At 34.1% G+C, this 57,671-nt stretch carries 48 protein-coding genes (1 of these 48 running past the window's edge); 12 read left to right on the forward strand and 36 right to left on the reverse strand.

The annotated features are described in order from the left end of the window. The 4 genes from ilvB to ilvA form a co-directional block, all read left to right on the forward strand. Positions 1-1,507, forward strand: a 1,507-nt coding sequence (gene ilvB / locus ACH2CG_RS01785; protein WP_395061599.1) for a biosynthetic-type acetolactate synthase large subunit, incomplete at its 5' end; no start/stop codon positions are given. A 103-nt stretch (positions 1,508-1,610) separates the two neighbouring features. Further along, positions 1,611-2,198, forward strand: coding sequence for an acetolactate synthase small subunit (gene ilvN / locus ACH2CG_RS01790; RefSeq protein WP_395061601.1), 588 nt, complete (start codon positions 1,611-1,613; stop codon positions 2,196-2,198). A gap of 214 nt (positions 2,199-2,412) precedes the next feature. Then, positions 2,413-3,891, forward strand: a complete 1,479-nt coding sequence (gene ilvC / locus ACH2CG_RS01795; protein ID WP_395061603.1) for a ketol-acid reductoisomerase — start codon at positions 2,413-2,415, stop codon at positions 3,889-3,891. A gap of 81 nt (positions 3,892-3,972) precedes the next feature. Beyond that, positions 3,973-5,220 (forward strand): threonine ammonia-lyase IlvA, encoded by a 1,248-nt coding sequence (ilvA, locus tag ACH2CG_RS01800; protein WP_395061605.1) that lies wholly within the window; start codon positions 3,973-3,975, stop codon positions 5,218-5,220. Positions 5,221-5,376: 156 nt separating this feature from the next. Here ilvA and ACH2CG_RS01805 read toward each other — a convergent pair whose 3' ends face one another. From ACH2CG_RS01805 to ACH2CG_RS01890, 18 genes are all read right to left on the reverse strand, one after another. Then, a complete protein-coding gene (locus ACH2CG_RS01805; RefSeq protein ID WP_395061607.1) occupies positions 5,377-7,422 on the reverse strand; it encodes a thiamine pyrophosphate-dependent enzyme in 2,046 nt (681 codons plus the stop codon). Positions 7,423-7,478: 56 nt separating this feature from the next. Beyond that, positions 7,479-8,546 carry a branched-chain amino acid aminotransferase gene (locus ACH2CG_RS01810; RefSeq protein ID WP_395061609.1) on the reverse strand — a complete coding sequence of 356 codons (1,068 nt, stop codon included), beginning with the start codon at positions 8,544-8,546 and terminating at the stop codon, positions 7,479-7,481. 32 nt (positions 8,547-8,578) lie between these two features. Then, positions 8,579-9,241, reverse strand: a complete 663-nt coding sequence (locus ACH2CG_RS01815) for an endonuclease/exonuclease/phosphatase family protein (protein ID WP_395061611.1) — start codon at positions 9,239-9,241, stop codon at positions 8,579-8,581. Continuing rightward, complete coding sequence (locus ACH2CG_RS01820; RefSeq protein WP_395061613.1) at positions 9,242-10,534, reverse strand: dihydrolipoamide acetyltransferase family protein; 1,293 nt, start codon at positions 10,532-10,534, stop codon at positions 9,242-9,244. Positions 10,535-10,573: 39 nt separating this feature from the next. Further along, positions 10,574-11,170, reverse strand: a complete 597-nt coding sequence (locus ACH2CG_RS01825) for a transferase hexapeptide repeat family protein (protein WP_395061615.1) — start codon at positions 11,168-11,170, stop codon at positions 10,574-10,576. Positions 11,171-11,246: 76 nt separating this feature from the next. Beyond that, positions 11,247-11,996 (reverse strand): enoyl-CoA hydratase/isomerase family protein, encoded by a 750-nt coding sequence (locus tag ACH2CG_RS01830; RefSeq protein ID WP_395061617.1) that lies wholly within the window; start codon positions 11,994-11,996, stop codon positions 11,247-11,249. A 68-nt stretch (positions 11,997-12,064) separates the two neighbouring features. Further along, positions 12,065-13,060: a virulence RhuM family protein gene (locus ACH2CG_RS01835; protein ID WP_395061619.1), complete on the reverse strand. Its 996-nt coding sequence runs from the start codon at positions 13,058-13,060 to the stop codon at positions 12,065-12,067. Between the two features lie 121 nt (positions 13,061-13,181). Further along, positions 13,182-15,677: a phenylacetic acid degradation bifunctional protein PaaZ gene (gene paaZ, locus ACH2CG_RS01840; RefSeq protein WP_395061621.1), complete on the reverse strand. Its 2,496-nt coding sequence runs from the start codon at positions 15,675-15,677 to the stop codon at positions 13,182-13,184. A 93-nt stretch (positions 15,678-15,770) separates the two neighbouring features. Continuing rightward, positions 15,771-16,979, reverse strand: coding sequence for a 3-oxoadipyl-CoA thiolase (gene pcaF / locus ACH2CG_RS01845; RefSeq protein WP_395061623.1), 1,209 nt, complete (start codon positions 16,977-16,979; stop codon positions 15,771-15,773). 322 nt (positions 16,980-17,301) lie between these two features. Beyond that, a complete protein-coding gene (locus ACH2CG_RS01850; protein ID WP_395061625.1) occupies positions 17,302-17,709 on the reverse strand; it encodes a PaaI family thioesterase in 408 nt (135 codons plus the stop codon). 56 nt (positions 17,710-17,765) lie between these two features. Beyond that, positions 17,766-18,914, reverse strand: a complete 1,149-nt coding sequence (locus ACH2CG_RS01855) for a 3-hydroxyacyl-CoA dehydrogenase NAD-binding domain-containing protein (RefSeq protein ID WP_395061627.1) — start codon at positions 18,912-18,914, stop codon at positions 17,766-17,768. Positions 18,915-18,973: 59 nt separating this feature from the next. Next, on the reverse strand, positions 18,974-19,756 hold the full coding sequence (locus ACH2CG_RS01860) for an enoyl-CoA hydratase-related protein (protein WP_395061629.1): 783 nt from the start codon (positions 19,754-19,756) through the stop codon (positions 18,974-18,976). 98 nt (positions 19,757-19,854) lie between these two features. Then, entirely contained in the window at positions 19,855-20,355 is a 501-nt protein-coding gene (paaD, locus tag ACH2CG_RS01865; protein ID WP_395061631.1) for a 1,2-phenylacetyl-CoA epoxidase subunit PaaD, read from the reverse strand. 49 nt (positions 20,356-20,404) lie between these two features. Then, the gene (gene paaC / locus ACH2CG_RS01870; protein ID WP_395061633.1) at positions 20,405-21,157 is read right to left on the reverse strand and encodes a 1,2-phenylacetyl-CoA epoxidase subunit PaaC; all 753 of its coding nucleotides are present in this window, start codon (positions 21,155-21,157) and stop codon (positions 20,405-20,407) included. A gap of 110 nt (positions 21,158-21,267) precedes the next feature. Continuing rightward, the gene (gene paaB / locus ACH2CG_RS01875; protein WP_298177646.1) at positions 21,268-21,549 is read right to left on the reverse strand and encodes a 1,2-phenylacetyl-CoA epoxidase subunit PaaB; all 282 of its coding nucleotides are present in this window, start codon (positions 21,547-21,549) and stop codon (positions 21,268-21,270) included. A gap of 69 nt (positions 21,550-21,618) precedes the next feature. Then, a complete protein-coding gene (gene paaA, locus ACH2CG_RS01880) occupies positions 21,619-22,575 on the reverse strand; it encodes a 1,2-phenylacetyl-CoA epoxidase subunit PaaA (RefSeq protein WP_395061636.1) in 957 nt (318 codons plus the stop codon). Between the two features lie 413 nt (positions 22,576-22,988). Further along, a complete protein-coding gene (paaE, locus tag ACH2CG_RS01885; RefSeq protein WP_395061638.1) occupies positions 22,989-24,062 on the reverse strand; it encodes a 1,2-phenylacetyl-CoA epoxidase subunit PaaE in 1,074 nt (357 codons plus the stop codon). A gap of 164 nt (positions 24,063-24,226) precedes the next feature. Next, positions 24,227-24,796: a TetR/AcrR family transcriptional regulator gene (locus ACH2CG_RS01890; RefSeq protein WP_395061640.1), complete on the reverse strand. Its 570-nt coding sequence runs from the start codon at positions 24,794-24,796 to the stop codon at positions 24,227-24,229. A 132-nt stretch (positions 24,797-24,928) separates the two neighbouring features. Here ACH2CG_RS01890 and ACH2CG_RS01895 point away from each other — a divergent pair, with 132 nt between their 5' ends. After that, a complete protein-coding gene (locus ACH2CG_RS01895; RefSeq protein WP_395061642.1) occupies positions 24,929-25,237 on the forward strand; it encodes a rhodanese-like domain-containing protein in 309 nt (102 codons plus the stop codon). Between the two features lie 78 nt (positions 25,238-25,315). Here the strand turns inward: ACH2CG_RS01895 and ACH2CG_RS01900 are convergent, their stop codons facing one another. From ACH2CG_RS01900 to ACH2CG_RS01950, 11 genes are all read right to left on the reverse strand, one after another. Beyond that, positions 25,316-28,435 (reverse strand): T9SS type A sorting domain-containing protein, encoded by a 3,120-nt coding sequence (locus ACH2CG_RS01900; protein ID WP_395061644.1) that lies wholly within the window; start codon positions 28,433-28,435, stop codon positions 25,316-25,318. A gap of 82 nt (positions 28,436-28,517) precedes the next feature. Continuing rightward, positions 28,518-29,972 (reverse strand): SUMF1/EgtB/PvdO family nonheme iron enzyme, encoded by a 1,455-nt coding sequence (locus tag ACH2CG_RS01905; RefSeq protein WP_395061646.1) that lies wholly within the window; start codon positions 29,970-29,972, stop codon positions 28,518-28,520. A 93-nt stretch (positions 29,973-30,065) separates the two neighbouring features. Continuing rightward, positions 30,066-30,713, reverse strand: a complete 648-nt coding sequence (locus ACH2CG_RS01910; RefSeq protein ID WP_395061648.1) for a response regulator — start codon at positions 30,711-30,713, stop codon at positions 30,066-30,068. A gap of 1 nt (position 30,714) precedes the next feature. Further along, positions 30,715-32,460, reverse strand: a complete 1,746-nt coding sequence (locus tag ACH2CG_RS01915) for a tetratricopeptide repeat protein (RefSeq protein WP_395061650.1) — start codon at positions 32,458-32,460, stop codon at positions 30,715-30,717. Between the two features lie 5 nt (positions 32,461-32,465). Then, positions 32,466-34,382 carry an ATP-binding protein gene (locus tag ACH2CG_RS01920; RefSeq protein WP_395061652.1) on the reverse strand — a complete coding sequence of 639 codons (1,917 nt, stop codon included), beginning with the start codon at positions 34,380-34,382 and terminating at the stop codon, positions 32,466-32,468. A 26-nt stretch (positions 34,383-34,408) separates the two neighbouring features. Beyond that, positions 34,409-34,690 (reverse strand): hypothetical protein, encoded by a 282-nt coding sequence (locus ACH2CG_RS01925; RefSeq protein ID WP_395061654.1) that lies wholly within the window; start codon positions 34,688-34,690, stop codon positions 34,409-34,411. 70 nt (positions 34,691-34,760) lie between these two features. Next, the gene (locus ACH2CG_RS01930) at positions 34,761-35,426 is read right to left on the reverse strand and encodes a DUF4230 domain-containing protein (protein WP_395061656.1); all 666 of its coding nucleotides are present in this window, start codon (positions 35,424-35,426) and stop codon (positions 34,761-34,763) included. A 53-nt stretch (positions 35,427-35,479) separates the two neighbouring features. Further along, a complete protein-coding gene (locus tag ACH2CG_RS01935) occupies positions 35,480-36,886 on the reverse strand; it encodes a hypothetical protein (protein ID WP_395061658.1) in 1,407 nt (468 codons plus the stop codon). A 65-nt stretch (positions 36,887-36,951) separates the two neighbouring features. Continuing rightward, on the reverse strand, positions 36,952-38,745 hold the full coding sequence (locus ACH2CG_RS01940) for a PQQ-binding-like beta-propeller repeat protein (protein ID WP_395061660.1): 1,794 nt from the start codon (positions 38,743-38,745) through the stop codon (positions 36,952-36,954). A 27-nt stretch (positions 38,746-38,772) separates the two neighbouring features. After that, on the reverse strand, positions 38,773-39,144 hold the full coding sequence (locus tag ACH2CG_RS01945) for a hypothetical protein (protein WP_395061662.1): 372 nt from the start codon (positions 39,142-39,144) through the stop codon (positions 38,773-38,775). 79 nt (positions 39,145-39,223) lie between these two features. Then, positions 39,224-40,171: a GSCFA domain-containing protein gene (locus ACH2CG_RS01950; RefSeq protein ID WP_395061664.1), complete on the reverse strand. Its 948-nt coding sequence runs from the start codon at positions 40,169-40,171 to the stop codon at positions 39,224-39,226. A gap of 125 nt (positions 40,172-40,296) precedes the next feature. Here ACH2CG_RS01950 and ACH2CG_RS01955 point away from each other — a divergent pair, with 125 nt between their 5' ends. Next, a complete protein-coding gene (locus ACH2CG_RS01955) occupies positions 40,297-42,042 on the forward strand; it encodes an ABC transporter ATP-binding protein (protein ID WP_395061666.1) in 1,746 nt (581 codons plus the stop codon). 81 nt (positions 42,043-42,123) lie between these two features. On the opposite strand, the gene alaS is transcribed toward ACH2CG_RS01955, so the two are convergent. Next, the gene (alaS, locus tag ACH2CG_RS01960) at positions 42,124-44,760 is read right to left on the reverse strand and encodes an alanine--tRNA ligase (protein WP_395061668.1); all 2,637 of its coding nucleotides are present in this window, start codon (positions 44,758-44,760) and stop codon (positions 42,124-42,126) included. Between the two features lie 240 nt (positions 44,761-45,000). Here alaS and ACH2CG_RS01965 point away from each other — a divergent pair, with 240 nt between their 5' ends. The 5 genes from ACH2CG_RS01965 (at position 45,001) to ACH2CG_RS01985 (ending at position 48,339) form a co-directional block, all read left to right on the forward strand. Next, complete coding sequence (locus ACH2CG_RS01965) at positions 45,001-45,978, forward strand: M23 family metallopeptidase (RefSeq protein WP_395061670.1); 978 nt, start codon at positions 45,001-45,003, stop codon at positions 45,976-45,978. Between the two features lie 78 nt (positions 45,979-46,056). Continuing rightward, a complete protein-coding gene (locus tag ACH2CG_RS01970) occupies positions 46,057-46,389 on the forward strand; it encodes a MerR family transcriptional regulator (protein ID WP_395061672.1) in 333 nt (110 codons plus the stop codon). 94 nt (positions 46,390-46,483) lie between these two features. Next, on the forward strand, positions 46,484-47,083 hold the full coding sequence (locus ACH2CG_RS01975; RefSeq protein WP_395061674.1) for a LemA family protein: 600 nt from the start codon (positions 46,484-46,486) through the stop codon (positions 47,081-47,083). Then, positions 47,083-47,520 (forward strand): TPM domain-containing protein, encoded by a 438-nt coding sequence (locus ACH2CG_RS01980; RefSeq protein ID WP_395061676.1) that lies wholly within the window; start codon positions 47,083-47,085, stop codon positions 47,518-47,520. The genes ACH2CG_RS01975 and ACH2CG_RS01980 overlap by 1 nt, the downstream gene beginning before the upstream one ends. 3 nt (positions 47,521-47,523) lie before the next feature. Next, positions 47,524-48,339, forward strand: coding sequence for a TPM domain-containing protein (locus ACH2CG_RS01985; protein ID WP_395061677.1), 816 nt, complete (start codon positions 47,524-47,526; stop codon positions 48,337-48,339). Between the two features lie 140 nt (positions 48,340-48,479). Here ACH2CG_RS01985 and leuB read toward each other — a convergent pair whose 3' ends face one another. The 4 genes from leuB to ACH2CG_RS02005 form a co-directional block, all read right to left on the reverse strand. Then, entirely contained in the window at positions 48,480-49,598 is a 1,119-nt protein-coding gene (leuB, locus tag ACH2CG_RS01990) for a 3-isopropylmalate dehydrogenase (protein ID WP_395061679.1), read from the reverse strand. A 13-nt stretch (positions 49,599-49,611) separates the two neighbouring features. Beyond that, positions 49,612-50,211, reverse strand: a complete 600-nt coding sequence (gene leuD, locus ACH2CG_RS01995) for a 3-isopropylmalate dehydratase small subunit (RefSeq protein ID WP_395061681.1) — start codon at positions 50,209-50,211, stop codon at positions 49,612-49,614. 4 nt (positions 50,212-50,215) lie between these two features. After that, positions 50,216-51,595: a 3-isopropylmalate dehydratase large subunit gene (leuC, locus tag ACH2CG_RS02000; protein ID WP_395061683.1), complete on the reverse strand. Its 1,380-nt coding sequence runs from the start codon at positions 51,593-51,595 to the stop codon at positions 50,216-50,218. Between the two features lie 65 nt (positions 51,596-51,660). Then, entirely contained in the window at positions 51,661-52,827 is a 1,167-nt protein-coding gene (locus ACH2CG_RS02005; protein WP_395061685.1) for a 2-isopropylmalate synthase, read from the reverse strand. Between the two features lie 154 nt (positions 52,828-52,981). Here ACH2CG_RS02005 and ACH2CG_RS02010 point away from each other — a divergent pair, with 154 nt between their 5' ends. After that, positions 52,982-54,526 (forward strand): hypothetical protein, encoded by a 1,545-nt coding sequence (locus ACH2CG_RS02010; protein WP_395061687.1) that lies wholly within the window; start codon positions 52,982-52,984, stop codon positions 54,524-54,526. Between the two features lie 74 nt (positions 54,527-54,600). Here ACH2CG_RS02010 and ACH2CG_RS02015 read toward each other — a convergent pair whose 3' ends face one another. Next, entirely contained in the window at positions 54,601-57,381 is a 2,781-nt protein-coding gene (locus ACH2CG_RS02015; RefSeq protein WP_395061689.1) for an outer membrane beta-barrel protein, read from the reverse strand. Positions 57,382-57,601: 220 nt separating this feature from the next. Next, on the reverse strand, positions 57,602-57,671 hold the final stretch of the coding sequence (locus ACH2CG_RS02020; RefSeq protein ID WP_395061690.1) for a hypothetical protein. 1,592 nt of this gene lie beyond the right edge of the window; 70 of the gene's 1,662 nt are visible here — the last part of the coding sequence; the start codon falls outside the window, past its right edge; it ends in the stop codon at positions 57,602-57,604.

Genomic DNA, 57,671 nt, shown 5'->3' on the forward strand with positions numbered 1-57,671 from the left:
TGGAAAAACTGGAGTTGTCTTTGCTACAAGTGGTCCAGGTGCGACAAATTTAGTCACTGGTTTAGCCGATGCTTTAATCGATTCTACACCTTTAGTTTGCATCACTGGTCAGGTTTTTGCACATTTATTAGGAACCGATGCTTTTCAAGAAACCGATATTATCAACATCACGATTCCAATTACAAAATGGAATTACCAAATAACCGATGCTAAGGAAATTCCCGAAGTTCTAGCAAAAGCATTTTACCTTGCAAAAACAGGTCGTCCTGGTCCAGTTTTGATTGACATTACTAAAAACGCTCAACTTCAATTATTTGAATATATCGGCTATCGTCCTTGCATTCACGTGAGAAGTTATCGTCCTGAACCAATCGTTCGATTAGAATATATCGAGAAAGCTGCAACATTAATCAATCAGGCGAAAAAACCATTTGTGATTTTTGGTCAAGGTGTTTTATTGGGCAATGCCGAAAAAGAATTTCAAAATTTCATAGAAAAAGCAGGTTTACCAGCAGCTTGGACGATTATGGGAATGAGCGGAATTCCAACCGATCATCCACTTGGCGTTGGAATGTTAGGCATGCACGGCAATTACGGTCCGAATTTTCTAACTAATGAATGTGATGTTCTAATCGCAGTCGGAATGCGATTTGACGACCGAGTTACCGGAAGATTAGACAAATATGCCAAGCAGGCACAAATCATTCATCTGGATATCGATCCTGCTGAAATTGATAAAAACGTTCAAACTACAGTTCCTGTTTGGGGAAATTGTAAAGAAACATTACCGTTGCTTACCAATTTACTAGAACAAAAAACACATCCTGAATGGTTCAAGGAATTTGAAATTAAACGAGAAAAAGAAACCACTTTTTTAATTGAAAAAGAATTAAATCCAACCGATGGCGGATTGACCATGGGCGAAGTGATTAATGTTCTAAACGAATTAACCAATGGCGAAGCCGTAATTGTAACTGATGTTGGTCAGCATCAAATGGTGGCGTGTCGTTATGCAAAGCAAAATAAAACCCGAAGCAATATTACAAGTGGCGGTTTAGGAACCATGGGTTATGCACTTCCTGCTGCAATTGGGGCAAAATTTGGTGCTCCAGAACGTCAAGTAGTTGCCATTATGGGCGATGGCGGCGCGCAAATGAACATACAAGAATTGGGAACAATTATGCAATTTCAAACGAATGTAAAAATCCTAATTCTAAACAATAGTTTCCTTGGAATGGTACGTCAGTGGCAAGAACTTTTTCATGAAAAACGCTATTCGTTTACGGATATTCAGAGTCCGAATTTTGTGCAAGTTGCCAAAGGATACAATATTGATGGAAAGCAAATATCCAAACGTGAAGAATTGCGTCAAGGATTGAAAAAAATGCTAGATCACGAAAGTTCTTTTCTTTTAGAAGTGGCCGTACTTCATGAAGACAATGTTTTTCCGATGGTGCCACAAGGAAAAGGAGTTGCTGAAATTGTTTTATCGAAAGAAGAAATATAGTAAAAGTTCCAAGTTTAAAGTTTTCAGAATTTAAATATGAAGCAGAATATCAATTAACCACAAACCTGAAACTTTAGACTTTAAACAAAAAAAAACTTAAAAAATGAAAGAAGAATTTACGTTGACCATTTACACTGAAAATCAAGTAGGTTTAATCAACAAAATAGCGATTATGTTTTCGCGTAGAAAGATTAGTTTAGAAAGTTTGAATACTTCTCCGAGCGAAATCAAAGACATTTATAGATTTACATTAGTCGTTAGAGAAACCGAAGCCGTAGTTAAAAATTTAGTGCGTCAGTTAGAAAAAATTGTAGACGTTTTTAAAGTGTATTACAATACCAACGAAGAAATTATTTGGCAACAAATGGCGTTGTACAAAGTGCCAACAGCCGTAATCATTAAAGATGTAAAAGTAGAACGTTTACTGAGAGAATTTGGTGCCAAAGCTGTTGTGATTAGAGAAGATTATACGGTTTTTGAAGCGACTGGTCATGATGAAGAAGTGAATAATTTACTGAAAGAATTGGATAAATATGGCTTGATTGAATTTGTTAGAAGTTCACGAATTGCCATTATCAAATCAAGCGAAGGTGTTCATAAAAAAGTGTTGGATATGGAAAAAAATGATCCAACGAAACAACCGATTAACAACGAATTCCTGAATCATAAAAGTATGATTTTTGAAATGTAAATTATAAAAAACAAACAGTCAATTTAGCACTGGCGCCTAGCCCAGATAGCAGTGGAAAGCCTTTTTCCTTCGGTTTTTTAGTTTTTCTTATTCTAGAAAAGCGACCAAAGGAAGCTCTTTCTGGGACTAGAAAAACTTAAACCGAAGGAAAAAGCTTGAAACGAATAGCTGGATTAGCTTCAAAAAAACAAACTAAAAATTTAAAATAGATACAATGTCAAATTATTTCAACTCACTTCCGCATCGACTGAAAGTGCAAGAATTAGGAAAGTGTGATTTTATGCAAAGTTCAGAATTCTCAAATGGTGTAGCCAAATTAAAAGGTAAAAAAATAGTGATTATAGGTTGTGGTGCGCAAGGTTTGGCGCAAGGTCAAAATTTGCGTGATAGCGGATTGGAAGTGGCGTATGCGTTACGTCAGGAAGCGATTGATAACAAAAGAGCGTCGTTTTTAAATGCAACCGAAAACGGATTTGAAGTAGGAACTTTTGAGGTAATAATTCCTACTGCCGACTTGGTTTCAAATTTGGCTCCAGACAAACAGCACACGTCTGTAATCAATAAAATTGTGCCTTTGATGAAAAAAGGCGCGTGTTTATCGTACTCGCATGGATTTAATATCGTTGAAGAAGGAACGCAAATTCGTGAAGATATTACGGTGGTTATGATTGCGCCAAAATCGCCTGCAAGTGAAGTTCGAGCAGAATATTTGCGTGGATTTGGTGTGCCGACATTAATCGCGGTGCATTCTGATAACGACCCAAATGGTGACGGATTAGAAATTGCAAAAGCGTATTGCGTTGGAACTGGTGGCGATAAAGCTGGCGTTTTATTGTCGTCATTTGTTGCAGAAGTAAAATCGGATTTGATGGGCGAACAAACCATTTTGTGTGGCTTGTTGCAAACCGGTTCGATTTTGAGTTTTAACAAAATGATTGAAAACGGAATCGATACAGGTTATGCTTCAAAACTCGTGCAATACGGTTGGGAAGTGATTACCGAAGCCTTGAAAATTGGTGGAATTACCAACATGATGGACCGACTTTCGAATCCTGCAAAAGTAGAAGCTTTTAAACTTGCTGAGGAATTGAAACAAATTATGACGCCGTTATTCAACAAACACATGGACGATATTTTATCGGGACATTTTTCGCAAACGATGATGGAAGATTGGGCAAATGGCGATAAAAATTTACTGACTTGGCGAGAAGCAACTGGCGAAACGGATTTTGAAAAAACGGCAGCTGGAACTTTTGAAATTACGGAACAAGACTATTTTGACAATGCAACTTTGATGGTAGCTTTTGTAAAATCTGGAGTCGAATTGGCATACGAAACTATGACTTCTGCTGGAATTAAAAACGAATCGGCATATTATGAATCGTTGCACGAAGCGCCACTAATTGCCAACACAATTGCAAGAAAAAAATTATTCGAAATGAATCGTGTAATTTCGGATACAGCTGAATATGGTTGCTATTTGTTTGATCATGCATGCAAACCGCTTTTGGCTGATTTCATGAAAAAAGTGGACACTAATTTGATTGGAAAAAACTACAATGCAACTGCCAATAACAACGTAGATAATTTTGAATTGGTAAAAATAAACGCTGCCATTAGAAATCATTCCATTGAAATTTGTGGAGCCGAACTGCGTGAAGCGATGACTGCTATGAAGAAAATTGTGGAGTAAAAAGAGAAAAGAAGATAGAAAATAGAGAATAGACTTTGAACTTAATTTTCTTAATTTCTTAATGGCTTAAAGAAAATAAAAATGAATTTATTTAACGAAATAGTACAAGCAAAAAATCAATTAGATGGCGTAGTTCAAAACACGCCACTAATTGAAAACCGAAATTTATCCGATGAATTTGATGCCACAATTCTACTAAAACGTGAAGATTTGCAAGTTGTTCGTTCGTATAAAATTCGTGGTGCTTACAACAAAATGAGTTCGCTTGCTGATACCGAAAAATCACAAGGAATTGTTTGTGCAAGTGCCGGAAATCATGCACAAGGTGTTGCCTATTCCTGTAATTTACTGCAAATTCACGGTGTAATTTACATGCCAAAAACCACTCCGAAGCAAAAAATAAAACAAGTACAATTGTTCGGGAAATCATTTGTAGAAATAGTTTTGGTTGGCGATACTTTTGATGATGCGTATGCTTCGGCGGTTGAATTTGCCACAGAAAATTACATGAAATTCATTCATCCGTTTGACGATTACAAAGTTATTGCAGGTCAAGGAACGGTTGGTTTAGAAATTCTAAGTGCTACAAATCAACCTATAGATTATGTTTTTGTTCCTATTGGCGGCGGCGGTTTGGCGGCTGGACTTTCGACCGTTTTTAGAGAATTAAGTCCGAAAACTAAAATTATTGGTGTTGAACCTTTGGGCGCACCATCGATGAAAACTGCTATCGAAAATGGAGGAAATACTCCACTAGAAACCATCGACAAATTTGTTGATGGCGCTGCGGTTAAACAAGTTGGCGATTTGACTTTTGAAATTTGCAAAGAAAATCTCGACGATATTATTTTGGTTCCCGAAGGAAAAGTGTGCACCACAATTTTACGCTTGTATAACGAAGAAGCCATGGTTGTTGAACCTGCTGGCGCATTGACAATCGCAGCATTGGATTTTTACAAAGAAAGAATAAAAGGAAAAAACGTAGTTTGCATCGTTTCTGGAAGCAATAACGACATCGAGCGCACTGCCGAAATCAAGGAACGTTCCTTACTTTACGAAGGATTGATGCACTATTTCATGATTCAATTTCCGCAACGTCCTGGCGCATTGAAGGAATTTGTGAATACCATTTTGGGCGACGACGACGACATTACCTATTTTCAATTTGCCAAGAAAACCAGTCGCGAAGTCGGTTCGGTAATTGTTGGTTTGGAGTTAAAAAACAGAAACGACATCGAACCCATAAAAGCCAATATGAAACAACACGGATTTGACTACCGCTACTTAAACGAAAAAGAAGATTTGTACAGTCAATTGATTAATAACTAATAAAACCGCAGCAATAATGTTGCCGTTTTTTTTTATTGGGAGCGAATGGCTTGGTTCTTTTTGGTTTCCTTATTCCTGCTTTCCGAGTTACGAGGTAACTTCTCCAATCAGGGCTAAATAGGTTTTGTATTGAATAGAGGTAGAATTTCTAAGAAACTAATACCTCAAAAGTTCCTCCATTTTCAATCGTACTTTATCCACATTCGGAATCATCGTAAACTCCAAAACACTATTCAAAGGAATCGCTGGCATATTCTCTGAACCGATTACCATTACTGGCGCATCCAAATATTTGAAACACTTTTCCTGAATCAATCCAGCTAAACTTCTAGCGAAAGAATTATTGGTTGGCTCTTCGGTTACGACAAGGCATTTTTTAGCTTTTTTAACCGATTTGAAAATCGCTTCTTCGTCTAATGGATACAACGTTCGCAAATCGATAATTTCGACTTGGTTTTTCATCGTTGACGAAGCATTCAATGCCCAATGAACTCCCATTCCGTATGTAATTACCGTAATAGTTTCGTCGGTTTCTTGTTCCCAAATTTCTTGAACGATATTCGCTTTTCCAAATGGCAAAAAATAATCTTCACTTGGTTCGTTTACTCTTGCGGCATCCGTTCCTTTTACTTTACTCCAATACAAACCTTTATGTTCCAAAATCACCACAGGATTTGGGTCGTAATAAGCCGCTTTCAACAATCCTTTTAAGTCGGCACCATTGCTTGGATACGCGATTTTTATTCCGCGAATATTAGTCAAAACACTTTCTACAGACGACGAATGATAAGGTCCGCCACTTCCATAAGCACCAATTGGAACACGCAAAATCATGCTAACAGGCCATTTTCCGTTGGATAAATAACACGAGCGACTGACTTCGGTGAACAATTGGTTCAATCCTGGCCAAATATAATCGGCAAACTGAACCTCAACAATCGGTTTTAAACCAACAGCTGACATTCCGACGGTTGAACCAACAATAAATGCTTCTTGAATTGGCGTATTAAACACGCGTTCGTCTCCGAATTTTTGGGCTAAAGTCGCTGCTTCTCTAAAAACACCGCCTAATCTTCCACCAACGTCTTGTCCGTACAACAAACATTCTGGATGTTTTTTCATTAATTCTTCGACTGCAAAAAGCGCGCAATCTACCATCACAACCTTATCTTCACGCTCAGGATTTCGTTCGCCAACTTCTTCTGTGATTGGAGTTGGAGCAAAATCGTGCGTAAATAAATCCTCTGGAGTTGGATCTTCTGCTAGTTGCGCTTTATCAAAATCAGCTTGGACTTTGGCAACAGCCGTATTTTCTATAGTTTGAATTTCTTCATTTGTAAATCCAACTTCCAATAATTGTTTTATCAAAACTGGAAAAGGATCACGAGATTGCGCTTCTTCCAAATCGTCACGATACCATTCCATTCGAACTCCAGATGTATGGTGATTCAACAGCGGAACTTTAGCATGAACCAAAAACGGACGACGTTCTTCACGAATGGTTTTTACTACTTTTTGAACCGCTAAATAGCTTTCTGTAAAATTGGCTCCATCGATAGAAATGGCTTCAATTCCGTGGAAACCTTTGGCATATTCAAACGCATTTTGAGCACGAGTTTCCGCCGCATTTGCCGAAATATCCCAACCGTTATCTTGTACTAAATATAAAATAGGTAGTTGTTTTAAAGCTGCCATTTGTAATGCTTCGGCGATTTCTCCTTCGGTTACCGATGCATCACCAAGCGAACATACAACTAATGGTTTCTCTTGATGAGTATCTTGAATTCCGATATTTTCTTTATACCAAAAACCCATCGCTGCACCAGTTGCTGGAATAGCTTGCATTCCTGTAGCCGATGATTGGTGCGGAATTTTGGGTTTATCTGCATCTTTCAAACTTGGATGACAATAATAGGTTCTTCCGCCCGAAAACGGATCATCTTTTTTTGCCATCAATTGCAACATCAAATCGTAAGGTTGCATCCCAATTCCCAATAGCATCGCATCATCACGATAATACGGAAACGCATAATCTTGTGGCAAAAGTTGCATCGCCATCGCAATTTGAATCGCTTCGTGTCCGCGTGAAGTTGCGTGTACGTATTTGGAAACTATTTTGAAATTATCTTCATACAAAGTCGCCATTGCTTTCGCAGTTGCCATTGTAGTAAATGCTTTTTCTAGTATTTTTTTTTCTAACATGTCTTTTTAATAAACCCTGTCAGAGTTTTAAACTCTGACAGGGTTGTAATATAAAATTATTTCGCTTCTACAATCCAACCAAATTCGTCTTTGACATCTTGAACTTTAATAGCGTTCAAAGTATCATTTACCATAACAGAAACTGGATTCGCTTCTGGAAATTTGATTGATAAATCGTTGTTTCCGATTTCTTCAACCATCGCAATTCCTACTGCTGTTCCTGTTCCGAAAGCTTCTTCTAAAGTTCCGTTTTGAGACGCTTCGATAATTTCAGACATTTTGATAGGTCTTTCGATTACTTCAAATCCTTTGCTTCGTAATAAATCGATCACACTCATTCGAGTAATTCCTGATAAAATTGAACCTGTTAAACTTGGCGTAATGAATTTTCCATCAATTTTGAAGAAAATATTCATCGTTCCAACTTCTTGAATGTATTCAAAATCTTGGGCGTCTAACCATAAAACTTGGTCAAAACCTTTAGCTTTTGCGTATTCTGTTGGACGAATGGCTGCTGCGTAATTTCCGGCTGCTTTGGCTTCTCCTGTTCCACCATTTACGGCACGAACGTATTTTTTTTCTGCGTATAATTTAATTTTTCTACTGAAAAATGGTCCAGCTGGCGATGCCATTACTATAAATTTGAAACTCGTTGCTGCACGCATTCCAATAAAAGCTTCGTCAGCATACATAAACGGACGCAAATACAAAGCACTTCCTGTTGAAGTTGGAATCCAATTTTTCTCTAAAGCGGTAAATTGTTTTAATGCTTCCACGAATAAATCTTCTGGAAATAGTGGCATTCCCATTCGGTCAGCACTAAAATTCATTCGTTTTGCATTTTCTTCTGGGCGGAATAATAATGGCGTTCCGTCTTTTCCTAAAGTCGCTTTCATTCCTTCAAAAATCGCTTGTCCGTAATGTAAAGCCATTGCTGCAGGATGCGTTGGAATTAATGCCAAAGGTTCAATTCTTGGATTTTGCCATTCGCCATTTTCATAATCACAAATAAACATGTAATCGGTAAAATTGGTTCCCATTGTTATGTTTTCAAGATTCACTTCTGAAACTCTTGATTGTGTGACTTTGGTTATTTTTATTTCTGATGTCATACGCTCTGTCATAATTTATATCGTTGTGTTTGTTGTGTCAAATTTTAATTTATGGTTATGCATATTCCTATGTGATCACTTAATTTCTTGTCTAAATTCCATGTTTGGATTTCAATTTTTCTATTAGCTAGAAATTTTTCACTTAAAACAATATGGTCTACATTATTTTCTATTTCTGATGTTAAATTTTTCATTTTCAAATTTTGAAAAGTTTCGTTTAAAAGGTTTCTCGCTTGATGACTTGGGTAAGCATATCCTGAAAAAAATACATTCAAATCGCCTACAATACAATTAAAATTTTTTACTTCAAAATTTTTAAAATCTTCTAGTTGACCAGATAAATCACTTTTAAAACGTTCTCCTTTTCCTCCAAAAATGCCAATAATTGTTGCGTAAACATTTAATATTCCGAATTCTGTTTTTATTTCTGTACAAATACTTGTGAAATTATCAAATGTTTTGTGCTCTTTTACAATTTCATACTTTGTCCAAATTGTCGTTCTATTTTCTTCACTTTCATAATTAACCCCATCATGATTTGGAACTAATTTTTCTGTTGAACTATTTTTATACTTTTCACTAAAATCTAACTTTGAACTTGTTTCTGTTAAAACCAAAATATCAGCATCATACGAATTTATTACATTTGCTAAATTCTGATTTTTAAATTTCTTAATTCGTTCAACATTCCAAGTTAAAATCTTCATCTAAATTTTGGTTTCCAAGTCAAATTGTTCTAAATAATCGCCAACTTTTCGTAAGAATGAACCTCCTAAAAATCCGTCCACTACTCTATGGTCGAACGATAAAGAAAGATACATCATGCTTCTGATGGCGATTTCGTCACCTTTTTCGGTTGTGATAACTTCGGGACGTTTTTTTATGATTCCTAATGCTAAAATTGCAACTTCGGGTTGGTTAATAATTGGTGTTCCCATCAAACTTCCAAAAGTTCCTACGTTTGAAATCGTGAACGTACTTCCTTGAATTTGTTCTGGTTTTAGTTTGTTATTTCTTGAAGCTTCCGCCAAATTATTTACAGCTGTTGCTAAAGCGACTAAATCTTTTTCGTTGGCGTTTCTAACTACAGGAACGATTAAATTTCCTGATGGTAACGCGGTTGCCATTCCGATATTAATGTCGTTATGTACAATGATATTTTTCTCGTCAACAGAAACATTAATCATTGGAAAGTCAACAATCGCTTTTGCTACGGCTTGAACAAAAACTGGTGTAAACGTCAATTTTTCATTATATTTCTCTTGAAACTTATCTTTATTCTCATTTCTCCAATTTACCAAATTCGTAACATCGACTTCAATATAAGAAGTCACGTGTGGTGAAATTTGTTTAGAATACACCATATGATCGGCAATCATTTTGCGCATTCTGTCCATTTCTACAATTCGGTCTTTTCCTTCAACAAAATTTATTTTTGGCTTTGGATAAGTAGATATTGGTTGATGGTTGATGGTTGATGGATTACTCAGGATTGGATATTTTCGATTCTTTAAATAATTAAAAACATCACTTTTTTGTAATCTTCCTTCGGCACCAGAACCTTGAATGGTTTGCAATTCTTCTATTGATAAATTTTCCTTTTGTGCAATTGAGATTATTAATGGCGAAATGAAAGCGTCAGAGTTTCGAGTTTCGAGTTTCGATTTTTGTTTTATTGAATGTGGCACCTCGACTGCGCTCGGTGTGACATTACTTTTTTCTATAACCTCTTGCTTCTGACCTCTTGCTTCTTGAACTCCATCAGAATCTATCAAAGCCAAAACGGTTCCAACTTCAACCACAGCATCTTTTTGAAAACGAATTTCAGTAATTACTCCCGAAAGTGGCGCAGGCACATCACTATCGACTTTATCGGTAGCGACTTCTAGAATGGTTTCTTCGGCTTCCACAAAATCACCTACGTTTTTCAACCAACTGATTATTGTTGCTTCGGATATACTTTCACCCATTTTGGGCATTTTGAATTCTGATATTGCCATTTTTATATTTTGTTGCACAGACAACGCAGTGCGTTGTCTCTACGATTTTTTAAATTCTTCTAATGTTTTATAAAATGCTTCTTGTGTTGGTCTATTGGTTGGAATTTCACGCAATGGCTCAACTGCTTTCAATGTTTCGTAACATTCCTGTGGCAATTGTTGGTACAATGCAGTTCCTTTGGTTTTCCAATCAATCATTTCATCGGAAACATCTTTTATTATTGTGGCTGGATTTCCTACTACCATTTTTCGGTTTTGGATTTGCATTCCTGCTTTTATGAAACTTAAAGCACCAATAATACATTCATCGCCAATATTTACGTCATCCATAATTACGGCGTTCATTCCGACTAAGCAATTCGCACCAATATTTGCTCCGTGAATAATCGCTCCGTGACCGATGTGCGCTCCGGCTTTCAAGACCATTGACTTTCCTGGAAACATATGAATCGTGCAATTCTCTTGAACGTTACAACCGTCTTCAATGATAATTTCTCCCCAGTCACCACGAATAGCTGCTCCTGGTCCAACATATACATTTTTCCCAATAATGACATTACCCGTTACCGCAGCTTGCGGATGGATGAAACTACTTTCGTGTATTACTGGGATGAACCCTTTGAATTCGTATATCATTTTTTATTTTATAATGTATTGTTGTATAATGTATATTGCACTTTTCTGTATACAATATACATTTTACAGTATACAATTACTTAAATTTCTTCAACGTTTCTTTTGTAAAATCAGACAATACTAATCTTCCACTAATAGCGGCTCTTTCGGCTAATAAATTATCCCAATCTTCTGTTCCTCTCCAAAAAACTTTTTTCATTTCGAGCATGGCTTCGGGATTGTAGGTGCATAAATGTTCAGCGAATTTTTGAACGGCTTCGTCCATTTCTTCTATATTTTCAAATACTAGCGCAAACAAACCTTTTTCTTTTGCCCAATTTGCCTCATAAAATGTGTTGGCGTCGATTGCAATTTGTGACATTGCCGAAACTCCCATTTTTCTTTCGATGGCAGGCGAAACTACAAATGGTCCGATTCCAACGTTTAGTTCTGATAATTTTATTGCTGCGAATTTTGTTGCCATACAATAATCGGTTGCTGCTGCTATTCCTACTCCGCCACCAACAGTTTTTCCTTGAATTCTTCCGATGATGAATTTTGGACATTTTCGCATGGCGTTAATTACGTTGGCAAATCCTGAAAAGAATACTTTTCCGGTTGCTGCATCGTTTATGAAAATTAGTTCTTGAAAACTCGCTCCTGCGCAAAAGGTTCGGTCGCCACCACTTTTTAGGATGATTACTTTTACTTCGCTATTATTTCCAACATCAGTTATTGTGTTGGCTAATTGTGCTAAAATATCGCTTGGCAACGAGTTTTGTTCAGGATGAAAAAACTCGATTGTGGCGATGTTGTTTTTTATTTCTTGTTTTACGTATGCGTTCATAATGATTTATTTGTTGATTAACGATTGTTGATTTTTGAATTATGTAAAACTTCAAAAATCAACAATCGTTAATCATCATTCGTTATTTTTTTTATTTGTTTGTCGAAATCTGAAATAATTTTTTGCGTTTTATTAAAGATTTCATATTCATTTATTGCTTTTTTGTCTGCTGTTAATTTTGAAGTTTTTCCGTTTCCTTCTAGTATTTTATAATCATTGAATGTTAGAAATTTATTGACACTTTCGGCTAATTGAGTCATTGAAAATGTGTTTTGTCGTTCGATTAGTCCTTCGATATAATCGAAATATCCAGTAACAGTTCTTTCTAGTTGTTTGATTTCTTTTTCTTGCAAATAGTTTTTGGCTACAATAACATCTTGTTTTAAAACGCGACCATCTGGTGCATTTTTCCATGTAGTTAAACCCATATTCTCTTTGGTACTATCCGCTTTTTTAAAAATGATTTCGGCAGCAGTGTTTCCCGAAATAGCAAAATGAAATTTATTTTGAACCGTTGCAAAAAATAGTTTTGTAGTTTCTGAATTCTTATCATAATCAATACTGCATTCAGCAAATATATCCGTTATTTGCTGATAAATTCTACGTTCACTAGCTCGTATTGAACGAACTCTTTGCAACAATTCTCTGAAATAATCTTTTCCAAAAAGTGTTTGCCCTTGTTTTAAACGATGATCATCTAAAACAAATCCTTTAACAATATATTCTTTTAAGGTTTGGGTTGCCCAAATTCTGAATTGTGTTGCTTTTGAAGAATTTACTCTATATCCAACAGATATTATTGCATCTAGATTATAGAATTTGGTTTTATATTTTTTCCCGTCAGAAGCAGTTGTCGAGATTTCCTCGATAACTGACTTTAGTTCAAGTTCTCCCGATTTGTCAATGTTTTTCAAATGCAATGAAATATTATCGACACTACAATCAAATAGCAATGACATTGCTTTTTGCGTTAGCCAAACGGTTTCGTTTTCCAATAAAACATTAACACGAACTTCGCCAGATGGTGTTGAGTAGAGAATAAAATTATTTAATTGGTTTTCCATTTAAGAAAATGTTGTTATTGAATTCTGATTTTTTAGCCCTGATAGTAGCGGCATCCTTTTTCTTTTTTCTTTAAAAAGGAAAAGATATAGCGGATAGCAGGATTAGCTCCTAATCATTATTTTACAAAATATTAAATTGTTCAAAATGATGGTTCAAATGCTTTCTTTCTAATAGATAGGAGGCGTATTTATTCATTTCTCCGAAAACCATATTCTTTAAAACCGCTTCTGGATTTTCTTTGAAAAAGGTTTTATAATTTTCTCTTGCTTCAAAAAATTTGGCTTTGGCTGTATCAAAATCGGGATGAATTAAAGCTTCTACTTCTCCTTTTTTCATAGTTGGAAAAGAAGTTCCCATTGGAAATTTGTCATAATTATATAACGAATTATGGACTTTATCCAAAATTTTTTCGGGTGTGGCAATTTCGAAATCTTGAATTTTTCCTGACATGATTCGGTAGCCTTCTTCCAAATGTTCTAACAAATGTTGCGGCGTTAAAATTCCCCAACTTGGTTTTGAATTTTCAGTTAGTTTATTCAGACATTCTTGGATTTTAGCATCTGTCATTTCAACGAAAACTTCTTGTTTTTTCTGCACCATAGTTAGTATTGTGGCTACTGCTACCAATTCGTTTTCGGTATCAAAAACCTCAACAAACCATTTTACAATTCCGCTTGGATGTTCGGCTGAAGCGACATCTCTATCGACTTTTTGTTTGCACGTTAAACGCACATAAACTGTATCGTTATGATAAATTGGACGCAAGAAACGGCATTCTTCCAATCCGTAATTTGCGGCAACTGGACCTTTATTTGGATAAACGAACAAACCTGCTGCTGCCGCTAAAATGAAGTAGCCGTGAGCGGTTCGTTTTTTGAAAATACTTCCATCAAGCGAAGTAATATCAGTGTGTACATAGAAATGGTCCCAAGTGATGTTGGCAAAATTAATGATATCAGTATCGGTTACTGTTCGGTTATGCGTTCGTAATGACATTCCGGGTTGGATGTCTTCCCAATGGTATTGAAACGGATGTTGCGTGATTTCTTTATAGGCTGAATTCGCTTGATAAATTCCTGTAATTTCAGTTAAAGTAGTTGGTGAACCTTGAATAGCGCAACGTTGCATATAATGTTTGATTCCGCGAACTCCACCCATTTCTTCACCGCCACCTGCACGACCTGGACCACCGTGAACTAACAACGGCAATGGCGAACCGTGACCTGTACTTTGTTTGGCATTTTCACGATTTAGAACTAAAATTCTACCGTGATGTGATGCTGCATTTACTACGTATTCTTTGGCAATTTCGTCTGAATTTGTAACTATTGACGATACTAATGAACCTTTACCCATTTGGGCTAATTCAATAGCTTCGTCTAAATTTTTGTAGGGCATTATTGTTGAAACTGGACCAAAAGCTTCGGTTTCGTGAACGGCTAGATTGGTAAACGGATTGTCTTCTCGAAGTAAAATTGGACTAACGAAAGCACCTTTTTCATCTGCTCCGATTAACTTCGTTTTTTCTAAATCGCCGTAAACAATTTTAGCAGATTTTGATAATTCTTGAACTCTTCCTTTTAAGACATCGACTTGCTCTTTACTCACCATAGCACCCATTCGGACTTCTTTTAATCTTGGGTCACCAATAGCAACTTTATCTAACGATTTTGAAAGAGCTGATTGAACGTCATCCATAAGTTTTTCTGGAACAATCATACGGCGAATTGCAGTACATTTTTGGCCTGCTTTTACAGTGATTTCGCTTCGTGCTTGATTGATGAATAAATCAAATTCTGGTGTTCCTGGAATAGCATCTTCTCCTAAAATTGATGCGTTCAAACTATCAGCTTCCATCGTAAACGGAACTGATTCTTGTAGTATTCTTGGATGTGATTTTAGTAATCTTCCTGTTGTTGCCGAACCTGTAAATGTGATTACGTCTTGGCTTTCAACAGTATCAAAAATGTTTCTGGCAGTCCCTGAAATTAATTGCAATGCGCCTTCTGGTAATATATTGGATGCAATAATTTCTCTTACAACTGCTTCGGTTAAATAAGCGGTAACTGGCGCTGGCAATACAACTGCTGGCATTCCTGCCATCCAATTGCAAGCGCATTTTTCTAACATTCCCCAAATTGGAAAATTGAAAGCGTTGATGTGAATCGCCACTCCTTTTTTCGGAACCAAAATATGATGCGCCATAAATCGGCCGCCTTTCGACAAATCGATTGGATCGCCTTCTACATGATAAGGTTGATTTGGGAATAATTTTCGCAACGAAGCGTTAGCGTATAAATTTCCGAATCCGCCTTCGATGTCAATCCATGAATCGATGCGAGTTGCTCCGGTTCGATAACTGATTTCGTAAAAAGCTTCTTTGCGTTTGGTCAAATACATCGCCAAACTTTTAATCATATTGCCGCGTTCTTGGAAGGTCATTTTGCGCAGTTTTTCACCACCTTTTGTTCTTCCGTAGTGTAAAATGGCTGGGATATCTAATCCTTCAACAGAAGTTTCTGCGATGAATTCGCCAGTAACTGCATCGTAAGACGGTTTTCCATCTCCAGTTGCTGAAGTCCATTTTCCTTGTACGTAATGTTGTGTTTTAGTCATACTCTATATTTTTTTGCCACAGATTCGCAGATTTTTTTTGCCACGAATTACACAAATTTTCACAAATTATTTTCCATTAGCTAAAGCCAACGGCTATTCAGCTATGCGTTCGATTATTGCGGCATAGCCTTGACCAACGCCGATACACATTGTTATTAATGCGTATCTTTTTCCTGTTAGTTGTAACTCTAATGCAGCTGAATAGGCGATTCTTGCTCCTGTTACTCCTAATGGATGTCCGATTGCTATTGCGCCACCATTTGGATTTATTCTAGGATCGTTATCTTGTAATCCTAACTCACGGATGCATGCTATACTTTGTGCAGCAAAAGCCTCGTTTAACTCTATAATATCGATTTGGTCTAATGTTAAGCCTGCTTTTTCAAGAGCTTTTTTGGTCGCTTCTACTGGACCAATTCCCATAATTCTTGGTTCTACTCCTACCACCGATGAACTTACAATTCGAGCCAATGGTTTTAAATTGTATTTTTTAACAGCTTCTCCTGATGCAATTATTGTTGCGCAAGCTCCGTCATTTAAACCAGAGGCGTTTCCTGCTGTTACACTTCCGTCTTTTTTGAAAGCTGGACGTAATTTTGACAAACCTTCCATTGATGTGGTTGGTTTGATGAATTCATCTTTTGAAAATTGAATCGCATCGCCTTTTCTTTGTGGAATTTCTACCGTTACTATTTCTTTGGCTAATCTTCCTGAAGTTTGGGCTGCTGTTGCTTTTTGTTGGCTATTTAAAGCGAACGCATCTTGATCTTCACGAGAAATATTATATTTTTCTACTAGATTTTCGGCAGTTTCACCCATTGCATCTGTGCCGTACATTTCGTGTAGTTTTGGATTTATAAATCTCCAACCAAAACTGGTATCGTACATTTTAGAATCGGTTCCATACGCTGATGATGGTTTGGAAACTACTAATGGTCCGCGTGTCATGTTTTCGATTCCGCCTGCTATAAAGATGTGTCCGTCACCTGCTTTTATAGCACGATTTGCGTGGATTATTGCTGATAATCCTGAACTGCAAAGACGGTTTACGGTTTCGCCTGGAACGGTATATGGTAATCCTGCTAATAAAAGTGACATTCTAGCTACATTACGATTGTCTTCACCCGATTGATTGGCGCAACCTATGATTACGTCGTCGTAGGCTTCTTTTGGAATGTTTGGATTATTTTCTACTACGGTTTTGATGACCAATGCTCCTAAATCATCTGGGCGAACCGATGCTAGTGTTCCTTGGTAACTTCCGATTGGAGTTCTTACTCCGTCTATTATGTATGCTTCCATATTTCAGTTGGCAGTTTTCAGTTGGCAGTTTTCAGTTGCTCAACTTTGAACTTATTTTGTTTTTATTTTATTTAACCGCAAAGAGCGCAAGGTTTTACGCAAGGTTCGCTAAGTTTTGTTCTCTCGCAAAGACGCTAAGGCGCCAAGCTTTTTTATATTTCATATTTATTTTATTTTCTATTCAATACATTTCCTTATTAGCCCTGATTGGAGAGGAAAGCTCCCGATTTTTTCGGGACTTGGAACGGAAAGCAGGAATTGCCTTTATTGAAAATGCCCAAGCGATTCGCTCCTGACTTCGACAAACTCAGTCTGACAGTTTCTATTCTTCCCAATCTTTTTGGGTGCGATAAACTACGCCCTTGAATAATGCTACTAATTCGTTGCCTCGTTTTACCTCTATGATATTGAATCCTAGTTTGTTATTTACTTTTTCTATTACTGATTCGGCGGTTAAATAATCGCCTTCGTTCACGGCTTCGATGTGATTTATTGACGTTTCGATGGAAACTGAAAATTTACCGTGCGTGTTAGCAGCAAATCCGAAAGCGGTGTCGGCTAACGAATAGGTGATTCCACCGTGGGCTTTGTGCATACTGTTGAGCATCTCTTTGCGAACCGTCATGGCGACTTTGCAACGACCGATTTCGCATTCGAGAATTTCGATACCTAGCCATTGGCTGTAGGCATCTTGAGAGAGCATTTTGTATGGTATTTTGGTTCCTTCCATTTGTTTGTTTTAACCGCAAAGAGCGCAAGGTATTACGCAAGGTTCGCTAATTTTATTTAGTAAAAAGATTTATTTTCTCTATTCATTCTTCTTAAAATCGGGCTGCATCGGTATCTATCTTCGTGGTATTCGTTGTATAATTCGTCTAGTTTTTCTACACACCAATTGATTCCTTGTTCGTCTGCCCAAGCTAGTAAGCCTTTTGGGTAATTCACTCCTTTGGTCATCGCGTTGTCTATGTCTTTGGCCGATGCGATGTTTAAAAATAGTGTGTCGGCAGCTTCGTTTATTAGCATTACGATTACTCTTTCGAAAATGGTTTTGGCTAATGCTAAATCTTCTGTTGGTTTTGGTAATTCTTGGTTGTAATTGTAAAATCCGCGTCCTGATTTTCTTCCTAAAAATCCTGCTTCCAACAATCTTTTTTGTGTGAATGATGGTTTGAATTTTGGATCGAAATAGAATGCCGTGAATACGGTTTCTGTTACGACATAATTTACATCGTGACCAATCATATCCATTAGTTCAAATGGTCCCATTCGGAAACCGCCGATCGTTTTTAAAGCCCAATCGATGGTTGCAAAATCGGCAACTCCTTCATCGTAAATGCGAAGACTTTCGCTGTAAAAAGGTCTTGCAACTCGGTTTACTATAAATCCTGGAGTGTCTTTGGCAACGGCTACTACTTTTTTCCAATCGGAGATGATTTTGATTGTTGATTTCAAAACTTCTTCGCTAGTTTGAACGGCTGGAATTACCTCAACCAATTGCATTAATGGTGCTGGATTAAAAAAGTGAATTCCAATGACGCGTTCTGATTTTTGGCAAGAAGCAGCAATGGAAGCTATTGATAATGAAGATGTATTGGATGCTAAAATGGTTTCGGGCGAGACGTAATTTTCTAGTTCAGAAAATAATTTTCGCTTAATTTCCATATTTTCAATTATGGCTTCGATGACTAAATCGGAATGCGATAATTCACCTAATGTGTGTGCGTAGGAAATGTTATCTTCGATTCTAGATTTTTCGTGCATGTCTATTTTTGCTTTTTCTACTAATTTCGATAGCGTATTTTCGAGATTGGATTTGCTTTTGGCAAGCGCATCGATATTGGTATCGTAAATTTTTACTTCGCAACCAGCTGTTGCGGCAACTTGTGCTATGCCACTTCCCATTGTTCCACTACCAATAATAGCTACTTTCATTTTATTCTTGATTTATTTGTTTTAATAAACCTAACAGGTTTTGGAAACCTGTTAGGAAATCAGTTCCCTCTAAATTCTGGTTTTCTTTTTTCTACGAAAGCGGTTACTCCTTCTTTATAATCGTTTGACGAACTGGCTTCAATTTGTAAATCACTTTCTAAAGCTAGTTGTTGTTCTAGATTATTGGTCATAGATTGATTTAATAATCTTTTGGTTAAACCGATTGCTTTTGTTGGCATTAGAGCTAAAGTTTTTGCCAATGTCATTACTTCTTCTTCAAAAAATGATGTTGGATAAATTTTATAAATCATTCCCATATTTAATGCTTCTTCAGCGGAAACTTTGTCTCCAAGCATCATTAAAGCTGTTGCCCTTTGAAAACCAATTAATCTTGGAAGAAAAAATGTTCCTGCGCTATCTGGTATTAATCCGATTTTGCTGAAAGCTTGAATGAAACTTGCGTGATCGGCAGCTACAACAATATCACAAGCTAAAGCAATGTTTGCTCCAGCTCCAGCAGCAACACCATTTACTGCAGCAATAATTGGTTTTTCGATGTTTCTGATTTTTTGGATAATTGGATTGTAGTGTTCTTCTAATATTTTTCTGAAACCTGGATTTAACTCTGGATCAGTTACTTCTTTTAGGTCTTGTCCAGCACAAAATGCTTTTCCGTTTCCAGTTATAACTATTGCACGAACATTTTTATCGTTTTCACAATTATCTAAAGTTTCTTGTAACAGAAATGCCATTTCACGATTGAAACTATTGAAAACTTCTGGTCTGTTGAGTGAAATCCACGCTACATTGTTTTCAATTTTTAGTTCTATTGAATTGCTCATACCTAATATTTGTTGAAGATTGAAGAATAACGATTTTTGATTTTAGAACATTTAAACTTCATAAATCAAAAATCAACATTCAGCAATCGTTAATCTTATTATTTTAAACATTTAAAGTAGTCGAAAGGTTCTAGGCAATCTTCGCATTGGAAAAATGCTTTGCATGCTGTGGAACCAAATTGACTTACTAATTTTGTGTTGAATGAACCGCATTGCGGACATTTTACTAACTTTTTATTACCTAGAAGTGCTTCTTTATCTGCTGATTCTGATAATGGTGAAGCAATTCCGTATTTTTCTAATGCTAATCTGCCTTTTGGAGTAATCCAATCGGTTGTCCATGCTGGCGAAAGGATTAGTTCTATTTTGGCTTCGTAGCCTTTTTGTTTGAATGCTAATTTGATATCGTCTGCTATTACGTCCATTGCTGGGCAACCGCTGTAAGTTGGTGTAATTTGAACCTCAACATTATCATTTATAACTTTGGCAGAACGCACTACTCCCATTTCCATTATTGATAATACTGGAATTTCTGGATCGGATACTGTTTCTAGTATTTCGAAGAGATTTTGGTCGATATGTGTTAGTTCTTCTGTCATTTTTGTTTTTTTGAGATTCTGAAACAAGTTCAGAATGACAAATTATATTTTACCAAGTCATGTTTGGATACGCGCGTTGCATGAATTGTAATTCAGTTAGAATGTACCCCATATGTTCGCTGTGAATTCCTTGTTTTCCTCCTTTTTGGAAGTATTCAATTGTTGGAATTTCTAACGTTGATTCTTCTAAAATTTCGTTTACTTTTTTAAAGTAATTTGATTTCAAAAGCGTTACATCAGCTCCAATTCCTTCAAAGACCATTGCTTTATCTGCGTCTGTTTGATGAAATAATTCGTCGGTGAAAATCCATAAATCGTTAATTGCTGTTTGGATTCGGTTATGACTTTCTTCAGTTCCGTCGCCTAATCTTCTAATCCAATCGGAAGAAAATCTTGTGTGATACGAAACTTCTTTGATGCTTTTTTTGGCAATAGCCGATAACGTTTCGTCTTTGCTATTATGTAATTCTTGTAAAACTAATAAATGATAGACATCAAATAAAAACTGTCTTGCAATAGAATATGCAAAATCTTGATTAGGTTGTTCTACCAACAAAACGTTTTTATATTCTCTTTCTTTTCTTAGGAATGCAATCGTATCTTCTGTGGCATCACCTCCGATTAATTGGGCTGCATATTGGTAATAACTTCGCACTTGACCGAATAAATCTAGAGAAATATTCGTCATTGCGATATCTGTTTCTAAACTTGGACCGTGACCGCAAAGTTCGCCTAGACGTTGACCTAGAATTAGAGAATTATCTGCAATTCCGTAGATGTATTGAATTAAATTGTTGTTCATTTTTTTGTTTTTGACACGAATTGCACGAATTTGCACGAATTCATTGTGTTAAATAAATTTCACGAATTTTAATTATCTTTAAATCAACTAGATTTAATTGAAAACAAATTCTACATGTGTTTTAATTCGTCTGGTAATTCATAGAATGTTGGATGACGATACGCTTTGTCTTTTGCTGGATCGAAAAGTTCTGCGCTGTCGTCTGGATTTGAAGCTGTGATTTGTGCTGATGGAACAACCCAAATGCTAACGCCTTCCATACGTCGCGTGTAAACATCGCGAGCGTTTTCTAATGCCATTGTTGCATCGCTTGCGTGTAAACTTCCGCAATGGCGGTGTTCTAATCCGTTTTTACTTCTTATAAATACTTCCCAAAGTGGCCAGTTTTTCATATTCTTACTAATTATATTTTTTCTACTTATGAGTCCTTCGACTGCGCTCAGGAGGACAGACTTGTAGTATTATATTGCTTGTTTTACTTCTTTGTTTGCTTGTTTTTCAGCATACGCCATTGCTGCATCGCGAACCCATTTTCCGTTATTCCAAGCGTTTACTCTGGCAGAAATTCGTTCTTTATTGCATGGTCCGTGGCCTTTTACTACTTGCCAGAATTCGTCCCAATCTAGTTCGCCAAATTCGTAATGTTTGGTTTCTTCGTTGAATTTTAGTGTTGGATCTGGAATTGTAAGTCCGATCATGTGCGCTTGTGGAACAGTTTGATCTACAAATTGTTGACGCAATTCGTCGTTGGTTTTGCGTTTCAATTTCCATTTCATTGATTGTTCTGTATGAATGGATTCTGCATCAGTTGGTCCTAGCATCATTAACGATGGAAACCACCATCTGTTTAGTGCGTCCTGCGCCATTTCTTTTTGTTCAGGAGTTCCTTCTGCAAGAGTCATCATAATTTGAAAACCTTGTCGTTGATGGAAACTTTCTTCTTTACATACACGAACCATAGCGCGAGCATAAGGTCCGAATGACGTTGTTGTTAATGGCACTTGATTGATGATTGCTGCGCCGTCAACTAGCCAACCGATTGCTCCCATATCTGCCCAAGTAAGTGTTGGATAATTAAAAATACTTGAATATTTTGCTTTTCCAGAATGCAGCTGGTCGTATAATTCTTCGCGAGAAATTCCCAGTGTTTCGCAGGCTGAATATAAGTACAAACCATGTCCGGCTTCGTCTTGAATTTTGGCTAAAAGCGCTACTTTTCTTTTTAAAGAAGGTGCGCGAGTTATCCAATTTCCTTCTGGTAACATGCCGACAATTTCGGAATGTGCGTGTTGGGAAATTTGACGAATGTGTGTTTGACGGTACTTTTCAGGCATCCAGTCTTTTGGTTCGATTTTTTCGTCTCTTGCAATTCGTGCGTCGAAAATTTCTTCTAGGTTTTTTACTTCGTGTTCTGACATAATTTTTTGAATTAGTGTTCAGTGTTCAGTCGCCGTAATATTCTACTTTGCAGTAACTTTGAACTATTATTATTTTATTTTTTTTTCCACAGATTTAACGGATTTTAACACATTTTTTTACCGCAAATTCCCAAATTATATTTTTTCCTCTCGAACCATATAAGTTATATAAGGTCATTTAAGAAATTGTTGTCTTATATTTTATTTTTTATTCATTTCGAATGCTTTCTAGCCCTGATTGGAGTGGAAATCCTTTTTCAATTGCCTCGGGTTAAAACCCGAGGCAATTGAAAAAGATTGCAACGGAAAGCAGGAAAATGGATTGTAAAAATGCTCAAGCCATTCGCTCCTAAAAAAAATATTTTACTTTTAATTTATACCTAACAGGTTAAAAAAACCTGTTAGGAAATGTGCTATACTCCAAAATCGACTACAACCTTTTCTGATGTGGGTACGGCTTGACAGCTTAGCACCAATCCTTTTGCGACTTCGTTTTCGTCGAGAGCATAGTTCACTTTCATTTCGACGGTTCCTGAAATGACTTTGCACTTGCAGGTGCTACAAACGCCACCTTTGCAGGCGAATGGCAAATCGGCTCCAGCGGCTAATGCGCCGTCTAGAATGTTGTCGAAATCGTCGTCCATGACGAAATGGAATTCTTTTCCGCCGTCGATGATTGTTACATCGGTTCCTTCTACCTTTTTCTCTACTATTTTTGCCATTCGAACTTTGTCTTCGTCAGTAATTCCTGATGTAAACAGTTCGTAATGGATTTTATTTTTGTCTAAACCTGCGGCAACTAATTCGTCGCGGATTAGGAATATCATTTGTTCTGGACCGCAAATAAAACATTCGTCGGTTGCTGGAATGTCGATGATATTTTTGGTAAGAACTTGTAATTTTTCTTGTGTAAATCGTCCGTTTAACAGTTCGATGCTTCGGTGTTCTTTGGTTAAGAAATGGAAGATTTCGAATCGGTCGAAATAGGTATTTTTTAATTGCTCAATTTCTTCTTTAAAAATAATTGATTTTACAGTACGATTGAGATAAAACAGTTTAAATGTGCTGTTTGGTTCCGAAATTAAGTGCGTTTTTATAATGGAAAGAATTGGTGTGATTCCGCTTCCTGCCGCAAAAACGATGTAATTTTTAGATTTATCGGAGTTGATTGCTACGTTGAAATCTCCGTTTGGCGCCATTAATTCGATTGTGTCACCTTTTCTTAAAGTGTCGTTTACGAAGGTTGAAAACAATCCGCCGTTGATTTTTTTAACAGCTATTTTCCATGTATTTTCGTTTGGAGAAGAGCATAATGAATAAGAACGACGTGTATCTTGACCGTCAATAATTGATTTTAGTGTAAGATGTTGTCCTTGTTTGTATTGGAATTCTTGCTTTAATTCGTGTGGAATTTCGAAAGAAAGTACGGAACAATCTTTGGTTTCCTTGTAAATATCGGCAATTTTTATGCTGTGAAATTTTGACATAACCACTGAATAATTTTTAACTAACACTTGTTAGTTTGTTATGCAAATTTAGTGAAAATTTTGATATGTTACGAAAACGTTATATTTTTTTTGTTTTAAAACATTAAGACATTAAGGTTCATTGAGTTTAAAGTTTGAAACAGAGATTTTAGAAATTTGAGAAATTATACAATTCCATTGAGTAACACCTGAATCATGTTTGCTTTTAGTACTTCGGGTTTTATTGTTTTTTTCTTTCCGTACCAAATGTAGAGTGTTCTTAGTGTTGAAAGTGTTGAAAAAATTATGACTTCGATGTTTAGGTTTTTGATTTCTCCGTTGGCGATTCCTATTTTGATGATTTCTCGAAAACTTTCTTCGTAGTCGTTTCGCATTTTGATGAAATAAATTAAATCGTCGTCGGTTAGGTGCATCCAATCGTTGTTTAGGCAAGCTAAAGCATCTGAATTTCTTAATGTAATATCGATATGAAGTTGTATTACTCGTTCAATTTTTTGGATGGTTGTGTCATTAGAAGCTAGTATTTCATCGATTACAGAAGTAAATTCTTCGGCGATTTCGATAACGATTAACACTAAAATTTCTTGTTTGGATTTGATGTGATTATAAAGACTTGCCGCCTTGATATCCATAGCTTGGGCGATGTCACGCATGGTTACAGCGCTGTATCCTTTTTCTTTGAAAAGTTGTGCTGCTACGTTTATAATTTCGGTTTTTCTATCGGTAATCTTCATACGAATCAAATATAAAGATTTTTTTGACTTGGGTAACTTTTGTTACTGAAATATAGATTGGATAGTTTTAATTTTGCTTCAGAAATCCATTGATTTGGAACACAGATTAAAGAAATTATAAAAAATATAAATATGGGATTATTAAGCATGTTGGGTTTAGGTGGGAAATCGGAAAGCGTGAAAGATTTTATGGACAAAGGAGCTGTTATTATTGACGTGAGAACCGTTGGAGAATTTCAAAGTGGTCATATTAAAGGATCGAAAAACATTCCGTTGAATACTATTGGAAATCAAATTGACAGTATTAAAAAATTGAACAAACCTGTGATTGCTTGTTGCGCTAGTGGAATGAGAAGTGCGCAAGCGACATCCATTTTGAAGAATAATGGAATTGAAGCTATGAATGGTGGCGGTTGGAGCAGTTTACAAAATAAATTGTAATTTTTGGATTTTGGAAAATAAAAAAACCATCCCGAATTAACGAGATGGTTTGAAAAAAACTCAATTATAAAAAACTACTTACTTTTTAATTACTTTAAAGATTTTCACTTTATCATCAACTAAAACTCGAACAATATATGAACCTGATGAATATCTGGACATATCAATTGTTGTTTCATTTTCGTTTACCGATTTTGAAAAGACAACTTGACCAAGTATATTCACAACTTCAAGATTTGTCATCATTTCTGTTGAAGAAATAGTTACAAAATCAACTACTGGATTTGGATATAATTTGATAACGTTTGCTACAAATTCCTCGTTTCCTAAACATCCACCTAAAGTCATTGTTACTGCCAATCTTGTTGGGCTTTCACAACTTGTTACCGTTTGAGAAGCGTAATAAGTTGTTCCCGAAACTAAAGCTGTTCCTGATGGAATTACATTTCCGCTTGACGGTGCATCATACCAAACAATATTTGAACCTGTGACAGATATTAATCCGACAGTTTCTCCTGCGCAAAACGTTTGATTTGCAAATCCGGTTGGTACAGCTGTTGGATTTATTGAAGCCGTAACAGCAACTCTTGAAGTAGTACAAGAACCATTTGTTGCTTCAACATAATAGGTTGTAGATACTGAAATAGTTGGCGTTGTAAAACTTGAACCTGTTGCTAATATCGTTCCGCCAGAAGCATTTGCATACCAATTTAATGTTCCTAAACCTTGTGTTGTTGCACTTAACGTTAGTGTTCCTGCATCGCATCTACTTGCTGGAGTTGTTGAAAGAACTGTTACTGCTGTAAAAATAGTTGCAGTAATTGGAGTTCTTGCAGAAATACAAGTTCCGTTTGTAACCTCAACATAATAGGTTGTTGAAGTTGCTAAACTTGGTGTGTTGAATATTCCGCCGGTAGTTAATGCTGCTCCACCACTTGCATTGGCAAACCAACTTATTGTTCCCACATTTGATGTTGCTTGTAATTGAACACTTCCAGTTCCGCATCTACTTGCTGGCGTAGTTGATGTTATTATTGGAATATCATAAACTGTAGCCGTAATTGCCGTTCTGATTGAAGAAACACATCCGTTGTTTACTGCTTCTACATAATAAGTTGTAGTTGTTGCAATACTTGGTGTTGTAAAACTTGAACCTGTTGCAATTGAAGTTCCACCACTCGGAACACTATACCAATTGATAGTTCCAACGGAGAAAGTTGCGCCCAAAGTTACCGTTCCTGTTCCGCAACGACTTGCAGGCGTTAAAGTTGTATTGAATGGTCTATCGTTTACAGTTACGAGAACAGGAATTCTAGCCGATTGACAACTTCCGTTTGTTGCTTGAACATAAAATGTAGTTGTAGTTGACCAATTACTTAACGAAAAGTTATTTCCCGAACCTTGAACAATTCCACCAGTTGGCACATTATACCAAGCTAAAGTTCCTGCACTTGCTGTTGCCGAAATAGTAAAGGTATCGCCACCACAAATGGTTGTTGGAGTTGTTGAAATTATTGTAGGACTAGGATTAATTGTAGCAATTACCGCTGTTCTTGTTCCTGTTGCACAACTTCCGTTTACTGCTTCTACATAATAGGTTGTAGTTATTGAAATACTTGGTGTTGTAAAATTATTGGTCGTTGCCAAAGGAGTTCCACCAGTTGCGTTGGCATACCAAACTACATTTCCAGCGCTTGATGTTACATTTAATGTTACACTTCCGGCATCGCATCTACTACTTGGCGTAGTTGAAGTTATTGTTGGAGTTGTATTTACAGTTGCAGTCACAGCAGTTCTTGTAGAAGTACAACTTCCGTTAGAACCTTCTACATAATATGTTGTAGAAACTGAAATACTTGGTGTTGTAAAACTTGTACCAGTTGCTAAACTTGTTCCGCCAGATGCGTTTGCAAACCAATTAATAGTCCCAGAATTGGCTGTTGCCGATAATGTTACTGTTCCTGCATCACAACGACTGTTTGGTGTAGTTGCTGTAATAATTGGCGTTGTATTTACAGTTGCAATTACTGCTATTCTTGGTGACGTACAACTTCCTGTTGTTGCTTCTACATAATAAGTAGTTGTTGCACTTATACTTGGAGTTGTAAAATTATTGGTTGTTGCCAAAGGAGTACCGCCAGTTGGATTTGCATACCAAATTGTATTTCCTGCACTTGATGTCGCATTTAATGTTACACTTCCTGCATCACAACGACTTGCTGGTGTTGTTGAAGTTATTGTTGGTGTTGTATTTACCGTTGCAATTACTGGAACTCTTGCGGAAGTACAAACTCCGTTAATAGATTCAACATAATACGTTGTAGTTGCTGAAATACTTGGTGTTACAAAACTTACTCCAGTTGCAATAGCTGTTCCACCTGTTGGATTTGCATACCAATTTAAAATTCCAATATTAGTTGTTGCCTGTAAAGTTACTGTTCCAACATCGCATCTACTTGATGGAGTTGTAGTTGTAACTAAAGGATTAGCAAATACATTTATGTAAGCGTTTAAAGTTACCGTACCTGTTCCGTTATAATTTGCAGCCACTAATGTTACTGCATAACTACCAGCAGTGTTATATGTTATTACTGGATTTTGAATTGTTGAACTGTTTGGAGTTCCGCCAGTAAAAGTCCAAGTCCAAGCCGATGGAATATTGGTTGAAGTATCAGTAAATGTAACCGATTGACCTATACAAACACTCGTTGCACTAGCTGTAAAACTTGCAACTGGCGGTTGTGTTGGGCAAATTTGTGGTGTTGCATCAACAACGGCTCCGTCATTATCGCCACCAAAATAAGCATAAAATGAAGGAGGAAAAGGACATATTCCTATAATCGTTTCATCTGTTGTTGCGCCATCATTATCGCCACCCATGTAGGTAAAAAATGATGGTGGAATTCCGCATGAAGTAGCAGACAATTCGTCTACTGTTGCGCCATCATTGTCTCCACCTAAATAGGCAAAAAAAGATGGTGGAATTCCACATGCTGTATTACTTAATTCATCTACTGTTGATCCGTCATTGTTTCCTCCAAAATATGCGTTAAAATGCGCAGGAATTCCGCAGGATGTTATACTCAATTCTTCAGAAAAAGATCCAGAGGAAGTTCCTCCATTGTATTGAGCATAAGACGATAAATGTGTCAACAAAACGATTAAGAATACAACTATATAATTTTTAGTTGTTTTCATAATTCTAATTTGATTTTAAAATTGTTAATAATTTTGATTTAGAAATGAATTTATTTTAAAACATTTCTTTCAAATTAGATTATTATCTCACGCCACGACCACCAAAATTATATTGTCTTATAGCGCTAACTGTTGTAATACTTGCTCTATCAGAAGTTTTTACTCTTGCCACAACATTTACATAATCGCCACCTCTAAAACCTACACCAACTGCAGTAGCTGGATCTGGCCAAGTTGCTTGATTTGCCAAACCACTTGCTGTAATTGTTCCGTCACCTAAAGTTCCGTTGAAAACTGTTCCACTTGCATTTGAAGTTGTAATAAATCTTTCGGCTACATTTCCACCAAGTTCCATTGCGCCGTAATAGGCTGCACCAGCCGAAGCTCTTCCAGAAGAACCAGTTGCAAAAGCACCAACTTTAACTGGTCCAAAAACTCCAGAACCCGATCCAATTCCTGCAGCACAAGTTCCATTAGTTGCTGGCGTCCATGTTTCATTAGCTAAATAATCATTAATAAGTCCGCCCAATTGAGAGTAAATTGCATTCATTTCGATTGTTCCCCAAGGATATTCATCGGCAACACGATTGGTTGTTCCGCGGCATACTTTTTCAAATTCCATTTCGGTCATTGGTCGTAAAGCAGCCCAATCTAAATAGGCAGAAACATCGCTCCAACTAAGATTATTCATTGCAGTTCCTTGTCCGTCATCACTATTATTTTCTACACCAGCAGTTGCATCACAAACATAAACAGCTGGAATTGCACCATTGTTTCCCGGAGTTGAAATTCTGATACCATTTCTATAGTTGAAACCTGTAAACATTGCATAAGTTCCAATAGCACCAATTGGGTCATTGGCTACGTGTGCCGCTTGTTGGTCGTAAGTTAAAGAGTTTAAATATTCTACATATTGTAATTGAGAAATTTCATATTTCATACAATAAAAAGCGTTGTAACCCATTGGAAAAGTTGCAGGCACATTAGTTGCAGCACCGCCTAAAGTAGCAGAAGTTAAACCGGCAGATTGTGTAGTTGCAGTGATATTAATACTATTAAAAGTTGAAGCACTTGTACCGTCACCTATTTGAAAATTATTTTGAGGCACATTTACCATTTCTATTCCGAAAACTTTATAGTTAAACGTTCCAGCTGGAATTGTCATTTTTAGTGTTACCGACGTAGAAGCTACAGTTCCGCCACCAATTGCGCTTCTGCGGATGAAAACGCCTCGTCCATCAGCAACTGGATCAACTTGTAAAGGTGAAGAAGTTGAATGATCTGTTGCAAGCGAACTCAAACCTGCATGTGCCCAAAGTCTAGTATTACAATCTTGGTATTTGATAAAAACCCAAACCGCATCCCAATTATTAGGTGCGACAGAAGCATTCCAACTGTTGTCCCAAGAGATATTAAAAGTGATGTTGGAACCCGAAACTGATGTTCCTGTAATTTGTACATTATTTGCAGAAGCATTTATTGCAAATAAAAAAGTAACTGCTAAGGCAATTTTTGAAAATAATTTTTTTGATTTCATTGTATTGATTTTTAAAAAGTTATAGGACAAACTTAGGTCACTATAAAACACAAAAAAATACGCTGTTTTGCGTATTTTTAAGAAATCAATAATCTATATTATTTTATTACTTTTTGCCTTTTGAATGGCTTCCAGTTTATTGTGAACTTTAAGTTTATTGTAAATATTTTCAACATGTTTTCTTATTGTTCCTGACGAAAGAAACAAATTATCGGCAATTGCATTGTATTTTAATCCTTTGCTAAGTTGCTCTAAAACTTCAATTTCTCTTGGGGTTAAAACTACCTCATCACAAACTTCTAAATTATCAAAAACTACTGGATCGCGCAGTAATTTTAGTGTTTTTAATGCTATTGATGGCGTCATTGCTGCACCACCATTTAAGGTTTCATTTATGGCATTATGAAGTTCTTCGGGATTAATTTCTTTTAATAGATAGCCATCGGCACCAGCTTTTATAGATTTAAAAATGTTTTCGTCGTTATCAAAAACGGTGAGCATTATAATTTTTATTTGCGGATGTTTGTTTTTCACATTTTCTGTAGCTTCAATTCCATTCATTTTGGGCATTTCTATGTCCATAAGAATTAAATCGATGTTGTGATTTTTTTCCAGTTTATCCAATAAATCAAGTCCATCATTTGCTTTAAATTTTACATCTATTTCATCAAAAAAAGAGAGTTTATCTTGAATCGCTTTTTGCAAAAAAGTATTGTCGTCAACTATGGCTATTTTTATCATTTTACTTGTTATTTAAAGAAAAACTTATTGTTGTTCCTTTGTTTGTTTGTGAATCAATCTTGAAAGTACCGTTTATTTCTTCAATTCGTTTTTTCATGTTATACAATCCGTTTCCAAAGTTTGTGTTTTCAATATCAAATCCTTTTCCGTTATCGGTAACATCTATTTTAATATCATTATTTTGTTTGTATATATTTACTAAAATTTCATTGCCATCACTATATTTTACTGCATTATTTATAGCTTCTTGAATGGTTCTATAAATATTAATCCCTACTAATGATGACAATTTTATGTCTTTCAGTTTATTGTCTATTGCAAATTTAAAATCAATATCTTCTTTAGCACTTTTAGCTTTTTCTATAAAATTAAAAATTCTTGAACGCAAGTCATCAAAGGCAAATTCTGAGGTATTCATTGCCCAAATAGTATCTCGTAGCTCAATAATAGTAGCTTTAGTAAAGTCGCTAATTTTGGTTAATTGGTTGTTTATTTTAGTATCAGTAATTTTATTTCCAAATTTTAAATTGTCAATAGACGAAATTACAAAGGTTAATTGCGCACCAATATTATCGTGCAAATCTCGTGAAATTGAGAGTCGCTGTTCGTGCAATTTGTTTTGAGTCTCTATTTGAGAAATTGCCGATTTCAGTTCGTATTCTTGTTCTTGCTGTTTGTTTTTTAGTTTTTGCTGGCGGTAAATTAGAAATCCAATCAAACCTATAAATAATGCCAACACCGAAACTGCAATTAGTTTATTTCTAGAGTTTTTAGCTTCTATTTCTTGTTGTAGAAGTTGCTTTTCTTTTTTGTTAGATTCATATTTCACATCCAATTCTGCAATTTTCGCATTGGTTTCTTTATTTAAAATCAAGTCTTTATATTCTGAATATTTTTTAAAATTAGAAAATGCCAAGTCAGGTTGCCCCAATAACTCATAACATTCTGAGAGTTTTTTGTAACTGTATTGAATTAAATCTATATAATTAAATTGCAAAGCATCGTGCACTGTTTTTTGATAATATGAAATGGCTTTTTGGTAGTTTTTTTGTGCAAAATACAAATCTCCAAAATAGGATAGATTTTCTGCAACACCAACATTGTCTTTTATTTGTTTCCGAATAGAAAGTGCTTCATTGTATAATTTTATTGCTTCATTATATTGTTTTCGCATTACATAAACGCCAGCAATGTTGTTTAAACTATAAGGAATTCCTAATTTATCATTTACTTTTTCTTTTAGAATTAATCCTTTTTTGTAGAAAAATAATGCGCTATCCAATTCATTTTGCATTTCTTTGAGAACACCATAATTATTATAAATGCCTAAAAGCGGTTTTTCAAAATTATTTTTTTGGGCGATTTTCATTCCTCTTTGCATAAAAATTTGCGCTTTTAAAAGATTGCGCTTTTTAATTCGATAGCCCAACTCACCATATTCTTTAGCTAATTTTTCTTTTTCATTGTTCTTTTCAAATAGTGAAATTGCTTTTAAAGAATAATACAAATCTTTCTCGTACTTTCCTTGATAATAATAAACCAAACTTAAATTAGCATAACTTTCGGCCAATCCTAATTGATAATTTATTTTATATGCATCAGTAGCATTTTTCAAAAAAGTAGCTTCTAATAATGAAGCATTTTTAATTCTATCCTGAAACGGAATTTTATTAATTGCATCAATAGAATTCTTGCTTTGTGAAAAACAAATTGAAGAAATCAAAAGAAAAAAAAGTGTTTTTTTCATCTTATTTATATCAAAATTAGTATTGTTGTCCCTTCGTTTTTATTAGAATTTATGGTAAACTTACCTCCTATTTCTTCTATTCTTTTTTCTATATTTTGCAAGCCACTTCCATATTCTGCCGATGCTAAATCAAATCCATTTCCGTTATCGTGAACCTCTATTACAATGGCAATTTTATCTTTAGAAATGGTGACTTTTATAGCACTTGCACCTGAAAATTTTATGGCATTATTTACAGCTTCTTGAATGCTTCTATAAATGTTTATTCCTACAATTAATGATAGTTTTGTGTCTTTTACATCTTCATTAATTACAAATTCGAAATCAATATTAGTTTTTTCTTCTAGTGCTTTTTCGGCAAAATTACTAATGCGCGATTGCATGTCTTCAAAGGTGTATTCGCTACTTTTCATTGCCCAAATAGTATCTCGAAGTTCTATAAAAGTAGATTTTGTATAATTACTAATTTTAGTAAGTTGCTTTTCGACCTTCTCATTTTCAATTAATTTTGCATATTTTAAATTATCAATTGACGAAATAATATAGGTGAATTGTGCTCCAAGACTGTCTTGTAAATCTTTAGAAATCAATAATCGTTGTTCCTGAATTTTGGTATGATTTTCTATTTCTTTAATTTCCGATTTTAATAAAAATTCTTGCTCTTGTTGTTTGTTTTTAAGTTTTTGTTGTCTATAAATCAAATAACTAATAACTACAAGTGCCAATGAAATTAACCCAAGAATTTGAAATTGAGCGGTTTTATTTTTTATTTGAAGTTCTTTTTCAGATATTTTGGCTTTAGAAATTAAAAGTTCTTTTTCTTTTTTATCATCTTCATAAAAAGTTTTTAACTGAGCAATAGAAGCTTCCTTTTTTTCATTAATTAATTTCTTGTACACCAACTGGTATTTTTCTGAAATATCTAATGCTTTTTTATAATTACCTTGACCTTTGTAAAAATCGATTAACACTTTATAATTTTTCACCAAACCTGGATTGTAATTTACTTTTTCGGCAATCGAAATACTTAAATTGGTGTACCTTTCAACTTCCAATGGTTTATTAGAAAATAAAGCGAGTTGTGCCAAATTAGCATACGAATCGGAAATTTGCTTCTGACTTTTATTTACTAAATCCAATTCTAAACACGCATCAAAATAATATTTGGCACTGTCCAATTTATTAGAATACATAAAACAATTGGCTTTATTGTCTAGAAATGTGGCTTTTAAATCTCTAGATTTTATGCTTTCGCAAATTTTTAATCCTTCGTCGTCAAGTGCTAATGCTTGTTTAAAATCACCATTCATACCATAGATATTTGCCATAGTGTGAATGGCAACCAAGTAGGAACCGTTATTTTTATTTTTTGCTAATATTTTTCTGGCACTATCTAAATGTTTTTTTGCCAAATCGCTGTCTTCCTTTTGCAAATACATTTGACCTAAATTAGCGTGAATTCCGCCAATTTTTACAGTATCTTTAAGTTTTTCTGCAAGTTGCAAAGCAATTAATAAATTCTTTAACGAGTTGGGATAATCACCATTATTTTTATAATAATTACCTAATCCACTGCAAGTTATAACTAGCAACGAATCGTTTTTAGACTTTTTTAATAAATTGAAAGCTGTTGTGTAGTTTTTAAAACTTTCAAGTTCATCACTCATTCGGTGGTAATAAATTCCGTCGCAGATGCAACCTAAAGCCTTAAAATTATTGGGTTCATTAGTCGTATTTTTTTTAATACTATCGGCATAATTTCTAATCTTAAAATAATCGGAATTTCGAAGCGAATAAGCCGTATTAAACCAGTTTACAACCTGTTTTTGATGGCTAGAAAATGAAGTCGAAATTAGTTTTTCGTCTTTATTTTTACAGGAAACTAAAACTAATATTACAACAACTATTGCTTTCTTAATCATAAAGTTAGTATTTTCATTGTCTAAATTTAATTATTATTTCCTTTAGAAATGATTTCTATAAAAACTTTTTGAAGTTCAACAACATCATCACCCAAATTTTTCATGTCTTTCTTGTAGCTAGAATTGTATTGGTCAGATATGAAAATCTTGTCATTAAGCATTTTTTGTCTTTTGTTTAAAGCAACAATCATTTGGTGTAATTGCTCCATAGTTTTAGCATGACTGTTCTTTATTTCTGCATTTTTGTATAGGAGAAATGAAATAACAAAAAGAAGTACAACTATTAAAAAAACGAATAGATTTGTCATAAAAAAACCATTAAATCAATTACAAAATTGACGTAATGGTTTGTATAAAACAATACGAAGAAATACGTATTTATCCTTTAATTTTTAGATTAAACTCTTTGTCAGAATTGACCACTTCGCCATTATATTGCAGTTTCCAACCCATAGAATTGGTTACAATTAATATCTTAGAAAGCTCACTTATCAATCTATTTTTAGCATTGGTTTTTAAGGTAGATTGTTCTATTTTTTTGGATAGATTTGCCTTAGCTATTTTATTTATTTTATTGTAATCCTCGCCAGTAAATTCGTTAAACGTACTTTGATCTACATTATAATATTTAATATCTGGACTAATTTTTATTTCTTCTTTCGGAATATTGGTAATCGTTAACATCTTATTTGGCGCATCAATATCATAAGTTACTTTACTCAAATCAAAGCTCACAGTCACATCAGCATTGATAACTACCAATGCTTTTTTATCGAACGAAATTAAGTTTCCGAGGTATTTATTTTGATCTTTATAAGTCATTACTTGCGAGAAATGACCTTCGGTAACAACCAATTTACCTACATTTTTTATTTGCTCCTGAATTAAATTGGTGTCATATTCTACCGTCGAACCTTCTTTGGACGAAGTGAAATACTTATATCCAAAAAACAAAACCAATGCCGAAAGAATAACAATTGCCCATTTTCTAATTTCGGCTATTGCTCCAAAAAAACCAACTTTTGAAGGAGTTTGCTGTGTCATAATTATTGTATTTGACAACGAAGATATAAAAATATGACAAGCAAAAAGTGGATTTATTTGAAAATACTCGCCTTTGGAATTTTAATCCAATTCAAAAAAGTTTTACCCTCAATAGATTTAATATAATACAAAATTTCTGATTTTTCATCATAATAAGGCGAACCGTCAAATTCTGCTCCGTTAATTTTTGCTCCAAGATTTACTGGTTCGCTCCAGTTTTTCCAAGTATCATCTAATCGATACGCTATATAAATATCATGATCTCCAAAACTGCTGTAACCAGTTGACGAAAACAAAAGTGTTTTAGTATCGCTCAACAACTGTGGCGTAGATTCATCATTGGCAGAATTGATGGATTTTCCCATATTTTGAAGCAATCCATACGTGCCGTCTTCTTTTCTTGTGGTAAAATATAAATCGGTTCCGCCTTGTGTGAAATCGGTATTTATTGCCAAAATCAATTGTTTTTTATCGGCGGTAATTGTTAAATCGGCAGTATCTTCATAGTTCGAGAACGCAGTAATTTTTATGGGTTCTTTGGTTCCGTTTTTATCAATAAATTCAAAACCACTAACACCCGAATTTATAGTATATGGAATTCCGCCTTTTATCATGAAATCAGCATTGGAATATTCAATATAATTGTAGCGTTCGTTATCGTTCAAAACGGCTTGTGCAATTGGCGTTGACCATTTATTATTAGCTTCTTTTTGACACAAATAAACGGCATCTTTATCATTTTCGGTAACGGTAAAATACAATTGTTGCCCATCATTAGACAAAAGACAATTAAAGATTTCTTTATCAAAATTTATAGCTTCTGGATTGGGTAAAGTATCAAAAACAGCACTGGTATTAATTTTCGCATCAATAGAAATCTCACTATCAGAAATTCCAATAGCATCAATTTGTTTCTGACCTGGAAGCAAAGCAAAACTAAATTCGACTTTAACAGCAACAACATTAGAAACTGCATTGTCTAAGATTGCATATTCAATTCCTGGATTAAAAACATCGGGTATTTCTTCTACTTTTCTTCGTTTTCGTTTAAAATAATAACTCCTATCGGTTATTAAAGTGGTTTTGTATCGAGGCGTTTTGTAATCGGGTTTTCGTGACCAAACGGCATCAAATTTTTCGCCATCGGTAGAAATAAATATTCGGGTAACGCAACCAGCATTTAGGTTTTCAAAAACGGCAACTTGCTTTACTGTTTGAGGTTTTTCATATCCTACAATTATGATTTCTCGTCCATCAAGAGCATTTTTTGGTGTCCATGCATTACCACTATATCCGCCTTGTGGAAAAACATCGGGTTTGCCCAAAATTCTTTTAATTCCGAATTGCTTTCCGCCTAAATCGGATGTGAATTTTATCACTTTTGATGCCCATTGTACTTGTTGTGCGTTGGCAAAATATAGAGAAAAGAAAATAGAGAATAGATAAATGTATTTTTTCATAATAATAATATTTAAAAAATGGGCTGCAACAAAGTCACAGCCCAAGCAACAAAGCTTAATAACCTCTAATTATTCACTTTGATTTTTTCTACTTTTTTTCCTTTAAAGGCAAAAATATATTCTCCATCGGTTGTAATGTCAATTCCGTTTCCATAAAGCGGACTTCCACCTTTACCTTTAGATTCGACCGAACCTTTGGTTTCGCCATTAGTCATGTCTATACCATAAATAATATTTTTACTATTGCGTTGGTCTCTCAAGAAATAATTATCGCCAATGTGATAAAAATAATCTACTCCTTTAATTTTTTCAGAAGCATAAGCTCGTGAACCGTCTTTTTTATTGTAAGCTGCCAATCCTTTTTCAGATAAAACAACCACTTTATCTTCAAAATCAATTACATCAGTCGCTCTGCCTACTTTAGCATCATTGTGTTTTACATCAAATAATTGTTTTCCTGATGCAATATCATAACCATAAAACTCATCACCATCACCAACAAAAACCGATTTATCTTCGTCTACAATTAAATCTGTAATTCTTTTATCAAATTTTTCAGATCGCCAAGCAGTCGTTCCATTAGCATCATCAAGCGATAAAACTCCATTTTTTTGATCTCTATATGCCCAATAAACCGAATAATAAGTTCCATCTTTAGTAGTTCTTATTTCTTGAATTTGAACTTTTCCACCCACTTGCACCAATACTCTATTTCCAGCTTTGTAGATATTTGGCATCGATAATGCGCCAGTAATTTTCTCTGATGCCCATAATAATTTTCCCGATTGCATGTCGTGTTTTTCAACATATTTGGTACGATCACGAGTTCCTAAAATAACAATATAAACGGCCTCTTTAGTAAACAATGGATCTGCAATTGTTCTATAAATTTTCTTTCTGCTGTTTCCATTAAAAAGTCCGCCTGCGCCTTTGTCCATATCGGTTTCATAAACAGATTCCCATAGTTTTTGTCCAGTTTTATAATCGTAAGCCATCAATCCGTTAAGGTAAATAAAAACTTTATCGTCTTTAACCCACAAATCAATAATGGCACGACGCGTTACCAATTCTTTTTCTACAGCACCAGTAAAAGTAGCGTCCCATAGCACTTCGCCATTAACGGCATTAATTCTAACCAACTGATTTTTGAAACCTGCAAATAAAGAACCCAAAGCTGTTGGTTTAAAATTAACCATGATAATTTCGTTTCTTTTGGCATCATAAACATATTTTCCAACACCACCTTTAAAACGATTGGTTTCCCAAATTTTCTCGCCAGTATTGGCTTTTACTAAAATAACAGATGCTTTTTGTGAGATTAAAAACGCGTCCAATTCTGAAATATATTTTACAGTTTCTAACTCACCTTGATCGGAACCTTCTAGTGATTTTGCTCCTTTTTGAATTAAATTTTGATATTGTTCAGAATTCCATAATTCCTTTCCTGACGCCATGTCGATACATGCAACTCTGTCTGTTCCCATACTTCGTGAATCGAAAAGAAACAAATAACCGCCTCCATTTTCTTTAAAAATAGCAAATTGATATTCAGAATTATTAGTTTTATTGGTAGTTATTTTTTTGTAATCGCCATTCCAAACTGGTTTTCCTTCGCTATTTAAAACCGATGCCGAATTGTCGTCTGTAGCAAGAATTACACTTCCGTCGCCATTTGCCAAAGAAAGAAATGATGCTTTATTTTCAAATTCTGATTCCCAAACGGTAGCAAAACTTCCCGATTTTTTTCCGGCACCAGATTTTCCTTTTACTTTGTCTAGTAACTTTCCAAATTGCGCATTGGATGTTAAAGTTCCCATCATACAAATGGAAAAAAATACAATTGATAGTTGTTTTTTCATTGTGAATTAATTTTTAGAGGTTGATTGTTAAAATGTAATTGTATAGCGAATTTTGTAGCGCTGTTGTTTTTGAAGTTTGAAGTCAAATTTGTGATCCAAAATATAATCTGACATGAAATTGGTGAAATTCGGATTTTTAATATCGCTATCTACTTTGAAGAATGTAGACACTTTTCCGTTTTGCACCACACCAATATCAATGGTCATTGTACCTTTTACGTCGGCAAATTTTTTATTCTTTTTCTTTGTAAAATCAGAAGATTGAAATACAGCATTTATTTCATTCGTAACTGTTTCTGCAACAACTTCTTCATCAGTAAGCACAGGTCGTTGCGCCTGCATTACAGGAGAAAGTAGCAGCAAGAAAGTTAATCCGAAAACTATTTTTATTAATTTCATGACCAAATATATTTTTGTTACAAGGCAAACTTATAACCAAAACAAAAGGCAAGAAATACGAATAAATACGTATTTTTAACTAAAACTTTACAAGAGGCAATTGCTGCTGAAGTTGTGCAATTTTTTGTTGAAGATTTTTCAAAAATTTCTGATGATTTTCAGTGTCTGGATTGAAAGCGCGGTGTAAAAGTGATTTTTGAATGGAACAAACTTCATTCATGGTTTCAAATTCAGTTTCTGAAACATAGTTTTCAAAGAATTTTATCCAGATATAATCTATAGCAATTTGACTTGGATGCAACATATCGTCAGCATAAAATCTGTAATCGCGAAGTTCATCCATTAGAATTTCGTAGGAAGGAAAGTATTGAGAGTTGCAAGTTGCGAGTTGCAAGTTTTGAATCGCAGTTATTAGATGTGCCTTGCTTCGTTGGTTTTCTACAAAGCCATCTTTGATATGTCGAACCGGTGAAATTGTGAAAATAAATTGACAATTTGGATTTATTTTCTGAATTAAATCAATGGTGCTTTTGATTGATTTTTCTATCTTATCAGCTGATAAAATTTCTTTATCAAATTGATTTTGTGTTACTTTATGACAATTAGCAACGACTTCATTAGAAACTTTATTTTTATAAATCCACGAAGTTCCGTAAGTGATTATGCAATGGGTTAATGAGACAATTTGAGAATATGAAAATGAGATAATTTCGTTTAGATTTTGAAGAAATTCTTCTTTGCTAGAATGACTTAAATCCGAATGAACTTCGTAACAATGCCATAAATCGTTGTGAAAAAAAATATCGTTTTCTGTAAATTCGATTTTATTTACAATTCGATTCGCTAATTTTTCAATCGAAACTGGATTGAAGATTATCCCAAACGGATTGGTGGTATTTTGAAATTTAAAATAATCAAACTTCGCTCCTATATTTTCTGCAAAACAAGAACCCAATGACAGAATTTTAGAGGTGTAATCTATTGGATTTTGATGTTTTTCTATTGCAATTTTGGTGGTAAAGTTCATAGTGTGTCGTTGAAGATTCAAAAGTATGAAATTTATTAAACTAACAATCAAACCATTTCTTTGAATTTGTTACCCATGTAAATCTATTCACTACTTTTGCATTTCCTTAAAATCAAATTGAAAAAATGAATCTTCTATATTCTTACTTAAAACAACATAAAACATTACTGTTTTTTGCCTTAATAATGGCAGCTATAAACATTTGTTTTAGTCTTTCTGACTCTGTTATTACCGGAAAATTAATGCAACATTGTGGTGTGGAAATTGCAAAATTTAATGGTAATAAACTCCAATTTATTAAAACATTGGGCTTTTGGCTTAGTCTTTCGCTTGGTGCCGCAATGGTTTCTAGAGTTACAAAAAATTTTCAAGATTACTTTACTAATATCGTGATTCAACGAACTGGCGCACAGATGTACACAGACGGAATTAAAAAATCGCTCGATTTACCATTTGAAGAATTTGAAGATCAAAGAAGTGGCGAAACATTATCTAAATTGACCAAAGTACGTTCAGATTCGGAGAAATTGATTACGCTTTCAATATCTTTAATTTTCCAAACTGTCATCGGGTTTATATTTGTAATAATTTATGTTTCTAGAATTGATTACCGCATTTCGATTATATTTTTAATAACGGCACCAATTATTGCTTTAATAAGTTCTTATTTGGGTAAAAAAATAAAAGTTGTTTCTAGAAAAATCGTTAATCAAACTAATGCTTTGGCTGGCTCTACTACCGAAAGTTTAAGAAATATTGAGCTTGTAAAAAGTCTGGGATTGACCTATCAAGAAGAAAAACGATTGAACTTAAACACGTTTAAAATTTTGCAATTGGAACTACAAAAAATTCGATTTATTAGAAGTTTGAGTTTTATTCAAGGTACAACAGTGCATTTTTTAAGAACTTGTGTCGTCTTTACTTTGTACTATTTCTTGTTTGGAGGAAAAATTATTATTGGTGATTTATTGACAATGGTTTTCTTTACATTCTTTATTTTTGGTCCGTTACAAGAATTAGGAAATTTTATAATTGCGCTTAATGAGACAAAAGTTTCAATGGAAAATTTCAAGATTTTATTGAATGCTCCTAAAGAATTTCGTCCAAAAAATCCAAAACATATTGGTGCTATTCAATCGCTTCTTTTTTCAAATGTTAGTTTCAAACACAAAACGGCAAAACATTCGGCGGTAGAAAATATAAGTTTTCATATAAAACAAGGTGAAACTATTGCTTTTGTTGGTCCGTCTGGTTCGGGAAAAACTACTTTGGTTAAATTATTAGTAGGATTATATCCGCCTGCAAAAGGTGAAGTTTTATACAATTCTATAAATTCTAATGAAGTAGATTTGTTGGATTTACGCAAGCAATTAGGATTTGTAACACAAGATGCTCAGTTATTTTCGGGAACAATTCGCGAGAATTTATTGTTTGTAAAACCAAATGCTACCGATGAAGAATTGTTAGATGTATTGCATCGCGCCAGTTGTGAAACTTTATTAAAACGTGCCGAAGACGGATTAAATTCTACCATTGGCGAAGGCGGAATTAAAGTTTCTGGTGGTGAAAAACAACGATTATCCATTGCCCGAGCGATATTGAGAAATCCAAATTTATTAATTTTTGACGAAGCTACTTCGGCTTTAGATTCGATTACCGAAGAAGAAATTAATGCAACCATAAGAAACATTTCCGATTCCAATAGAATTACGGTTTTAATTGCACACCGATTGTCAACAATAATGCACGCCGATAAAATCTTTGTTTTAGAGCAAGGAAAGATTATTGAGCAAGGTAAGCATGAGGATTTATTAGAAGAAAAAGGGCTGTATTATGCTATGTGGCGTCAGCAGATTGGGGAGAGAAAGTAGGAATTTATTTAATTATTCTAAATCAATAACCCTATCAGAGTTTTGAACTCTGACAGGGTTTAACCTAAATAAAACTTTATTTTACTTCACAAAATCAACAGCTTTCTCCAAAGCATCCTTAATTCCATTTACATTTTTACCTTTTCCAGATGCGAAGAAAGGTTGTCCACCACCATTTCCATCAATATATTTTCCTAATTCTCTAATTACATTTCCAGCGTTTAAAGATTTTTCTGCTACTAATTCTTTTGAAATATAACAGTGAATATTTGGAGTATTATCTTCAATTGAAGCTAAAAACACAAACGAATTTGGTTTAGAAGTTCCAATTGCTTGAGCCAAATCTTTAGTCGAACTCATTGACAAATCAACTTGTTTTGACAAAAAGTTAATTCCGTTTATTTCTTGAAAATCGGCAACTAACGTATTTTTTAATCCGTCGATTTTCTCTTTTAATAATTGCTCAATTTGTTTTTTCAACTTCGCATTATCATCTTGCAATGAAGCTACAGATTTTAAAACATCTTGCGGATTTTTCAAAGTTCCCTTGATTTCTGCTAAAGTATTTTCTTGATTTTGATAAAAATCTTTCACAGCATTACCAGTAATTGCTTCAATACGACGAATTCCTGCGGCAACTGCTCCTTCAGAAATGATTTTGAAATGCCAAATTTCAGCGGTGTTTTTCACATGAATTCCACCACAAAGTTCTTTGCTTTCGCCAAATTCAATCATACGAACCGAATCACCATATTTTTCACCAAACAAAGCCATCGCACCTTTATCTAATGCTTCTTTTATCGGAATATTTCTGTGTTCTACTAATTGCAATTGTGCTTCAATTTGTGCGTTTACGCTTGCTTCTACATGACGCAATTCGTCATCAGAAACTTTAGAAAAATGCGAAAAGTCAAAACGCAAATAATTTGGATTTACCAACGATCCTTTCTGTTCAACATGCGTTCCAAGAATGTTTCTCAAAGCTAAATGCATCAAATGTGTAGCCGAGTGATTTTTGGATATTGAAGTTCTTAAATTAGTATTTACTTTGGCTATAAATCCAGCTTCAATATTCTCTGGAAGTTGTTTTGCAAAATGTAATATTAAATTATTTTCTTTCTTAGTATCAATAATATCAATCGTTTCGTTTGCAGAAACTAGCGTTCCTTTATCGCCAACTTGTCCTCCACCTTCTGGATAAAATGGTGTGTTGTCTAAAACAATTTGGTATAAAATTCCATCTTTTTTAGAATCTACTTTACGGATTCTTGTGATTTTTACTTCGTTTTCCGTTTTGTCGTAACCAACAAATGTTTCTACATTTCCTGGAATTAAAACTGACCAATCTTCAGTTGAAACTTCGGAAGCTGCACGAGAACGTGTTTTTTGTTTTTGTAATTCTGATTCGAAATCTGATTCATTAAACGAAAATCCTTTTTCTTTCAAAATTAACGCAGTCAAATCTTTTGGAAATCCGAACGTATCGTATAATTCGAAAACTTTTGCTCCAGAAACTTCTTTTCCTGATGTTTCTGCAACTACTTTATCTAACAATTGTAATCCTTGATCTAAAGTTCTTAAAAACGAAGCTTCTTCTTCACGAATAACATTAGTAACCAATTGCTGTTGTGATTTAATTTCTGGGAAAAATTCGCCCATTTGATTCGCCAAAACTTCTACTAATTTATTGATAAAAGGTTCTTTGGTATTCAAAAATGTAAATCCGTAACGAATAGCACGACGCAAAATTCTACGAATAACATAACCTGCACCAGTATTGGATGGTAATTGTCCGTCAGCAATAGCGAAAGCTACTGCACGAACGTGATCTACAATTACACGAATTGCTACATTGGTTTTGTTCTGTTCTTCACTTACATTTTTAACATCGTTGGAAGTGTATTTTAATCCTGTAATTTGCTCTACTTTTTCAACAAGCGGCGTAAAAACATCGGTATCATAATTGGAAGTTACATTTTGCATCGCCATGCACAAACGCTCAAATCCCATTCCGGTATCTACGTGTTGTGCTGGTAATTTTTCTAAACTTCCATCAGCTTTTCGGTTGAATTCCATGAAAACGTTATTCCAGATTTCAACCACTTGCGGATGATCGGCATTTACTAAACTTCTTCCAGAAACTGCTGCTCTTTCGGCATCGGTTCTTAAATCGATATGAATTTCGGAACATGGACCACACGGACCTTGATCGCCCATTTCCCAAAAATTGTCTTTTTTATTTCCAAGAATAATTCGGTCTTCTGGAACATATTGTTTCCAAATATCCCATGCTTCTTGGTCGAAAGCAACATTTTCGGCAGGATTTCCCTCAAAAACTGAAACATACAAACGGTCTTTGTCTAACTTTAAGACTTCGGTTAAAAATTCCCAAGCCCAATCCAATGCTTCTTTCTTGAAATAATCGCCAAACGACCAGTTTCCAAGCATTTCAAACATGGTATGATGGTACGTATCAAAACCTACATCTTCAAGATCGTTATGTTTTCCCGAAACACGAAGACATTTTTGCGTGTCGGCTATACGTTTACTTTTTGGCGTTCCATTTCCTAAAAAGTATTCTTTGAACTGCGCCATTCCTGAATTATTGAACATCAAAGTTGGATCGTCTTTTAGAACGATTGGTGCCGATGGAACTATTAAGTGTCCTTTGCTTTCAAAGAAATTGAGGTATGCCTTACGTATGTCTTGTGATTTCATTGTGTTTATTTTTGACACTAATTATGTTATGAAATGATATTTTGTTGCTATGGTTTACTAGCTAGCCCTGATCGTAGCGATACCTTTTGTATAGCGTAGAGCAGGAACATGGAATACAAAGATGCCAAAAGTTTCGCTTCTAAAAAATAAAAAATAGATTTAGAATGAAACATTTCTTAAATTTGTTCGTATAACCATTGTTATTCTTAAAACTGGTGCAAAAATAGTATAATTTAAGAAATGTCGAAGAAAGTTAAGTATTATTACGACTCGGAAAATTTGGCTTACCGAAAAATTAGTCCGCAAAAGAGAAAAAAATTTGGTTTTGCCTTATTATTCTTGATTGCGTCGGCGTTATTTGGATTTCTTTGTTTTGTAATTTTGATGAATACACCTTACTTTGAAACTCCAAAAGATAAGATTCAGGCGCGAGAAATTGAGAATATGAAGCTTCGCTATGCTATTTTGAATAAAAAAGTAGAAAATATTGATGAAGTAGCGTCAGATTTAGAACAAAGAGACAACAATTTGTACCGTGTTTATTTTAATTCGGCACCGATTAGCGAGGAGAAAAGAAGAGGAATTATTGACCGAAATAGATATAAAGAACTGGAAGGATTTAACAATTCTGATTTAGTGATTAACACTTCTCAAAAGGTAGATGGAATTTCTAAAGCATTGGCAGTTCAATCGAAATCATTGGATGAAATTTTGATTTTGGCTAGAGCAAAAGATAAATTATTGAGTGCTGTACCTGCAATTCAGCCGGTAAAAAATGAAGATTTGAAACACATGGCATCTGGTTTTGGCTACAGAAGTGATCCATTTACTAAAGCACGAAAAATGCACGAGGGAATGGATTTTACGGCTGCAACAGGAACACCAATTTATGCCACTGGCGATGGCGTTGTTAAAAATGCAGACAATTCACTTTCGGGTTATGGAAATCATATTGAAATTACACACGGATTTGGATATTTAACTTTATATGGACATTTGAGCAAGTATAAAGTTCGCGCTGGTCAAAGAGTAAAACGCGGAGATATTATTGGTTATGTAGGAAGTACAGGACGAAGTGAAGCACCACATTTGCATTATGAAGTTCATAAAGATGGAAAAGTGGTGAATCCAATTAATTTTTATTACGGAAATATTTCGGCTGCGGAATATGTTGCCATATCAAAAATAGCGAATCAAGAAAATCAATCATTAGATTAACGATTGAGGATTTTTGAAGTCAATTAAAAAGAAAATCAAATTGGAATTTGGAATTTATTAATTTGGAATTTAAAACTTATGCACATAGAATTATCTAAAGACAAATTATATTTTAGTATTGGCGAAGTTGCCGAGGCGTTTGGCGTGAATGCATCGCTAATTCGTTTTTGGGACAAGGAATTTGACATCTTGAAACCAAAGAAAAATGCTAAAGGAAATCGAATGTTTACCCAAGAAGATGTAAAAAATTTACAATTGATTTATCATTTGGTAAAGGAACGCGGATTTACTTTGGAAGGTGCGAAAACCCATTTGAAAGAAAGTCAGAAAAAAACCCTTGATAAATTTGATATTATTTCTAAATTGGAAGGAATTAAAGCCGAATTAACTAATATAAAAAATCATCTTTAGGAATGATTTTTGCACAACAGTAAATCAATAAACAATAATACAAATTAATTATTAACAGAATCTGAAATAAATTCAGATTAAAAAACTAGAAATTATGAGAAAATTTTTGCCTTGGATAATCTTAGCTGTTGTAGTCTTAATAGGATACACGTGGTTTAAAGGAATTAATAATACGGCAGTAACATTAAATCAAGATGTTGAAGAAGCTTGGGGAAATGTTGAAACCTCTTACCAAAGAAGAAATGATTTGATTGTTAATTTAGTAAAAACCGTTCAAGGTGCAGCTGAATATGAAAAAGGAACCTTGGAAGCAGTAATTCAAGCTAGAGCAAATGCTACAAAAACAGTTATTGACCCTAGCAATGTTACTCCAGAACAGTTGGAGAAATTCAGTCAAAATCAAAGTGCGCTTTCTAGATTATTGGTTACTGTAGAAAGCTACCCAAGTTTACAAGCTAATCAAGGTTTCTTGAACTTACAAAATGAACTTACTAGTACAGAAAATCAAATTCTTACGGCTAGAACTCGTTTTAACGAAGCTGTAAAACCTTACAATACCCATATCAAAACGTTTCCAAACAGTATGTTTGCAGGTGTATTTGGATTTAAAGAAAAAGCATTTTTCAAATCGGTTGAAGGTGCTGAGAAAGCTCCAAATGTAGAATTTAATTTCGACAAAAAAGAAGCAAAATAATGTCTAAAGTAGAAGATTTTTTATCTAAATCTGACGAAGAAGAGATTATAGAAGCTATTCGTGTTGCAGAAGAAAACACATCGGGTGAAATTCGTGTGCATTTAGAAAAAGAGACATCCATTGCTCCTATTGATAGAGCAGTGGAAGTTTTCAATATGCTAAAAATGGAAAATACCAAAGACAGCAATGGCGTTATCATTTATGTAGCTGTAAAAAGTAAACAATTTGCAATTTATGGCGACAAAGGAATTAATGAAAAAGTAACCGATGATTTCTGGAACAGTACCAAAGATATTATGTTAAATCATTTTAAAAATGGCAATAACAAGCAAGCATTGGTTGAAGGAATTATTAATGCTGGAGAACAATTAAAACACCATTTTCCGTATCAAGATGATGATATTAACGAACTTTCTAACGAAATATCAAAAGGATAAATTATGAAAAATCCAAATTTTAAAAATCCAAAATCCAACTGGTTTTTTCATTTCGCACTTTTGATTTCATTTTTTGTTGGCACTAACTTTAGCTTTTCACAATTTACAATTCCGCCAAAACCCGATTTTCAAACCTCAGTTTACGATTATGCCAATCTTTTAAGCGCCTCTGAAAAATCACAATTAGAGCAAAAACTAATAAAATATTCTGATTCTACTACTACACAAATTGTGGTTGTAACAGTTGACAATATAAAAGGTGAAGATATTGGAATTTTAGCTCCAAAATGGGGTCATACTTGGGGAATTGGTCAAGCCAAACAAGATAATGGCGTTTTCATTCTTTTAGCTAAAGAGGAACGAAAAATATGGATTGCACCAGGATATGGAGTTGAAGACAGATTGATTGCTGCAATAAATGGTCAAATTATTAGAGATATTATCATTCCTGAGTTTAAAGCTGGAAGTTATTATAATGGTTTAAATAAAGGTGCCGATGCTATATTTGAAGTTCTAAAAGGAAAATATAAAGGCACGCGAGTTTCTGATAAAAATGATGGAGGAATACTACCAATTTTAATATTTATAATAATTTTTATTGTCATCATTTCAATTATATCTAGAAATAAAGGAGGCAACTCTGGCAATAATTCTGGCGGTCCAAGTTTACTTGACATGATTATTCTTAGTAATATGGGAAGAAGCAGTGGTGGCGGATTTGGCGGTGGCAGTTTTGGTGGTTCTTCCGGTGGTGGTGGATTTGGTGGTGGATTTGGTGGTGGCGGATTTTCTGGCGGTGGTGCTGGCGGTAGTTGGTAATTCTATTGTCCGTTTTTAGTGTTCAAAATTATATATACTTTTATCAATAGAAAATTATTAAATATAAAACCAAAATGCCTTTCAATTGAAGGGCATTTTGGTTTTAAAGCAATGAAATAATGATTCAAAGAAAAATTAAATTAGATCAAAACTGACTTTCCGAAATTTATATTGTCTTGATTACTAGAATTCAATGCTGATTTATTCAAAATTACATTTGCAATTGTATCACCAACATAATCTGTTCCAAAGTTTCGAACCGCATTTAAATCTGGAGTAACAATATTATTTTCTATTGTTGCTTCAACTGCAAATCGTACTGCTTCTGCCTCAATTGTTAATCCAAAATGATCTAGTAACATTGAAGCACTTAGTATTGCAGCAACAGGATTGGCTATATTTTTCCCTTTTCCTTGAGGATAAGAACCATGAATTGGCTCAAATAAAGCTTTGTCTAAACCAATAGATGCCGAAGCCAACAGACCAATCGAACCTCCAATGACACTTCCTTCGTCTGAAATAATATCGCCAAACATATTTTCGGTTACAATAACGTCAAATTGTTTCGGATTTAAAATCATTTGCATTGCTGCATTATCTACAAATAGAAAATCTAAAACCACGTTTGGATAGGATTTAGAAATTTCAGTAACTACTTTACGCCACAATCTTGAAGTTTCTAATACATTGGCTTTATCAACCAAAGTCAACTTCTTGTTGCGTTTCATTGCCGACTGAAATGCCAAATGTGCCACTCGCTCTATTTCATAATCTGAATATTCACAAAGATCGGATGCTGTTTTACCATCGCTACTAATTGTTTTTTCTCCAAAATAAATTCCGCCTGTCAACTCTCTAAAAATTACCATATCTACACCTTCAATTATACTTTTTTTCAAAGGTGAATTGTCTAATAATGTCTTGTAAGCTTTTATAGGTCGGATGTTAGCAAACAATCCAAGTTCTTTTCTAAGTTTTAGCAAGCCTTGTTCTGGTCGTACTTTTGCCGAAGGATCGTTGTCGTATTTTGGATCACCAATGGCGCCAAAAAGTACGGCATCAGAAGCTTTACAAATTTCTAAAGTCGCATCTGGTAAAGGATTTCCTGTTTCATCTATAGCAATTGCCCCAACCAATGCTTCTTTAAATTCAAATTGATGATTGAAAACTTTAGCCACAGCTTGCAATACTTTCACTGCTTGTTTGTTCACTTCTGGACCAATTCCATCGCCGTTTAATAGTGCTATTTTTATATTCATTTGTAACTTATTACTATTTTAATACTAATTTGTTCGTTGTTTCAAATTTCTCTATTTCCGTTTTTTGACTAATTAAAAAATCAATATCATCAAATCCGTTTATCATGCATATTTTCTTGTAGGCATCAATTTCAAAACTTGCTTGTTCTTTAGTATTCTCTAAACTTATTGTTTGACTTTCAAGATTAACTACTAATTTTATAATAGGATTTTCATTAATTGCAGAAAATATCTTTTGTAGAAAATCTGCTGAAACAACAATTGGTAACAAGCCATTATTTAATGCATTTCCTTTAAAAATATCGGCAAAGTAGCTTGAAACTATAACTTTAAAACCATAATCTGTTAATGCCCAAGCAGCATGTTCGCGACTGCTTCCGCAACCAAAATTGTCTCCGGCTACTAAAATGCTTCCAGAAAAAATCTTATTATTTAATGCAAACGAAGCAATGGGTTCATTATTTTCGTCAAATCGCCAATCTTTGAATAGATGATTTCCAAAACCAATTTTATCTGTAACTTTTAAAAAACGAGCAGGAATTATTTGATCAGTATCAATATTTTCAATTGGCAACAGAACTGCCGTTGAAGTGAGTTTAGTGAATTTTTCCATAATTTTAATTTTGTGAAATATCGATAATTTTTCCAGCAATTGCTGTTGCCGCAGCTACTAGTGGACTTGCTAAAATAGTTCTAGAACCTTGTCCTTGACGTCCTTCAAAATTTCGATTTGAAGTAGAAACACAATATTCGCCAGCAGGAACTTTATCATCATTCATGGCCAAACAAGCAGAACATCCGGGTTGCCTAATTTGGAAACCAGCAGCTTCAAAAATTTTATTTAAACCTTCCTCTTGAATTTGTTTTGCCACTTGTTGCGATCCTGGAACAATCAAAGCATGAATATTATCGGCTTTTTGTTTTCCGTTTATGTACTTGGCAACGGTTCTAAAATCTTCAATTCTAGAGTTGGTGCAACTTCCTATAAAAACGTAATTTATGGGTTTGTTAATTAGTGATTCACCTTTATTAAAACCCATATATTCTAATGCTTTTTCAAAAGATGCGTCGTTAGTAGTAGGGATATTTTCTGTAATTTTAATTCCCATTCCAGGATTGGTACCATAGGTTATCATTGGTGCAATATCTGCTGCATTAAAAGAATATTCTTGGTCAAAGACAGCACCTTCGTCGGTTGGCAATGTCTTCCAAAATTTAATTTTTTCTTCTAATTCTTCACCTTTTGGAGCAAATTCTTTATCTTTTATATACTTAAATGTTACTTCATCTGGCGCAATCATTCCGCCTCTTGCACCCATTTCAATACTCATATTACAGACGGTCATCCTTCCTTCCATTGACATTTCTCTAAAAATATTTCCGGCATATTCACAAAAATATCCTGTTCCTGAGTTGGTTCCTATCTTTGAAATTATGTATAAAATAATATCTTTAGGAGAAACATTTTTGGCCAATTTACCATTTACATTTACCCGAAGACTTTTTGGCTTGTTTAACAAAAGACACTGACTTGCAAATACTTGTGCAACTTGACTGGTCCCAATACCGAAAGCTATTGAGCCAAAAGCGCCATGAGTAGAAGTGTGACTGTCGCCGCAAACAATGGTCATTCCGGGTTGTGTAATTCCTAATTCAGGAGCAATAACGTGAACAATTCCTTGATAGTGATGCCCTAGACCATAAAGTGTAATATTATTTTTAATACAATTTATGGTAAGTTGTTCTATCTGATTTCTAGCCAATTCATCTTTTATAGGCAAATGTTGGTCAATTGTTGCCACATTATGATCGGCAGTAGCTACAATTTGATTGGGTCTAAAAACCGGAATATTTCTCTGCTCCAATTCGGCGAAAGCCTGTGGACTTGTAACTTCATGAATTAAATGGCTATCAATATATAATACTTCTGGACCGTTTGGAACATGTGTAACAACATGATTATCCCAAACTTTATCAAATAATGTTTTGTTTTTCATAGTGGTTTTAGTGCTTTTTAGTGTTCTCTGTTGTACTATTTGCAATTTTAAATATCAATTTCATATTAAGCTAAAATTTCAATATTACTCCATTTCACTATTTGATGAACATCGTTATCTAAGACAATTTTTTTCTTGTCGGCCAATTTCAAAAACTCTAAATACACTATATCCAATTGTAATTTTGTCAATTCATATCCAATTTTTTTGGCTCGGTATGCCAATGCTGCACGACCACTTCTTGCAGTTAAAACAATTGCAGATTCGGTCACACCAACTTCATTAGGATCAATTATTTCATAAGTAGAACGATTTTTTATCATTCCATCTTGATGAATTCCAGAGCTGTGAGCAAATGCATTTGCACCAACAATAGCTTTATTAGGTTGCACAATCATTCCCATACTTTCCGATACTAATCTGCTGGTATCGTATAGCAATCTTGAATTAATATTGGTATCAAACCCCAAGTTGGGATGTTGTCTTAAAATCATGACGACTTCTTCAAGAGAGGTATTTCCTGCACGTTCTCCTATTCCGTTTATGGTACATTCTATTTGTCTAACTCCATTTATTACGCCAGCAATTGAGTTTGCAGTTGCCAAGCCCAAATCGTTATGGCAATGACAAGATAGGATTACATTGTCTATACCAATAACATTTTCTTTTAAATATTTAATTTTCGCACCATATTCGTCTGGCAAACAATAACCAGTTGTGTCTGGAATATTTAAAACTGTTGCACCAGCTTTTACAGCTTCTGAACATACTTTAGCTAAAAATTCATTGTCTGTTCTTCCTGCATCTTCGGCATAAAATTCTATATCGTCAACAAATGTTTTGGCGAAGAAAATGGCTTCTGCAGCACGTTCAATAATTTCTGATTGCGTTGCATTAAATTTATATTTTATGTGCGAATCTGACGTTCCAATACCGGTGTGAATTCTTGGCTTTTTTGCATATTTTAATGCCTTTGCAGCAACTTCAATATCTTCTTTTACGGCACGAGTAAGAGCACAAACCGAAGCATTATTTATAATTTTAGCAATTGCTTTGACCGATTCAAAATCACCTGGACTAGATATTGGAAAACCAGCTTCTATGATATCTACACCCATTTCGTCCAATCGTTGTGCAATTATTACTTTTTGACTTGTATTTAATCGGCAACCTGGAACTTGTTCTCCATCACGTAAAGTGGTGTCAAATATTTGTACTTTTTGATGATCCATAATTAATTATCAAACATAATTTTAGTTTGTCAATACGAATTTATACTTTGCACAAGTAAACGGCATGAATTAAAAATCATACTTTACGATACTAAAAAAAACAAAAACAATTTTAATATATTGATTTTCATATATTTAAAACAAAAAATTTACAATGGCAAACCCAATAAAAGATAATTTATTTGTATTGATTCAGTCGCTATCGAAGTCTGAAAAAAGACAATTCAAGCTTTACGTGCATCGATTGGGTGATAATACAGATGCCAAATTTTTAATGCTTTTCACTCATTTGGAAAAAATGAAAGAGTATAATGAAGAAGATATTTTAAAAAGTAAAATTGTTTCTAAGATGCAAATTTCCAATTTGAAAGCGCATTTATACAAGCAAATTTTGATTAGTTTGAGAATGAATCCTGTAAATCAAAACATTAGAATTCAAATAAGAGAGCAACTTGATTTTGCTACCATATTGTACCACAAAGGATTGTACAAGCAGAGTTTAAAAATATTAGACAAAACCAAGCAAATTGCCATTGAGCAAGAGGAAAAAAATATTGCATTTGAAATTGTAGAATTAGAAAAAATTATAGAATCGCAGTACATTACAAGAAGTATTGGTGATCGTGCAAATTCGCTGGCAATTCAGGCCAAAGAACTTAGTAGACAAAATGTTATTGCGAGCAAACTTTCTAACTTGTCTTTGCAACTTTATAATATTATGCTAAAAACTGGCTATGCCAAAAGCGATTATGAGTTGCAAGAAATCACTAAATACTTTAATAAACAAATGCCAAAATATGCATTTGAAACGTTAGGATTTAGAGAAAAACTTTGGCTTTATAAAGCACATTTGTGGCACAGTTTTTTAATTCAAGATTTTTTATCATGCTATAAATATTCTAGAAAATGGGTTGATTTATTTTATGAAAATCCGCAGATGATCAATTTAAATCCTGTATGGTATATTAAAGGAACTACCTATTTATTAGAGTGTTTGTATTTAATAAAGCATCAATCGTATTTAAAAAAAACATTAGTAATGTTTAATATTAATGTTACATCAGATCTTTTTCCTAAAAATGATAATTTAAGTTCGTTGTATTTTTTGTGCAATTATGGAACGCAATTTAACCTGCACTTTTTAGAAGGAAATTTTGAAGGTGGATTATATTTAGTAGATGAAACCTTAAAAAAATTAAAAGAAAATAAGGATAGAATTGACGAACATCACGTAATGGTTTTTTATTATAAAATTGCTTGTTTGTATTTTGGAATGGGCAACAATATTAAATGCATAGACTATTTAAAGAAGATCATTGACAATAAAAACTTGGTAATGCGCGAAGATTTAATGTGTTTTTCTAGAGTTTTAAGTTTGGTAGCACACTATGACGCTTCATTAGATTATCATCTTGAACTTCAGTTAAAAAGCACGTACAAATTTTTAATAAAAATGAATGATTTACACGAAGTTCAACGAGAAATGATAAAGTTTTTAAAGAATTTGGGAACAATTTATCCACACCAAATTAAATCGGAATTCAAGAAACTTCATGCACGCCTTATACAATTTGAAGATCATCCTTATGAAAAAAGAGCTTTTTTATATTTGGACATTATATCGTGGTTAGAGAGTAAAATTGAGAATAAGCCAGTTGCCATGATTATTCAAGAAAAAGCAAAAAAACTTATTCGATAAATTTTAAATCATAAGTTATAAAAAAACTCGTTTAAATATTTTTAAACGAGTTTTATTGAAAAGATATGGTTATTTTAATTCCACATCATTCCACCCGATTTTTTTTCTTTTCCGGCAAATTTTTCAAGCTTGTATGTTAATGAAAACATTACATAACGCTTAAGTACTACATTTTCTTCATCTCTTATTGATGTTGCGCTAATGGTTCTTGTAGCACTTTGATTCTGATTTAAAAGATCATAAACTTTTACTTTAGCCATTAATTTTTTATCAAAGAAACTATAAGATAAACTGGTGTTCCATAGATAGAAATCTTTCTTGAAACCATCGTCGATATTAGAGTTGTAAGTATATCCAAAATCGTTTCCGAATGTCCATTTTTTGGGCCAATAGTTGGTAACTTGTATGTTAAATTTATGCGTAAAATTGGAAGCTGATTCAATGACATAATTACTATAATTAGTGTTGTTGTAGGAGTAATTATATGAAGGATTTATAGTTATTAATTCGCCATAATCATAACTAAAATTGATTCTAGGAGAGAAACTATAGGTCTTTGCATTGTACAATAGTCCATCGGTAAACCCTTTAGAGAGTCCAAAATTATTATTTACACGCAATTCATATCTAAACTTGTGTGCTCCTTTTTTTATTGTTTTATTCCAATATACGCCAAGCCAAGAAGTATAAGTTCCCGAAACGTTTTCATAAGTTGAAGTTCTTTTTCTATTATCATCATAGGTCACAGAAAACACAATTTGGTTATCATAAAAATTTCCTCCAGAGTAAACGCCATATCCTGAACGAGTTGCATAATCAAAATCTCTATATGAAAAATAAAGTCCATGATTTTTATTTAAATCTAAATTTGGATTTCCTATAAAAGTATTCAACGGATTGGCTAGGTTTTCTACAGGCAAAACTTGTTTAGCAGTGGGAAGACTGTAGGTATAATTATAGTTTATCCAAAGATTTTTAGTTTTTGAAAAACGATAACCACCATAAGCATTGATATAGGGCAAAACATAATCTTTATTGAGCGAGGTTTTCACATTTAAATAATCTACATCATTTTCAAAATTGATTATTGTTGTTCCTGCATTTAGTGAAAAATTCATCTTTTTACTATTGTATGAAATGCCTGTATTGGGCGAAACTGTTTTTTCAAGAGAATTGAAAACATTAGACAATTCATCATTAAAAACAGAATATGATTGTGACGTATTATTAAAATCGAAAGATTCTTTGGTGTCTTTATTACTTTCTTGTTTATATTCTAATCCTAATTTTACGTTAAGCGAATCGGTGATTGGCTGAAAAAACTCAAGTTCTGTTCTATAATTGGCATTTATATTCTTCGAATTATTGAATTGATCACGAGTATCATCGGGCAATAAATCTTGATAAAAAATAGTTTTAGATTTTATATATTCATCTACTTTAGTCGTGGTATTTTCGTTTTCAAAAACCAAACTAAAATATTTACCTTTTCTCTTAAATGATTTTGTAAAAGACAGAGTGTTGGTAAAACTATTAGAATTATTTTCATTGAATGTATCAGAATCACTTTGATTTAGCATAGCATTTGTAGCATCAAATGATGATTGAGATGAAATATTTTTGTTTCTACTATTAGATTTCACAAAGTTGGGCTCAATGGTTATAGAAGCAGTGGTGTCTATTTTATATTCAAAAACCGACGTCATACTGTGCACATAACGATCTTCGTTTAAACTTGAATTTGAATTTGTAGTAAAATTTCCAGAAGGTAAAAAATTTGTTAAATTAGTTCTATTATTATTTTTGGTAGTTGCACCCGAATAAAAATAGCTCGCAGATGCTTCAGAATCTTTAATCCATTCGTCAGAATAGTTAATTCCTACTAAATTTGATTGTGTAATTCCTGTTCCGCTTCCAAACCTTCTTCCGTTAATTCCAAAAGTACCATTATCATCGAACCAAACACTTCTATTTCTTCCACCGCCCATATTATCAAAAACTTCATCCATAGAAAATCCAGTAGAATTTATATTATTGGAAGATGCGAGAACACTTATTTTTCTTTTATTTTTGAAATAATTAATTAACATACTACTTTCATACCTTTTATCTGAACCATAACCGCCCATAAATTTTCCGAAGAATCCTTTATTTTTATCTTCATCGATTGTCAAATTTATACTGGCATTATTTGAGCTAGAAGCAGCTCCGGTTTGCTCTTCTTTTTTAGTTTTAGTATCTGTAACTTGCACTTTATTAATGATGTCGGACGGCAAATTTTGCAATGCTATTTTTCCATCTTTATCAAAAAAAGGCTTACCGTTAACAAGAATTTGGTTAACTTCTTTTCCGTTTACCGTTATTTTACCTTCTGCATCAATTTCAACTCCAGGCAATTGTTTTAAAAGAGTTTCCACATTGGCATCTGGACGAACTTTAAACGATGAAACGTTAAATTCTAAAGTGTCTTTTTTAATTCTTATTGGTGGCGCTTCACTTTTTACAACTACTTCATCTAGATTATTAATTGCTGGTTTCAACATTAAAATACCAAAATCTTTATCAGCATTTATAGATTGCAAATTAATCTTATAATCTGTATAAGTTACAAAAGAAACTTTTAGATAAAGAGGCTTATCAATTTTCTTAATTTTAAAGTCAAACTTTCCAAATTTATCTGTAATTGTGTAGTCAACAACAGAAGAATCTTTTACTGAAGATAAGTAAACCGTAGCAGATTCGATAGGAAGATTTGTAGATTCATCGATAATTTTTCCTTTTAAAGAAAAAACATTTTGTGCAAAAGAGATAGAACAAAAAAGGAATAAGACTAAAGTAGTATAAAATTTTGGCATAAATTGGATTTATTTTTTGATTAATATTATAACTACAAATTTTATATTTTATTATTTAAAAGAATAAATTTCTTACAAACTTTAACATAATTATTTAAATAAAAAAACTCGTCTAGTAGTAAATCTAGACGAGTTTTATTTATTTTTTCTTTTTATTTTTCTTAACCACTTTTTTTGCTGGTGTGGTTTTAATTGGAGTTTCAGGAATTATCTCTGCTCCTCATTTTAAAACCTTCAATGACTCAGTTGCAAAGCTATTAGTTGGGTCAAGGGCTAAAGTTTTATTAAAA

Source organism: Flavobacterium sp., from assembly GCF_043778725.1.
In the GTDB taxonomy this organism is placed as follows: domain Bacteria; phylum Bacteroidota; class Bacteroidia; order Flavobacteriales; family Flavobacteriaceae; genus Flavobacterium.

Bases quoted from the DNA above. Each gene is read 5' to 3' on its own strand.
- ilvN (WP_395061601.1), top strand. From the start codon at position 1,611: ATGAAAGAAGAATTTACGTTGACCATTTACACTGAAAATCAAGTAGGT.
- ilvC (WP_395061603.1), top strand. From the start codon at position 2,413: ATGTCAAATTATTTCAACTCACTTCCGCATCGACTGAAAGTGCAAGAA.
- ilvA (WP_395061605.1), top strand. From the start codon at position 3,973: ATGAATTTATTTAACGAAATAGTACAAGCAAAAAATCAATTAGATGGC.
- ACH2CG_RS01805 (WP_395061607.1), bottom strand. From the start codon at position 7,422: ATGTTAGAAAAAAAAATACTAGAAAAAGCATTTACTACAATGGCAACT.
- ACH2CG_RS01810 (WP_395061609.1), bottom strand. From the start codon at position 8,546: ATGACAGAGCGTATGACATCAGAAATAAAAATAACCAAAGTCACACAA.
- ACH2CG_RS01815 (WP_395061611.1), bottom strand. From the start codon at position 9,241: ATGAAGATTTTAACTTGGAATGTTGAACGAATTAAGAAATTTAAAAAT.
- ACH2CG_RS01820 (WP_395061613.1), bottom strand. From the start codon at position 10,534: ATGGCAATATCAGAATTCAAAATGCCCAAAATGGGTGAAAGTATATCC.
- ACH2CG_RS01825 (WP_395061615.1), bottom strand. From the start codon at position 11,170: ATGATATACGAATTCAAAGGGTTCATCCCAGTAATACACGAAAGTAGT.
- ACH2CG_RS01830 (WP_395061617.1), bottom strand. From the start codon at position 11,996: ATGAACGCATACGTAAAACAAGAAATAAAAAACAACATCGCCACAATC.
- ACH2CG_RS01835 (WP_395061619.1), bottom strand. From the start codon at position 13,060: ATGGAAAACCAATTAAATAATTTTATTCTCTACTCAACACCATCTGGC.
- paaZ (WP_395061621.1), bottom strand. From the start codon at position 15,677: ATGACTAAAACACAACATTACGTACAAGGAAAATGGACTTCAGCAACT.
- pcaF (WP_395061623.1), bottom strand. From the start codon at position 16,979: ATGGAAGCATACATAATAGACGGAGTAAGAACTCCAATCGGAAGTTAC.
- ACH2CG_RS01850 (WP_395061625.1), bottom strand. From the start codon at position 17,709: ATGGAAGGAACCAAAATACCATACAAAATGCTCTCTCAAGATGCCTAC.
- ACH2CG_RS01855 (WP_395061627.1), bottom strand. From the start codon at position 18,914: ATGAAAGTAGCTATTATTGGTAGTGGAACAATGGGAAGTGGCATAGCA.
- ACH2CG_RS01860 (WP_395061629.1), bottom strand. From the start codon at position 19,756: ATGAGCAATTCAATAGAACTAAAAATTGAAAACAATGTAGCGTGGATT.
- paaD (WP_395061631.1), bottom strand. From the start codon at position 20,355: ATGACAGAAGAACTAACACATATCGACCAAAATCTCTTCGAAATACTA.
- paaC (WP_395061633.1), bottom strand. From the start codon at position 21,157: ATGAACAACAATTTAATTCAATACATCTACGGAATTGCAGATAATTCT.
- paaB (WP_298177646.1), bottom strand. From the start codon at position 21,549: ATGAAAAACTGGCCACTTTGGGAAGTATTTATAAGAAGTAAAAACGGA.
- paaA (WP_395061636.1), bottom strand. From the start codon at position 22,575: ATGTCAGAACACGAAGTAAAAAACCTAGAAGAAATTTTCGACGCACGA.
- paaE (WP_395061638.1), bottom strand. From the start codon at position 24,062: ATGTCAAAATTTCACAGCATAAAAATTGCCGATATTTACAAGGAAACC.
- ACH2CG_RS01890 (WP_395061640.1), bottom strand. From the start codon at position 24,796: ATGAAGATTACCGATAGAAAAACCGAAATTATAAACGTAGCAGCACAA.
- ACH2CG_RS01895 (WP_395061642.1), top strand. From the start codon at position 24,929: ATGGGATTATTAAGCATGTTGGGTTTAGGTGGGAAATCGGAAAGCGTG.
- ACH2CG_RS01900 (WP_395061644.1), bottom strand. From the start codon at position 28,435: ATGAAAACAACTAAAAATTATATAGTTGTATTCTTAATCGTTTTGTTG.
- ACH2CG_RS01905 (WP_395061646.1), bottom strand. From the start codon at position 29,972: ATGAAATCAAAAAAATTATTTTCAAAAATTGCCTTAGCAGTTACTTTT.
- ACH2CG_RS01910 (WP_395061648.1), bottom strand. From the start codon at position 30,713: ATGATAAAAATAGCCATAGTTGACGACAATACTTTTTTGCAAAAAGCG.
- ACH2CG_RS01915 (WP_395061650.1), bottom strand. From the start codon at position 32,460: ATGAAAAAAACACTTTTTTTTCTTTTGATTTCTTCAATTTGTTTTTCA.
- ACH2CG_RS01920 (WP_395061652.1), bottom strand. From the start codon at position 34,382: ATGATTAAGAAAGCAATAGTTGTTGTAATATTAGTTTTAGTTTCCTGT.
- ACH2CG_RS01925 (WP_395061654.1), bottom strand. From the start codon at position 34,690: ATGACAAATCTATTCGTTTTTTTAATAGTTGTACTTCTTTTTGTTATT.
- ACH2CG_RS01930 (WP_395061656.1), bottom strand. From the start codon at position 35,426: ATGACACAGCAAACTCCTTCAAAAGTTGGTTTTTTTGGAGCAATAGCC.
- ACH2CG_RS01935 (WP_395061658.1), bottom strand. From the start codon at position 36,886: ATGAAAAAATACATTTATCTATTCTCTATTTTCTTTTCTCTATATTTT.
- ACH2CG_RS01940 (WP_395061660.1), bottom strand. From the start codon at position 38,745: ATGAAAAAACAACTATCAATTGTATTTTTTTCCATTTGTATGATGGGA.
- ACH2CG_RS01945 (WP_395061662.1), bottom strand. From the start codon at position 39,144: ATGAAATTAATAAAAATAGTTTTCGGATTAACTTTCTTGCTGCTACTT.
- ACH2CG_RS01950 (WP_395061664.1), bottom strand. From the start codon at position 40,171: ATGAACTTTACCACCAAAATTGCAATAGAAAAACATCAAAATCCAATA.
- ACH2CG_RS01955 (WP_395061666.1), top strand. From the start codon at position 40,297: ATGAATCTTCTATATTCTTACTTAAAACAACATAAAACATTACTGTTT.
- alaS (WP_395061668.1), bottom strand. From the start codon at position 44,760: ATGAAATCACAAGACATACGTAAGGCATACCTCAATTTCTTTGAAAGC.
- ACH2CG_RS01965 (WP_395061670.1), top strand. From the start codon at position 45,001: ATGTCGAAGAAAGTTAAGTATTATTACGACTCGGAAAATTTGGCTTAC.
- ACH2CG_RS01970 (WP_395061672.1), top strand. From the start codon at position 46,057: ATGCACATAGAATTATCTAAAGACAAATTATATTTTAGTATTGGCGAA.
- ACH2CG_RS01975 (WP_395061674.1), top strand. From the start codon at position 46,484: ATGAGAAAATTTTTGCCTTGGATAATCTTAGCTGTTGTAGTCTTAATA.
- ACH2CG_RS01980 (WP_395061676.1), top strand. From the start codon at position 47,083: ATGTCTAAAGTAGAAGATTTTTTATCTAAATCTGACGAAGAAGAGATT.
- ACH2CG_RS01985 (WP_395061677.1), top strand. From the start codon at position 47,524: ATGAAAAATCCAAATTTTAAAAATCCAAAATCCAACTGGTTTTTTCAT.
- leuB (WP_395061679.1), bottom strand. From the start codon at position 49,598: ATGAATATAAAAATAGCACTATTAAACGGCGATGGAATTGGTCCAGAA.
- leuD (WP_395061681.1), bottom strand. From the start codon at position 50,211: ATGGAAAAATTCACTAAACTCACTTCAACGGCAGTTCTGTTGCCAATT.
- leuC (WP_395061683.1), bottom strand. From the start codon at position 51,595: ATGAAAAACAAAACATTATTTGATAAAGTTTGGGATAATCATGTTGTT.
- ACH2CG_RS02005 (WP_395061685.1), bottom strand. From the start codon at position 52,827: ATGGATCATCAAAAAGTACAAATATTTGACACCACTTTACGTGATGGA.
- ACH2CG_RS02010 (WP_395061687.1), top strand. From the start codon at position 52,982: ATGGCAAACCCAATAAAAGATAATTTATTTGTATTGATTCAGTCGCTA.
- ACH2CG_RS02015 (WP_395061689.1), bottom strand. From the start codon at position 57,381: ATGCCAAAATTTTATACTACTTTAGTCTTATTCCTTTTTTGTTCTATC.